32 protein-coding genes, 1 rRNA gene and 1 riboswitch are annotated in these 45,184 nt (G+C 72.7%); of the genes, 11 read left to right on the top strand and 22 right to left on the bottom strand.

From position 1 onward, the window contains the following. Window positions 1–194: 194 nt before the first annotated feature. On the bottom strand, window positions 195–1,109 hold the full coding sequence (gene ftsX / locus ACPA54_RS23320) for a permease-like cell division protein FtsX (protein ID WP_345680090.1): 915 nt from the start codon (window positions 1,107–1,109) through the stop codon (window positions 195–197). 150 nt (window positions 1,110–1,259) lie between these two features. Continuing rightward, window positions 1,260–1,949 carry a cell division ATP-binding protein FtsE gene (gene ftsE / locus ACPA54_RS23315; protein ID WP_345680089.1) on the bottom strand — a complete coding sequence of 230 codons (690 nt, stop codon included), beginning with the start codon at window positions 1,947–1,949 and terminating at the stop codon, window positions 1,260–1,262. Window positions 1,950–2,204: 255 nt separating this feature from the next. Here ftsE and ACPA54_RS23310 point away from each other — a divergent pair, with 255 nt between their 5' ends. Continuing rightward, the gene (locus ACPA54_RS23310; RefSeq protein WP_345680088.1) at window positions 2,205–2,393 is read left to right on the top strand and encodes a hypothetical protein; all 189 of its coding nucleotides are present in this window, start codon (window positions 2,205–2,207) and stop codon (window positions 2,391–2,393) included. 123 nt (window positions 2,394–2,516) lie between these two features. Here the strand turns inward: ACPA54_RS23310 and ACPA54_RS23305 are convergent, their stop codons facing one another. From ACPA54_RS23305 to ACPA54_RS23290, 4 genes are all read right to left on the bottom strand, one after another. Beyond that, complete coding sequence (locus ACPA54_RS23305) at window positions 2,517–3,326, bottom strand: hypothetical protein (protein ID WP_423532736.1); 810 nt, start codon at window positions 3,324–3,326, stop codon at window positions 2,517–2,519. A gap of 308 nt (window positions 3,327–3,634) precedes the next feature. Further along, window positions 3,635–4,747, bottom strand: coding sequence for a peptide chain release factor 2 (gene prfB, locus ACPA54_RS23300; protein ID WP_423532734.1), 1,113 nt, complete (start codon window positions 4,745–4,747; stop codon window positions 3,635–3,637). A gap of 22 nt (window positions 4,748–4,769) precedes the next feature. Then, the gene (locus ACPA54_RS23295; RefSeq protein WP_423532732.1) at window positions 4,770–6,854 is read right to left on the bottom strand and encodes a protein kinase domain-containing protein; all 2,085 of its coding nucleotides are present in this window, start codon (window positions 6,852–6,854) and stop codon (window positions 4,770–4,772) included. Window positions 6,855–6,980: 126 nt separating this feature from the next. After that, window positions 6,981–8,642, bottom strand: coding sequence for a serine/threonine-protein kinase (locus tag ACPA54_RS23290; RefSeq protein WP_423532730.1), 1,662 nt, complete (start codon window positions 8,640–8,642; stop codon window positions 6,981–6,983). A 361-nt stretch (window positions 8,643–9,003) separates the two neighbouring features. On the opposite strand from ACPA54_RS23290, the gene ACPA54_RS23285 reads away from it, so the two are divergent. Continuing rightward, the gene (locus ACPA54_RS23285; protein WP_423532729.1) at window positions 9,004–11,652 is read left to right on the top strand and encodes an FHA domain-containing protein; all 2,649 of its coding nucleotides are present in this window, start codon (window positions 9,004–9,006) and stop codon (window positions 11,650–11,652) included. A gap of 40 nt (window positions 11,653–11,692) precedes the next feature. Here ACPA54_RS23285 and ACPA54_RS23280 read toward each other — a convergent pair whose 3' ends face one another. Next, window positions 11,693–12,955 carry a serine hydroxymethyltransferase gene (locus ACPA54_RS23280; protein WP_423533055.1) on the bottom strand — a complete coding sequence of 421 codons (1,263 nt, stop codon included), beginning with the start codon at window positions 12,953–12,955 and terminating at the stop codon, window positions 11,693–11,695. 55 nt (window positions 12,956–13,010) lie between these two features. Continuing rightward, window positions 13,011–13,100: riboswitch (ZMP/ZTP riboswitch) on the bottom strand. Window positions 13,101–13,396: 296 nt separating this feature from the next. On the opposite strand from ACPA54_RS23280, the gene ACPA54_RS23275 reads away from it, so the two are divergent. Beyond that, window positions 13,397–13,918 carry a hypothetical protein gene (locus ACPA54_RS23275; RefSeq protein ID WP_423532727.1) on the top strand — a complete coding sequence of 174 codons (522 nt, stop codon included), beginning with the start codon at window positions 13,397–13,399 and terminating at the stop codon, window positions 13,916–13,918. A 30-nt stretch (window positions 13,919–13,948) separates the two neighbouring features. Here the strand turns inward: ACPA54_RS23275 and ACPA54_RS23270 are convergent, their stop codons facing one another. The 6 genes from ACPA54_RS23270 to ACPA54_RS23245 form a co-directional block, all read right to left on the bottom strand. Continuing rightward, window positions 13,949–14,659 carry an LppU/SCO3897 family protein gene (locus ACPA54_RS23270; protein WP_423532725.1) on the bottom strand — a complete coding sequence of 237 codons (711 nt, stop codon included), beginning with the start codon at window positions 14,657–14,659 and terminating at the stop codon, window positions 13,949–13,951. Window positions 14,660–14,864: 205 nt separating this feature from the next. Further along, window positions 14,865–19,757: an NAD-glutamate dehydrogenase gene (locus ACPA54_RS23265; protein ID WP_423532723.1), complete on the bottom strand. Its 4,893-nt coding sequence runs from the start codon at window positions 19,755–19,757 to the stop codon at window positions 14,865–14,867. 353 nt (window positions 19,758–20,110) lie between these two features. Further along, a complete protein-coding gene (locus ACPA54_RS23260; protein ID WP_345680079.1) occupies window positions 20,111–20,395 on the bottom strand; it encodes an isoamylase early set domain-containing protein in 285 nt (94 codons plus the stop codon). 140 nt (window positions 20,396–20,535) lie between these two features. Beyond that, window positions 20,536–22,230 (bottom strand): L-glutamate gamma-semialdehyde dehydrogenase, encoded by a 1,695-nt coding sequence (gene pruA, locus ACPA54_RS23255; RefSeq protein ID WP_423532722.1) that lies wholly within the window; start codon window positions 22,228–22,230, stop codon window positions 20,536–20,538. Between the two features lie 82 nt (window positions 22,231–22,312). Continuing rightward, window positions 22,313–22,957: an HAD family hydrolase gene (locus ACPA54_RS23250; RefSeq protein WP_423532720.1), complete on the bottom strand. Its 645-nt coding sequence runs from the start codon at window positions 22,955–22,957 to the stop codon at window positions 22,313–22,315. 45 nt (window positions 22,958–23,002) lie between these two features. Continuing rightward, entirely contained in the window at window positions 23,003–23,488 is a 486-nt protein-coding gene (locus ACPA54_RS23245) for a DUF6912 family protein (RefSeq protein ID WP_423532719.1), read from the bottom strand. A gap of 330 nt (window positions 23,489–23,818) precedes the next feature. On the opposite strand from ACPA54_RS23245, the gene ACPA54_RS23240 reads away from it, so the two are divergent. Next, window positions 23,819–24,367 carry a hypothetical protein gene (locus ACPA54_RS23240; protein ID WP_423532717.1) on the top strand — a complete coding sequence of 183 codons (549 nt, stop codon included), beginning with the start codon at window positions 23,819–23,821 and terminating at the stop codon, window positions 24,365–24,367. Window positions 24,368–25,173: 806 nt separating this feature from the next. On the opposite strand, the gene secA is transcribed toward ACPA54_RS23240, so the two are convergent. Then, window positions 25,174–27,936, bottom strand: a complete 2,763-nt coding sequence (secA, locus tag ACPA54_RS23235) for a preprotein translocase subunit SecA (RefSeq protein WP_423532715.1) — start codon at window positions 27,934–27,936, stop codon at window positions 25,174–25,176. A 141-nt stretch (window positions 27,937–28,077) separates the two neighbouring features. On the opposite strand from secA, the gene ACPA54_RS23230 reads away from it, so the two are divergent. Continuing rightward, the gene (locus ACPA54_RS23230; protein ID WP_423532713.1) at window positions 28,078–28,638 is read left to right on the top strand and encodes a GNAT family N-acetyltransferase; all 561 of its coding nucleotides are present in this window, start codon (window positions 28,078–28,080) and stop codon (window positions 28,636–28,638) included. A 46-nt stretch (window positions 28,639–28,684) separates the two neighbouring features. Beyond that, window positions 28,685–29,893, top strand: coding sequence for a winged helix-turn-helix domain-containing protein (locus ACPA54_RS23225; protein ID WP_423532711.1), 1,209 nt, complete (start codon window positions 28,685–28,687; stop codon window positions 29,891–29,893). A 34-nt stretch (window positions 29,894–29,927) separates the two neighbouring features. Here ACPA54_RS23225 and ACPA54_RS23220 read toward each other — a convergent pair whose 3' ends face one another. The 7 genes from ACPA54_RS23220 to ACPA54_RS23190 form a co-directional block, all read right to left on the bottom strand. Continuing rightward, window positions 29,928–30,638 carry a response regulator gene (locus ACPA54_RS23220; protein WP_423532709.1) on the bottom strand — a complete coding sequence of 237 codons (711 nt, stop codon included), beginning with the start codon at window positions 30,636–30,638 and terminating at the stop codon, window positions 29,928–29,930. Between the two features lie 221 nt (window positions 30,639–30,859). Further along, window positions 30,860–31,543 (bottom strand): ribosome hibernation-promoting factor, HPF/YfiA family, encoded by a 684-nt coding sequence (gene hpf / locus ACPA54_RS23215; RefSeq protein WP_423532707.1) that lies wholly within the window; start codon window positions 31,541–31,543, stop codon window positions 30,860–30,862. After that, on the bottom strand, window positions 31,425–32,396 hold the full coding sequence (locus ACPA54_RS23210) for a ComF family protein (RefSeq protein ID WP_423532705.1): 972 nt from the start codon (window positions 32,394–32,396) through the stop codon (window positions 31,425–31,427). Before ACPA54_RS23210 ends, hpf begins: the two co-directional genes overlap by 119 nt. A gap of 167 nt (window positions 32,397–32,563) precedes the next feature. Then, entirely contained in the window at window positions 32,564–34,366 is a 1,803-nt protein-coding gene (locus tag ACPA54_RS23205; protein ID WP_423532703.1) for an LpqB family beta-propeller domain-containing protein, read from the bottom strand. Further along, window positions 34,363–36,273 carry an MtrAB system histidine kinase MtrB gene (gene mtrB / locus ACPA54_RS23200; protein WP_423532701.1) on the bottom strand — a complete coding sequence of 637 codons (1,911 nt, stop codon included), beginning with the start codon at window positions 36,271–36,273 and terminating at the stop codon, window positions 34,363–34,365. The genes ACPA54_RS23205 and mtrB overlap by 4 nt, the downstream gene beginning before the upstream one ends. 37 nt (window positions 36,274–36,310) lie before the next feature. After that, entirely contained in the window at window positions 36,311–36,997 is a 687-nt protein-coding gene (gene mtrA, locus ACPA54_RS23195; RefSeq protein ID WP_345680065.1) for an MtrAB system response regulator MtrA, read from the bottom strand. Then, entirely contained in the window at window positions 36,994–38,181 is a 1,188-nt protein-coding gene (locus tag ACPA54_RS23190; RefSeq protein ID WP_423532699.1) for an S-methyl-5-thioribose-1-phosphate isomerase, read from the bottom strand. Before ACPA54_RS23190 ends, mtrA begins: the two co-directional genes overlap by 4 nt. Window positions 38,182–38,536: 355 nt before the next feature. Between ACPA54_RS23190 and ACPA54_RS23185 the strand changes: the two genes are divergently transcribed. From ACPA54_RS23185 to ACPA54_RS23165, 5 genes are all read left to right on the top strand, one after another. Beyond that, on the top strand, window positions 38,537–40,351 hold the full coding sequence (locus tag ACPA54_RS23185) for a hypothetical protein (protein WP_423532697.1): 1,815 nt from the start codon (window positions 38,537–38,539) through the stop codon (window positions 40,349–40,351). Beyond that, window positions 40,348–41,058 carry a DUF4129 domain-containing protein gene (locus ACPA54_RS23180; RefSeq protein ID WP_423532695.1) on the top strand — a complete coding sequence of 237 codons (711 nt, stop codon included), beginning with the start codon at window positions 40,348–40,350 and terminating at the stop codon, window positions 41,056–41,058. The genes ACPA54_RS23185 and ACPA54_RS23180 overlap by 4 nt, the downstream gene beginning before the upstream one ends. Continuing rightward, the gene (locus ACPA54_RS23175; RefSeq protein WP_423532693.1) at window positions 41,055–42,293 is read left to right on the top strand and encodes a DUF4350 domain-containing protein; all 1,239 of its coding nucleotides are present in this window, start codon (window positions 41,055–41,057) and stop codon (window positions 42,291–42,293) included. Before ACPA54_RS23180 ends, ACPA54_RS23175 begins: the two co-directional genes overlap by 4 nt. Before the next feature lie 62 nt (window positions 42,294–42,355). Next, entirely contained in the window at window positions 42,356–43,285 is a 930-nt protein-coding gene (locus ACPA54_RS23170; protein WP_345680109.1) for an AAA family ATPase, read from the top strand. Between the two features lie 145 nt (window positions 43,286–43,430). Next, complete coding sequence (locus tag ACPA54_RS23165; RefSeq protein ID WP_423532692.1) at window positions 43,431–44,726, top strand: DUF58 domain-containing protein; 1,296 nt, start codon at window positions 43,431–43,433, stop codon at window positions 44,724–44,726. 190 nt (window positions 44,727–44,916) lie between these two features. On the opposite strand, the gene rrf is transcribed toward ACPA54_RS23165, so the two are convergent. Further along, window positions 44,917–45,033 (bottom strand): 5S ribosomal RNA (gene rrf, locus ACPA54_RS23160). Window positions 45,034–45,184 lie beyond the last annotated feature (151 nt).

Below are 45,184 nucleotides of genomic sequence, written 5' to 3'. Positions count from 1 at the left end.
AACCTGTTTATATCTAACTTTGCCCCACCATTGGCCGGGCCACCACCGCCCCGGGCCCGGCAACTCCTGACCCCGCGCGGCGCACACAACGCCGCGCGGCTGCCGCAGTGCCGAGAATGCCGAACCCGCCGAGAATGCCGAACCGAAACCGCCGCAATGCCCGAAGCCCGGCGGCCCGATGCCGCAGGGCCCGGTCAGACCTTGAGGTACTTGCGCAACGTGAAGAACGACGCGATCGCCGACATCCCGATGCCCATGATGAACAGCCACGGCAGCACCGCGAGGACTTCGTTGAAGCCGATGAGCTGCTGGCTGAGCATCTGGATCGAGTCCGCCAGCCCCTTCTTGACGCCGAAGTAGTAGCCAAGGCTCAGCAAGCCCGACGCGACGACCGCGCCCACCATGCCGGCCACCGCGGACTCCAGGATGAACGGCCCCTGGATGTAGAAGTTGGACGCGCCGACCAGCCGCATGATGCCGGTCTCCCGGCGCCGGCTGAACGCCGAGACACGCGCGGTGTTGACGATCAGCAGGATCGCCACCACGAGCATGAACGTCATGATCCCGTAAGCCGCGTACCGCGCACTGGTGAGCAGGTCGAAGAACGGCTTGAGCAGGCTCTTCTGGTCCTGCACCGACTGCACGCCGGCCCGGCCGCGGAACGCGCTGGAGATGACCTCGAACTTGGTCGGGTCCTTGAGCTTCACGCGGTAGGACTCGGGGAGCTGGTCCGGGGTGAGGCTGTCGCCCAGCGGCGAGTCCTTGTTCTGCTCGCGGAAGTGCGTGAAGGCCTCCTGCTTGCTCTCGAAGTAGATCTTCTCCACTTCGGGCATCTTCTTCAGGTCCGCCGCAATGGCGTCCCGGTCCGCATTGGAGACCTCGCCGCCGAGGCAGCCGTCCTTCTTCGGGTCGGTCTTGTTGCACAGGAAGATCGAGACCTCGACCTTGTCGTACCAGTAGTCCTTCATCGAGTTGGCCTGGGTGCTCACCAGCAGGCCTGCCCCGAACAGCGTCAAAGACAGCGCGACACTGACGACGACCGCGATCGTCATGGTCAGGTTCCGGCGGAGACCGATTCCGATCTCTTTCAGCACGAACGTGGCGCGCATGATGTCCTAAATGTTCGGCGGCGTCGTCATCGGGGACGCCGGGTCGGTGGTCGTCGGTGCCGGACGAGGCCGATCCGCGCAAACGCGCCGGAGACGCCCCCGTCGGGCCGTGCGGAGGCCGGGCCGCGCGCGACCCGGCCACCGCACTTGTCAGTGCTGGTAGCCGTAGACGCCGCGCGACTGGTCGCGGACCAGGTGGCCCTGCTCCAGTTCGATGACGCGCTTGCGCATCTGGTCGACGATGGCCTGGTCGTGGGTCGCCATGATGATGGTCGTGCCGGTCCGGTTGATCCGGTCCAGCAGCTTCATGATGCCGACGCTGTTCTGCGGGTCCAGGTTGCCGGTGGGCTCGTCCGCGATGAGGATCATCGGCCGGTTGACGAACGCGCGTGCGATCGCCACGCGCTGCTGTTCACCACCGGACAGCTCCCCCGGCATGCGGTCTTCCTTGCCGGCCAGGCCGACCAGGTCGAGCACCTCGGGCACCACCTTGCGGATCGTGCCCTGCGGTTTCCCGATGACCTCCAGCGCGAACGCGACGTTCTCGCGGACGGTCTTCTGCGGCAGCAGGCGGAAGTCCTGGAACACCGTGCCCATCTGGCGGCGCAGTGCGGGGACCTTCCAGTTGGACAACCGGCCGAGGTCCTTGCCGGCCACGAAGATGTTGCCCGTCGACGGCCGCTCCTCTTTGAGGACCAGCCGCAGGAAAGTCGACTTCCCGGAGCCGGACGACCCGACGAGGAAGACGAACTCGCCCTTCTCCACCTCGAGCGAGACGTCCTGCAGCGCGGGCCGGGGTTGCTTCGCGTAGGTCTTGGTGACGTTGTCGAATCGGATCACGGTTGCATCACAGCGCGCCATCCTAGGGGGCAAGGGCGTCGTACGGGGGCAGTCCTCCGGGGAGGGCCGCCGGCGCGCACTGGGACGCTATCGCCCCCACGGCCGGGCGCGAAGGCCAGGTGCGCTAGGCCACAGGCGTGGCCACGGCAGGAGTCTAAGCGGCACAGCGGAGGGCGACGGGAACTTCCGAGGGCCTCGTACGCGTTACAGAGAGACGACCAGGCGGGTCGGGCCTGCCGGGCCGAGGAGGACGTCATGACGTGTGAGCACTTGGTGTGCGCCAATTGCGCCGGGCCGGTGAACGAGGGCCGCTGTCCGGTGTGCCGTGCGTCACGCGAGCGCATACACCGCGAAGGCGGCATCTCGGTGCCCCCGGTCGTGCTGGCCGCCCTGGTCACGCTGATCGTCATCGCGGCCGTCGTCGCGCAGCGGCTGGCGGGCTAGCACCCGCGCGGTGGCAGCGGAGTGACCGCTGCCGCCCCATCGAACCGTGAAACGCCGAACCGGCGTACGCCCTGCTCGGGCGTACGCCGGTTCGTGTGCGTTCGGTCGCCTCGCGGGCCGCGCTCAGGCGGCCGCCGCCGGGCGGCGGCGCTCCAGGCGCTTGGGCAGCAGCGTGAAGCCGAAGCCGCCCGCGGTCATGCCGACTCCGCCGATGAGCAGGAAGGCGGTGTTGGCTCCGCGTCCGGTACTGGCGAGTTCCTGGCCTCCGGTCGCGGCCGCACCGGCGTGCGGGGACGCGGTGCCGGTGCCCGCGCCGGGCGTGCTGCCCGGTGCGACGGTGCTCTGCGCCTCGGCCTGCGTCGGCTCCGCGGTGGGCGGTGGGACGGGCGTGGCGCCGCCGTAGTTCCGCTGGGGGCCCTTGCCGCCGCCGGACTGGCCGTCCGAGGCGGACTTCCCGGTCCCGGTGGACGGGCAGTCGACGTCGAGTACCCCGCCGGAGCGGCGTACGTCGCAGCCGCGCGCGGTGGGTTCCGCGCTGCCGGTGCCGCCGCTGGGCGTGGTCGCCGCGGGGCTGCCGGTCGCCGGGGCGGTGCCCGACGTGGCCGCCGGGCTCGTCGTCGGCGCGGCGGTCGGGCTGCCGGCCGGCGAACTCGCCGAGGTACCGGGCGCCGTCGTCGCCGGTGCGGTGGCGGTCGTCCCGCCCACACCCGGCAGACCGGGCAGACCCGGCAGACCTGGAAGACCCGGAAGCGTCGGCAGGACGCTGGGCAGGTCGATGAGCTTCTTCGGGTGGTCGGTGGACTGGCCCTTCGGCGTATCCGTCGCCGTGCAGCCCTGGTCCTGCGAGCCGTCCGCACACGCGTCGGGACCTTCGGCGGCGGCGATCCCGGCCACCGCGAGCGAGGTCCCGGCGACGAATACGCCGGCCGCCACTATGCGCACTACACGGGCGCGTGTATTTCCCGTCATCCGCCGTCCTTGGTCGGTCTGGGTGCCCTCGCACTCCGGCTCCCCCGCGCCGCACAGCCTTGTGAAGACGCACGCGCAGCGTCAAGGACGATCTACGAGGGTTGCCCGCCGATGCCCGGTTTAGGCGGCGAATTCGCCGTGCCCATACACCGGTTCCGCGCGGACTCTGGCGGAATCGGCGCGCGGCCGGACGCCCGGGCGCGCCGGGCGCGACCCGGACGCGCCGCGGCACCGGTCGCCCGTGCGGGGCGTCCGGTGCCGGTAGCGGCCGCTCAGGCCGCGGCGGTCTGCTGCTGCTTGCGCCAGCGGATGCCGGCCTCGATGAAGCCGTCGATCTCGCCATCGAGCACCGACTGCGGGTTGCCGACCTCGAACTCGGTGCGCAGGTCCTTGACCATCTGGTACGGGTGCAGGACGTACGACCGCATCTGGTTGCCCCACGACGAGCCGTCGCCCTTGAGCGCGTCCATCTTGGCGCGGTCCTCCTGGCGCTGCTTCTCCAGGAGCTTGGCCTGGAGGACGGCCATCGCGCTCGCCTTGTTCTGGATCTGCGAGCGCTCGTTCTGGCAGGACACCACGATGCCGGTCGGGATGTGCGTCAGGCGCACCGCCGAGTCGGTCGTGTTGACGCCCTGGCCGCCGGGGCCGGACGAGCGGTACACGTCGACGCGCAGGTCCGACTCGTCGATGTCGACGTGGTCGGTCTGCTCGACGACCGGCAGCACCTCGACGCCCGCGAAGGACGTCTGGCGGCGGCCCTGGTTGTCGAACGGCGAGATGCGCACCAGGCGGTGCGTGCCCTGCTCGACGGACAGGGTGCCGTAGGCGTAGGGCGACTTGATCGCGAAGGTCGCCGACTTGATGCCGGCTTCTTCCGCGTAGGAGGTGTCGTAGACCTCGGTGGAGTACCCGTGGCGCTCGGCCCAGCGGGTGTACATACGCAGCAGCATCTCGGCGAAGTCGGCGGCGTCGACACCGCCGGCCTCGGCGCGGATGGTGACGAGCGCCTCGCGGGCGTCGTATTCGCCGGACAGCAGGGTGCGGACTTCCAGCTCGTCGACGGCCTTGCGGACGGCGCCGAGCTCGGTCTCGGCCTCGGCGCGGGTGTCCGCGTCGTCTTCGGCTTCGGCCAGCTCGAACAGGACCGCGACGTCGTCGATGCGGCGGCGCAGGTCTTCGACCTTCCGCAGCTCGCCCTGGAGGAACGACAGACGGCTGGTCACCTTCTGCGCGTTCTCGATGTTGTCCCACAGGTCGGGCGCGGCCGCGGTCTCGTTCAGCTCCGCGATGTCGGCCCGCATCTTGTCCAGGTCGAGGACCGCCTCGATCGACTCCATGGTGGATTCGACGGACTTCAGCTCTTCGGAAGGATCAATGGCAGCCACGCCCCAATGGTACTGGTCGCCGTCAGGCGGACGGCGCGACCTGGATCTGGCCGCTCTGGGTGCGCACGTAGACGTCCACCCGGCCCGCGCCCGCGGCGACCGCGGCGGCGCCGTCCTGGGTGCTCTTGGCCAGGTCGACAGGCCGCCACGGGTCGGTGTCGGCGGCGCCCGGCACCGCGCCGGAGAGCCGGCCGGCCGCGTCGGGGAGGACGACCACCAGACCGCCTTCCGCGGACCAGGCGGCCGCCGGGCGGCCCGCGCCCGCGATGCCGATCCGCTGGGGTTCGCGCCAGGCGCCGCCGGTGAACGGGACGCGCAGCACCGCGTGGTCGCCCGCCCGCACGACGAAGGCGTCGACGGTGCCCGGCGCGGACCCGGTCAGCGCGGGCGCCTGCTCGATCCGCGGCGCGCTCGGCACCGTGGAGAAGCCGGTCCACTGGCCGTTCGCGAGGGTGCCCGAGGCGAGTGCGTCCCCGGACCGGACGACGACCTCCATGCGGTCGCCGGACATCGTGGCGGCCGGGGCCCCGGTGATCCGGGTCTTGGCGTCCAGCCGTACCCAGTCGCCCCACTTGCCGTCGGACAGCGAGCAGCGGTACAGGAGCCGGTCGGCGGCACCCACGGCCAGGGCGTCGACACGGCCTTGCCCGGGCGACACCAGCGCCAGGTCTTCGCCGGCCTTGAACGCGGGGAGTCGCTGCCAGTCGGCGTACTGCGCGCCGTCGCCGCTGGTGGCCCACGGCTGCCCGGCGCCGTCGCGCTGCACGACGTACGTGCGGTCCGCCGTGGCCTGCGCGGCCGCGGGGCCGCCGGTCAGCTGCACCGGCGGCACCGGCAGACCCGCCCAGCGCGGCCACGACGGCACCCGCGCGGCCTGCGCCGCGGTGTCCGGGGTGGCGTCGGCGGACTTCGCGGCGTTGCCCGGCGTGCCGTTGACGCTGGCGCCGGTGCTCGGCGCCACGGTGCTGTCGACCGGCTGCCGGGGCGCCGGGTCGTCGCCGCGGCTGCTGTACCACCAGCCGATCGCGCCGCCCGCGGCCAGCACCAGCACGACCGCCGCGGTGGCGACGGTGCGGCCGCGGCGCTTGCGGTGCGTGGTGCGGTGCCGTGAGGGGGTGATGGGCGGGGCCGGGAACGTCGGCCGGGCGAGGTTAGTGTGGGTGTCGCGCGACGAGTCCGGCTCGGTGCCGGACACCAGCGGGACGACGCCGGCGGGCAGGGGCGGCGGGGTCTCGCCGCGGTGCGCGCGGCCGTCCGGGTGGCCGCCGTCCGGTGCGGGCACGTCGAAGCGGGGCAGGCCGGCCAGCGCGGGCAGTGCGGCGCGCAGCCGTTCGCCGACCTCGCGCGCGGTGAGCCGGGCCGCGGGGGCCTTCGACAGGCACGCGGCGAGGACTTCGGCGACCGGTGCGGGCAACCCCGGGATGCCGGGCACCGGTTCGGTGACGTGCCGGCGCAGTACGGCGCCGGGGTGGCCGCCGCCGAACGGCGTCCAGCCGGTGAGGAGTTCGTAGAGGACGGTGCCCAGCGCGTACACGTCGACGGCGGCGGTCGGCTGGAGACCCTCGATGATTTCGGGAGCCAGGTAGTCCGGCGTGCCGATGATGCGGGTCGCGCGGGTGCGGCGCGGTGCGTCGACGAGCCGGGCGATGCCGAAGTCGGTGAGTTTCGCCCGGACTTGGCCGCCCCGAGTATCGAGGAGGACGTTCTCGGGCTTGACGTCGCGGTGGATGACGCCTTCCGCGTGCGCCGCGGACAGGCCCTCGGCGACGTCGGCGCAGATGGCCGCGGCCAGTGCCGGGGCGAGGACGCGTTCCTTCTCCAAGCGGGTGCGCAGGTCCGGGCCGTCCACCAAGTCCATGACGAGCGCGAGGTCGGAGCCGTCCACGACGAGGTCGTGGATGCCGACGATCGCCGGGTGGTCGAGGCTGACCAGCGCGGTGCGTTCCTGCACGAACCGGGCGACGAGTACTTCGTCGGACGCCAGGTCCTCGCGCAGCAGTTTGATGGCGACGGGCCCTTCGGGCCCCTCGCCCGCCCAGACGGTGCCGCTCGCGCCGCGCCCGAGCACCTTCAGGGCGACGTACCGGCTCCCAATCCTGCGTGCCACTGCTGCTCCGTCCTCGGCGTCCGTGCCTTCCGAAGGCTACCTGCCGCGACCCGCGGTGCCGTGCGGTGTCGCGGAACCGGGAGCCCGGTGTCGCGCCCTGAGGGAGCGTCAGGGGCGCGCGGCGGGTCAGCCGGCGCCGGGCAGGCTCGGCAGGTTCTGCAGGCCGTCCTTGATCTTGTTCGGGTCGATCTTCGGAAGGTTGCTCGGCAGCTTGGCGGTCGAACCATCCCCGCCGCCACCGCCGTCGCCGCCGCCTCCCCCGTCGAAGAAGTCCTTGGCCTTCTCGTACCAGCCCTTGATCTCGTGGAACACGTCCACGGCGTCGTTGAACCAGCCGTGCAGCGGGCTGAACCAGAAGATGGCGAACAGGATCGCGCCCATGATGACCAGGCGCATCAGGCAGCCGAGCGTGCAGCCGACGCCTGGGATGCGGCTCGGCCGGAAGCCGCCGCGGCGGCGCTCGCGAGGCTCACGGGGTTCGCGCGGCGGGCGCGGTTCGCGGACCCGGCGCGGCGGTTCGACGTCCGGCGGGCGCGGCGCCTCGCGCTGCGGCGGGGGTTGCGGGGGCGCCATGCGCGGCGGGGGTTCGGGGGTGCGGTACGGGGCTTGCGGCTGTCCGTAGGCGCCCGGCGCGTTCTGGCGTGCGTAGCCCGCCGGTTCGTCGCCGCGGAACATCGGCTGCGGCGGATAGCCGGGCGGCGGTGAGGCGGGCGCGGGTGCGGGGCGGTAGGGCGCGGGCGGCACTTCGTCCATCACGCGCGTCGCGTCCGGGCGGCCGGGCGGCTGCGGCGGGCCGCCGCGGGGCACGACCCGGGTGGGGTCGTCCGCGCCGGGCAGGCGTGGGCCGGGCGCCCCGGGGCCGCCGGACGCGCCGAAGGCCGCCCCGGCCAGGCCGGCCGCGGCACCGGCCGCCGCCGATGCGGCGAGGAGCCGGCCGAGCGAGCCGTCGTCGGGGCGGTTGCCCGAGACGATGTCGGCGGCGAGCCGCAGCGCGCGGCCGAGGCCGTCCGCGTCGGGGCGCAGTTCGGGCTGCTTGGCGAGGCAGCGTTCGGTGACCGCCCAGTACGCGTCGGGCATGCCCGCCGGGCGCACCGGTGTCTCGGCGAGGTGCCGGTGCAGCAGCGCGATCGGGTTGGAGTCGGTGAACGGCGGATGCCCGGCGACCAGCTCGTACAGCACGACGCCGGCCGCGTAGATGTCGACCGACGGGGTGAGCGGGCGGCCTTCCGCGGACTCGGGGGCGACGTAGCTGGGGGTGCCGACGAGTTCATGCGTGCGGGTGAGCGCGGGCGATTCGGCGAGTCGCGCGATGCCGAAGTCGGTCAGCATCGGGTAGAGGGAGTCGCCGTTGCGGTTGAGCATGATGTTCGCGGGCTTGAGGTCGCGGTGGATCACGCCGTCCGCGTGCACGACCCGCAGGGCGTCGGAGACCTGGGCCATCGTGAGCGCGGCGGCCGCGGGCGGGAGGGGGCCGTTGTCGCGCAGGTAGGTGCGCAGGTCGGGGCCGTCGATGAGGTCCATGACCAGGGCGAGCAGCTCGCCCTCGACGACCAGGTCGCGCACCCGCACGAGGTTGGGGTGGTCGAGCTTGAGCAGCAGCGAGCGTTCGCGGAGGAAGCGGGTGACGACGTCGGGGTCGCCGGCCAGCTCCTCGCGCAGCACCTTGACCGCGACGACGTCCCCGGTGTCGCGGACGCGGGCACGCCAGACGGTTCCGCTGGCCCCGCGGCCGAGCGTCTCCTCCAGCAGATACTTGCTTCCGACCGGCCGGTCCACGGCTCTCCCCATGCGTGCTGGCTTCTGGGCACCCACCCTATGGCGCGCGCCCGGGACTCGTCAGGGTCCCTTGGGTGCGGGGACGCGCGTGGCGCGCACCCGGTTCGCCGGGTGCCCGCAGGTCCCAAGATCATTCCCATTCGCGCGCGCGGAGTGCCATCCTCGTCCCGGGTGCGAGGATGCGGGGATGATGGCGGGGCGGAGTGCGGAGACCTACGGGGCGCGGGCGGCGGAACGGTCCGGTGGACGGCGGAATCCGGGGCACTATCCGGGGCGGCCGTAACGGCGGCACGGCCGAGACGGCGGCAGGTACAGCGGTGGGCAGTTCCGAGCGGCACACGAGGCACAGCAGGCACTGGGCGGACGGAGGACCATGCAGATCCGGCTGACCGTGCTGGGGTCCCGGGGCGACGGTCCGGGCGCGGACGTGCTCGTGACCGCGCCGACCGGCACGACGTTCGGCGCCGTCGCGGGGGCGCTGCGGTCCACATCCGGCGCGGACGGGCAGCGTTTCTGGGTCGGCGACATCCGGCTGGCCGACAACACGCCGCTGGGGCGGCCGCCGCTGGTGGACGGCGCGCTGGTGACGATCGGCAAGCCCGGTCCCGCGTCGCCGGCCGTCGGCTCGCCCGAACTGCGGGTGGTGGGCGGTCCCGACGCGGGCGGTGTGCATCTGCTGCGGCAGGGCACGGTGCGCATCGGCCGCGCGCCCGAGGCGGAGATCCGCATCGGCGACCCGGACCTGTCGCGGCTGCACGCCGAGCTGACCATAACGCCGGGTGCGGGCGGCCGGGTGCACGTCGCGGACCTGGGCTCGACGAACGGCACGACGCTGGACGGCCTTCCGGTGGGCCGCGAGCCGGTGCTGCTGTCCCCCGGGTCGCTGCTGCGGCTCGGCGAGACGACGCTGAGCGCGGTGCTGCCGCTGCCGTACGACGCCGCACCGCCCCCGTCGCCCGACGCGCCGCGCCCGGACGGCCTGGGCCACGTGGTCCTGCCGCGTGCCGCGCGCCCCGGCGCGGTACCGGTCGAGCCGGTGCGCATCGACCTGCCGGACGAGCCGGCGACCCGGCGGATCGGCTTCGCCGCCCGGCGCCGTGCGGCCGCCAACGAGCGCGCCGAGCGCGAGGACCAGGCGCGCCTCGCGGTGGTCGAAGAGGTGCGGAGGCGCCGGGCTTTGGCCCCCGACCCGGCGGCGCTGCTGCTCGCCGCGTTGGACGCGGGCGCGTCCGAGTCCGGGCGGGCGGCGGTGCCGGTGCGGATGTGGGAGCGGACCGGCGAGCGCGCAGGACGGCTGGCGGTGCGGCTGGGCACGGGCGACGTGCCGTCCGAGGTGACCGTCGCGTCCAGCGAGGGGGTGCGGCGGCTGACCGCGTTCGCGGCACCGGTGACCGTCCCGCTCGCCGACGCCGTGCTCGGGCTGGCGGGACCGCGGCCCCGGCTGCTGGGTCTGGCGCGTTCGGTGGTCGCGCAACTCGCCGCGCTGCACGGCCCGCACGAGCTGGAACTGGTGCTGCTGTGCGCCGATCCGTCCGCCGCGGCGGACTGGGCGTGGCTGCGCTGGCTGCCCCACCTGCGTCCCGCGGACGGTCAGGACTGCCGGCTGCTGATCGGCCTCACCCGCGATCAAGTGGTGGCGCGGACAGGCGAGTTGCTCGACCGGATGGACCGCGCGGACCGCGAGGGCGGGCGCCCGCTGCAGCGCCGCACCGTGCTGGTCCTGGACGGCGCCGGCGCGCTCACCGCGCGCCCGGAGCTGGTACGCCTGCTCGCGGAGGGCCCGGCGGTCGGCGTCCACGCGCTGTGCCTGGACGACCGGGCCGAGGAACTCCCTTTGCAGTGCGCGGTGATCGGCCGGGTCGCGGGTGAGGTCGGCACCCGGCTGTCGCTGGTCGGGCCGGGCGCCGGGCGCTTGGAGGACGTGGTCGCCGACGCGGTGTCGCCCGCCTGGGCGGACCGTTTCGCGCGTGCGGTGGCGCCGCTGCGCGAGGCCGCGTCCCGCGCGGTGTCGCCGCTGCCGGAGACGGTGCGGCTGCTCGATCTGCTGGGCCTCGACCTGATGACGCCGGCGAAGGTGCAGGCCGCGTGGCGCGAGGACGGCCGTTCGACACGCACCGTGCTCGGCGCGGACGTGCGCGGCGCGGTCACCGCCGACCTGGACACGGACGGCCCGCACGCCGTCATCGCGGGCGCCCCCGGTGTCGGGAAGACCGAACTGCTGACGGCCTTGGTGTCGTCCCTCGCGGTGGCGAACCGCCCCGACCGGTTCGCGCTGGTGCTGGTGCGCGGTACCGCGCTCGACCCGGAGTCCCCGCCCGACGGCTTGGCGGTGTGCGCCGACCTGCCGCACACGGTCGGCTACCTGGACGAGCCCGACGGGCGCCGCACCGGGGAAGCGCTCGCGGCGCTGCATGCGGAACTGACACGGCGTGAGCATCTGCTGCGCGGCATGCCGTTCGCGTCCTACCGGGACGAATCCGGGCTCGCGCTCCCGCGGTTGCTGGTGGCCGTGGACGACATAGACGGTGTGGCACGGCACTTCCCCGGCTTCGTGAAGGGCCTCGCCGAGATCGTGCACCGCGGTGGCGGCCTCGGCATGCACTTGGCGGTCACCACCGGGCAGCCCGCGCTGGGCTTGGAGGTGACCGCCGAGCCGGAGCTGCGGATCGCGCTGCGGGTCGACGATGCCGCGTCCTCGCAGGCGGTGCTGCACATCGACGACGCGGCGGCGCTGGACGCCGAGTTCCCGGGCCGGGCGCTGGTACGCGGTTCGGACGGCGCGGTGCATCCGTTCCAGGCGGGCCGGGTCACCGGCCGCATGCCGCGCACCGCGACGCTGCGTCCCACCGCGGTGCGCCAGGACTGGACGGACCTCGGCGCCCCGCTCAACCGGCGGCGCGCCGCGGCCCCCGGGGTCGGCGGGAGACCGCCGATCGGCCCCACGGACCTGGCCCTTCTGGTCGGCACCCTGCAGCGGGCCGCCGACCAGCTCGGTGCCGCGCCGCTGCCGAAGCTGTGGTGAGGCACAACTCCGGCAGCGGCGTCACCGGCCCGTCGGCGGGTCAGGCGACCGGCACGCCCGGCGCCGGGTAGGCGGCCATCAGTTCGCGGACCTCGGCGCGGACCTGCTCTTCGACGCCGCTGCGGCCGTCGCGGAGCGCGGTGATCACCCGGTCGATCCAGGCCGCGATCTGCGGCATGTGGCCGGGGTCGAGGCCGCGCGAGGTGAGCGCGGGTGTGCCCAGGCGGATGCCGGACGGGTCGAACGGCTTGCGCGGGTCGTAGGGAACCGCGTTGTGGTTGACCACGATCCCCGCCCGGTCGAGCGCCTTCGCGGCCGGCTTGCCCGCGACGCCGGTCGACGCGAGGTCGACGAGGATCAGGTGGGTGTCGGTGCCGCCGGAGACCAAGTCGTAGCCGCGGGCGTTGAGTTCCTCGGCCAGCCGGGCGGCGTTGACGACCACCGCGCGCGCGTACGCACGGAACTCCTCGGTCGTGGCCTCCCGCAGCGCCACCGCGATGGCCGCGGTGGTGTGGTTGTGCGGACCGCCCTGGAGGCCCGGGAACACCGCCTGGTCGACGGCCTTGGCATGGTCGGCACCACAGAGCAGCATCGCGCCGCGCGGGCCACGCAGCGTCTTGTGCGTGGTCGTCGACACGACGTCGGCGTGGCCGATCGGCGACGGGTGCACACCTGCCGCGACCAGGCCCGCGATGTGCGAAATATCGGCGACCAGCAGGGCGCCGGCTTCCTGGGCGATCGAGGCGAACGCGGCGAAGTCGACGGTACGCGGCACGGCCGTACCGCCGCAGAAAATGATCTTCGGGCGGGCGGTGAGGGCGAGCGACCGGACTTCGTCGAAGTCGACCCGGCCCGTGTCGCGGCGCACGCCGTAGCGCACGCCGCGGAACCACGTGCCGGTCGCCGACACGTCCCAGCCGTGCGTGAGGTGCCCGCCCATCGGCAGCGCCATGCCCATCACAGTGTCGCCCGGACGCGCGAACGCCAGGTACATCGCCAGGTTGGCGGGCGAACCCGAATACGGCTGGACGTTGGCGTGCTCGGCGCGGAACAGCGCCTTCGCCCGGTCCCGGGCCAGGTTCTCGACCGGGTCGATCACCTGCTGGCCCTCGTAGTAGCGGCGGCCGGGGTAGCCCTCGGAATACTTGTTGGTGAGCACCGAGCCGGTGGCGGCCAGCACGGCGGCGGAGACGTAGTTCTCGCTGGGGATCATCCGCAGCGTCTCGTGCTGGAGTCGCTCTTCGGCGCGCACCAGCCCGGCCAGCTCGGGGTCGGCGGCGGAGAGTTCGAGATGACGGTCCATCAGTTCGGATGCAGCCACGGGTATTCCTCCCGGGTCGATTCCTACACAGGTCGGACCCGGGTGCCCAGGCGGACGGCACCACGCGCGGTTGCGCTGCCGCTCCCTCGTGGTCGGTTCCACGTCGACGCCAGTCGCGGCACCGCCAACGTAAGCCACGCCCGTAGCCGGCCGCGAACGAAATCACCGCAACAGCCCAGGAATCCGCGGCTTATCATCCGATTTGCCCGCAATAGTCGGCACGGTACGTTGCCCTGTAAAGAGCAGCGTTCCGAGCCGGACCACGATCGTTACCGATCCGCCACCCGGGGGTCGCTCACGTCTGGCAGGGTCCACAGGCGTAACGTGCTCCACAAACGACACGGGGAATGCCCGGAAAGCGACCGGTTGGACGAACTGCCGCGGACAACCCGGGCCTGGGCACCGGGGATTGCGGGGGAGTTCATGAGGGGCAGCAGGCGAACAGCCCTGCTACGCACGTTGTATGCGGTCCTCGTCGTCGAGGGTGCCGCCCTCGCGCTCGGCGCGGGCTCCCTCGGGGTCATGGCCGTCGCCGTCCGCCGTGAGGGCGACGAGGTCGCGGGCCTCGACAAACTGCTGATACTCGCCGCCGTACTGACCGCCGGCCTCGCCGCGCTGTGCGCCGGGAGCATCTTCGCGGTGCGCGACACGCTGCGCGACGGCTTCGGGGCGCTCGGCCGCGCCGCCACCCTGGGCATGATCCACCTGTGGACGGCGATCCTGGCCGTCACCCTGGACGGCCCGCTCTGGCTGCTCGCCCCCACCGGCATCCCCGCGGTCTTCTACCTCAGCTCGTGGTGGCTGCTGAAGGAGCGCCGCCGCGACGACCTGCTCCTGCTGGAGACCGAGATGCCGGCGCCGCGCCGCGCCGAACCGCGCCAGGTCCCCGAACCGGCCCCGAAGCCCCAGCCGGAGCCGGAAGCGGAAGGCGCCCCGCAGCACTGACCGGGGCGCCGGCAGAACACCGGCGCAGGGCTACTTCGGCCCCACGCACCACACGTCGCTGCGCCCGTCGCGCTTGACCACCAGCGGATTGGTGGAGCCGAGCACCGACGTGCACGCCGCCGTGTCCGCCGTATTGGTGAAGATCTCCTGCACCTGGAACTTCACGTTCGGATCCTGGCACGACGCCGGGCGGATGTCGTCGCCGGTCAGCGCCGCGATGCAGTCGCCTTCCTGCACGCTGCGCGGATCGCCTTGGTAGTACGACCAGCCCCAGTAGCCGAACACGCCCAGCAACGCGACCACGCCCCCGGCCAACGCGACCCGGGCGGCACTCCCGAGCCGCCGGCGCGGACGCCGTGCCGCACGGCCCGCGGCCGGCCCCGGAGCCACCTCGGCACCGGACGGCTCCACCCGCGCCGGGAGGGCGCGGTCGGCCGCAGGAGTCGGCATCGGGCCCGGCGTGGGGCCGGGTGCGGGGTCGGCGCCGTACCAGCCGATCGGCTCGACGGTCAGGTGGCCCGGGTCGCCCGGGCCGCCGTACGCGCCGTACGCGCCGTCCACGTACTCGCCGTACGCCTGCGGGTCGTACGCCTGCGGCTCGTACGGCTCCAGCTCGCCCCCGTGCACCGGCGTCGCGTCCAGCCACGCCGGCAGATAGGGCGCCGGGGCAGCCGGGTGTTCCGCATCGTCCGGGCCGTCCTGCCCGCCTTGCGGATCTTGCCGGTCGTACCTGTCGAACATCGAAGGGCCTCCGTGGCGAGAGCACGCCGACAACCCGGCGTACCCGTCCGAAAGCGCCGCGATACCCCCCGGTAACAACGGCAGGGCCGCAAGGAAAACATCTCCTCGCGGCCCTGCACAAGACCCGAACCGTGCGAAACCAGGCGGGTTGGCCTGTTCTCGCCTACTGTTGACGCTGCGTCAATTCATCGGCGCTTTCCGCGCGTCAGTTCATGCTCCCGCTGCGCAGCAGCGTGCGGATCACCCGCATCGCCACCGACAGCGTCGCCAGGTCGTAGGACTCGGTCTCCTGGAGTTCCTCCAGCGTGGTCCGCGCCCGGGTGATGACGGAAGCGTTCTTCTGCTCCCAGGCGGCGAACCGCTGCTCCGGGGTGTCGTCCGCGCCGCCCGACGACAGGACCTCGAAGGTCAGGCCTGCCTGCGCGGCGTACAGGTCCTCGCGCAGCGAGGCCCGCGCCACCGACTTCCAGCGGTCGTCGCGCGGCAGCTCGATGATGCGGTCGAGCAGGTACGCGATGGGCAGCCGGTCCACGAGGTCGAAGTACACCTCGGCGACCTCGACCACGCCGTGGTCGGAGTCGCGCGCGACCTCGCAGATGTCCAGCGCCGCGTACGACGACGAGAAGCCCGCCACCACGGTCGCCAGGTCGGACGGCACGCCCGCTTCGGTGAACTCCTTGTAGAGCCCGTCCATCCACTCCTGGTCGGTGCCGCGGAGCAGCTTGGGCAGGTGCGCGACGACGTCCGCGACGCCCTCGCCGAAGAACGCGACCTGCGTGGCCACGTCGATCTCCCGCCGGTTGCTGAGCATCCACCGGGTCGCCCGCTCGACCAACCGCCGCAGGTGCAGCCGCATCTTGGTCTGCACGGACGCCGCGACCTGGTTGTCCAGGGTCTTGATCCGGTCGAGGATCTCGTCGGCCTTGTAGATCTGCCGGGCCGCCAGGTGGGCGCGCGCCACCTCGGCGGCGGACGCCCCGGACTCCTCGCGCATGCGGAACATGAACGAGATGCCGGCCAGGTTGACGAGGTCGTTGACCACGCGCGTGGTGATGATCTCGCGGCGCAGCGCGTGCCCGTCGATCTGCGTCCCGAAGCGCTCGCGCAGCGCGGTCGGGAAGTACCGGTGCAGTTCGCTGCGCAGGTAGTCGTCGTCCGGCAGGTCGGAGGCGAGGAGTTCCTGGGCGAGCACGATCTTCGTGTACGCCAGCATGACGGCCAGTTCCGGCTGGGTCAGGCCGCCGCCGAGCTGGGCGCGTTCGCGCAGCTGGCGGTCGGTCGGCAGGAACTCGATCTCGCGGTCGAGGAGCCCGTCGCGGACCAGCTTGCGCATGTACCGCATGTGGACCTGGAGCAGTGCCGGGGCCTGCGCGACCGCGTTGGCGAGCGCGTAGTTCTGGTCGTAGTTGTTCTCCAGGACCAGCAGCCCGACCTCGTCGGTCATCTCGGCGAGCAGCGCGTTGCGCTGCTTCTCGGTCATGTCGCCGGCCTGCACGATCCCGTTGAGCAGGATCTTGATGTTCACCTCGTGGTCCGAGGTGTCCACGCCCGCCGAGTTGTCGATCGCGTCGGTGTTGATGCGTCCCCCGGTGAGGGCGAACTCGACGCGGCCGAGCTGGGTGCAGCCGAGGTTGCCGCCTTCGCCGACGACCTTGACCCGCAGGTCGCCGCCGTTGACCCGGATGGCGTCGTTGGACTTGTCGCCGACGTCGGTGTTCGACTCGGCCGACGCCTTGATGTAGGTGCCGATGCCGCCGTTCCAGAACAGGTCGACGGGCGCCTGCAGGATGGCCTTCATCAGCTCGTTCGGGGCGAGCCGGGTGACCGCGTCGGGCAGTCCGAGCCGGGCCCGGACCTGCGGGGTGATCTGCACGGACTTGGCGGTGCGCGGGTACACGCCGCCGCCCGCGGAGATCAGGTCGGGGTTGTAGTCCGCCCACGAGCTGCGCGGCAGGTCGAACAGCCGGCGCCGCTCGGCGTAGGACGCCGCCGACTCCGGGTCCGGGTCGAGGAAGATGTGCCGGTGGTCGAACGCGGCGACCAGGCGGATGTGCTCGGACAGCAGCATGCCGTTGCCGAACACGTCGCCGGACATGTCGCCGATGCCGACGACGGTGAAGTCCTCGGTCTGGGTGTCGTGGCCCAGCTCGCGGAAGTGGCGCTTGACCGACTCCCACGCGCCGCGCGCGGTGATGCCCATGCCCTTGTGGTCGTAGCCGGCCGAGCCGCCGGACGCGAACGCGTCGCCGAGCCAGAAGCCGTACGACCCGGCGACCTCGTTCGCGATGTCGGAGAACGTCGCGGTGCCCTTGTCGGCGGCGACCACCAGGTAGGTGTCGTCGCCGTCGTGCCGCACCACGTCGGTCGGCGGCACGACCTGCCCGCCGACCATGTTGTCGGTGATGTCGAGCAGGCCGGAGATGAACGTCTTGTAGCAGGCGATGCCTTCGGCCAGCCACGCCTCGCGGCTGACCGACGGGTCGGGCAGGTGCTTGCCGACGAAGCCGCCCTTCGCGCCGACCGGCACGATGACGGTGTTCTTGACCATCTGCGCCTTGACCAGGCCGAGGATCTCGGTGCGGAAGTCCTCGCGCCGGTCGGACCAGCGCAGGCCGCCGCGGGCGACCGCGCCGAAGCGCAGGTGCACGCCCTCGACGCGCGGCGAGTACACGAAGATCTCGAACTTGGGCCGCGGCGCGGGCAGGTCCGGGATGGCCAGCGGGTCGAACTTGAGCGCCAGGTAGTCGTGCGGCGCGCCGTCGGCGCCGTGCTGGAAGAAGTTGGTGCGCAGGGTGGCGCGGACCATCGCGACGAAGGAGCGCAGGATGCGGTCCTCGTCGAGGCTGGCGACCTGGTCGAGCGCGCCGTCGAGTTCCTCGACGAGGCCGTCGACCAGCTCGCGCCCGGCCTGCTGGTGGCCGGGCGAGAAGCGGGCCTCGAAGAGGTTCACCAGGAGGCGCGCGATGTGCACGTTCCCGACGAGGGCGTCTTCGATGTAGTCCTGGCTGAACGTGGCGCCGGCCTGGCGCAGGTACTTGGCGTAGGCACGCAGCACCATCGCCTGCCGCCAGTTGAGCCCGGCGCGCAGCACGAGGGCGTTGAAGCCGTCGGACTCGGCGCGGCCGGTCCACACCGCGGCGAACGCGTCCTGGAAGAGTTCCTTGGTGTCGTCGTGCCCGGCGTCCAGGGCCGGGTCGTGGCGCAGGCCGAAGTCGTACACCCATGCGATGCGGCCGTCGGCGCGGCGCAGCTCGTACGGGCGTTCGTCGACCACCTCCAGGCCCATGCGCTGGAGGATCGGCAGCACCTCGGACAGCGACAGCGGTCCGCCGACGCGGTAGATCTTGAACCGGCGCTCGCCCGGGAGTGCTCCTATCGGGTGGTACAGGTTGAGCGTGAAGTCCTGCGACTCCGGGTCGAGGTTCGCGATGCGCTTGAGGTCGGCGACCGCGGTGCGCGCGGAGAACTCGGCCTTGTAGCCCTCGGGGAACGCCCCGGCGTAGCGGCGGGACAGCTCGGCGGCGGGCTCCTCGCCGCATTCGGCGACAAGTGCCTCGGCGAAGTCGTCGGCCCACGAGCGGGTCGCCTCGGCAAGCTGCCGCTCGATGCCGTCGACGTCCGGGTCGACGAGCGTGTTGCCGTTGGGCACACGCACGGTGAAGTGCAGGCGGGCCAGCACGGACTCGGTGCTGTGCGCGGTGAAGTCGATCGCGGCGCCGCCGAGTTCGCGCAGCAGGATGTCCTGCATCTTGAGGCGGACTTCGGTGGTGTAGCGGTCGCGCGGGAGGAAGACCAGCGCGGAGTAGAAGCGGCCGTACTCGTCCTTGCGCAGGAAGAGCCGCAGGCGGCGGCGCTCTTGCAGGTGCAGGACGGCGATGACGATGTCGTACAGCTCGGGGACCGAGATCTGGAACAGGTCGTCGCGCGGGTACGTCTCGAGGATCTGCAGCAGGTCGCGGCCGTCGTGGCTGTTCTGCGGGAACCCGGCGGTCTCCAGCACCTGCTGGACCTTGCGCTTGATGACCGGGATGCGGCTGACCGACTCGGTGTACATCGACGAGCCGAACAGGCCGAGGAAGCGGCGCTCGCCGACGACGTTGCCGTCCGCGTCGAACTTCTTGATGCCGACGTAGTCGAGGTAGGCCGGGCGGTGCACCGTCGACCGCGAGTTGGCCTTGGTGAGGATGAGCAGCTTCTGCTCGCGGGCCTTGGCGCGGGCCTGGGGCGACAGGCGGCTGAACGACACCGACATGTCCTGGTCGGGGCGGAGCAGGCCGAGCCCGGTGCCGGGGACGGCGCGCAGGATGTCCTCGCCGCCGTCTTCCTCGGTGACCAGGTCGTATTCGCGGTAGCCGAGGAAGGTGAAGTGGTCCTCGGTGAGCCAGCGCAGCAGCTCCCACGTCTCGGCGACCTCGTCGGCGTCGAGCACGGCCGGGGATTCTTCCTCGGCGAGGCTGTCGGCGATGCGCAGCGCCTTGTCGCGCATCTTGTCCCAGTCCTCGACGGACTCGCGGACGTCGCTCATGACGCGCTGCAGGCCGGACTCGATCGTCCGGATGTCCTCGCGGTTGCTCTCCCGGTCGATCTCGATGTGCATCCACGATTCGACGGTGGAGCCGGCGGGGACACCGCCCGCGTCGGAGGTGTCGAGGATCTCCAGGAGGGTGCCGGTGATGTCGCGGCGGACCACCATCTGCGGGTGGACGACGACGTGGATCGCACGGTCCTGGCGGGACAGCTCGTTGGTGACCGAGTCGACCAGGAACGGCATGTCGTCCGTGGCGATCTCGATGACCGTGTGGCCGGACGCCCAGCCGTTCTCCTCGACGGAGGGGGTGAAGACCCGCACCTTGGCCGTGCCCTGGGGCCGTGCGGCCGCCAGCCGGCAGTGCGAGATGGCCGCGCCGTAGACGTCGACGGGGTCCCGGCCGACCAGGTCGTCCGGGGCGGTGTGCCGGTAGTAGCGGCGGAGGAGGACGTCGAGGTCGATGGGCCCCGCGCCGTCCGCGCCGCCTCCGTGCTGTGACGATGCCTGCCGGGCCGCCTCCGCGGCCCGGGCCAGCAGATCCGCTTTCGCCTCGTCCAGCTTGCTCTGCATGATGCCGTTGCTCCTGTCGCGCGCCGTTGCGTGACTCGAATGCGCTTTTTGTCGATCTTGCCCTGATCGGCGGCTTTCCCGGGCGGCGGCGCGCACTGCAAGGCCACGGCGGATCCGTCCGGCGTCGTCGCCGGTGCGGGTCCGGCCTCCGGGACACCGTTGTCCCGACGACACGACCGTGATGTAGTGCGTGCGGCCTCCGGGGGGCCACCCACGCCCGCCAGGCTACCCGCGCCACCCGGCGGCAGTGAGGGGGCCCTGTGCCGGAACCGGGGCACAGGCTGCCAGGAAGACCGAATCCGGCCTGACAGTGCGTCAAGTGGATAGTCGGCGGTCAATGCGGGGCAAGCAGGTCAGACCGTCACGACTCCGTTGTCGCCGTCCCGTTCGACGGACTCGTCGTCGAACCACACGCCGTTCTCGGCCAAATACCGGAAGCGCACCGTTTCGCCTCGGGGCAGCGTGACGGCGACGGAGCGTGTGCCGTTGCTGCGTCGGACCAGCGGATGCCGGCCCGGTTCCCAGGCATTGAAGTCGCCGACGACGCTCACCGCTCCCGCGGGTTCGTCGGCAGGCAGGCAGAAAGTGATCCGCACGGCGCCGTCGGCCTTCGCGCGCTTGATCACGTCGTCCCCCATTCCCGAGAGGATTCCCGTTGCCGAACGTATTGCAGGGAATCCGGTTCCGTCACCCCTACGGGGCGTTTGCCCGGACCGGATACCCGGAACGCGAAACGGTATTCCCGGGATATGTGGGACATATGATGAACAGGTGATCATCACGGACGCGGCATGAAGGCGTTCCGCACGTCGTCGGCGAAATCGGAGACGGTGTCCAGCAGGCCCTTCTCCATGTGCGGGTAGCGGTAGTCGGTCGGCGGCACGAAGGTCTCTTTGATCGTGCGGGTGCTGGTCCACCGCATCAGGTTCTGCATGGCACCGGCCTTGTCGTTGGTGCCGGACGCGCGGCTGCCGCCGAACGGCTGCTGGCCGACGACGGCGCCGGTGGGCTTGTCGTTGAGGTAGAAGTTTCCGGCCGCGAAGCGCAGCACCTCGGTCGCCTCGGCGAGCGCGGCGCGGTCCTGGGCGACGACGGCGCCGGTGAGCGCGTAGGCGGCCACCGACTCCATCTGGCGCAGCATTGCCGACCAGTCGGCGTCCTCGTAGACGTGGACCGCCAGGATCGGGCCGAAGTACTCGGTGGTGAAGACCTCGTCCGCGGGGTTCGTGCAGGTCAGCAGCGTGGGCCGGACGAAGTAGCCGACCTCGCGGTCGTAGGTGCCGCCCGCCAGCACGTCGATGTCGTCCCGCGCGTACGCGCGGTCGATCGCCGCCGCGTGCTTCGCGAACGCGCGCTCGTCGATGACCGCGCCCAGGAAGTTCCCGAAGTCGCTGACGTCGCCCATCGTCAGGCTCTCCACCTCGGCGACGAGTTCCTCGCGGAAGCCGGACTCCCACAGCGACCGCGGCACGTACGCCCGCGACGCCGCCGAGCACTTCTGCCCCTGGTACTCGTACGCTCCGCGCACCATCGCCGTCCTCAGCACCGCCGGATCCGCCGAGGAGTGCGCGACGATGAAGTCCTTGCCGCCGGTCTCCCCCACGATCCGCGGATACGTCCGATACCGGCCGATGTTCGCACCGATCGTCGACCACAGGCTCTGGAACGTGCGCGTCGACCCGGTGAAGTGCAGCCCCGCGAAATCCGGATGCGCCAGCACCACCTCGGACACCGCCACCCCGTCGCCCGGCAGCATGTTGACGACGCCGGGAGGCATCCCGGCCTCCTCCAGCAGCCGCATCAGATGCCAGGCCGCGACCGTCTGCGTCGGCGACGGCTTCCAGATCACCGTGTTGCCCATCAGCGCGGGCGCCGTCGGCAGGTTGCCCGAGATCGCGCTGAAGTTGAACGGCGTGACCGCGTAGACGAAGCCGTCCAGCGGCCGGTGGTCCAGCCGGTTCCACACGCCCGGCGAGCTGATCGGCTGCTCCGCCATGATCCGCCGCGCGAAGTGCACGTTGAAGCGCCAGAAGTCGATCAGCTCGCACGGGGCGTCGATCTCCGCCTGCTGCACGGTCTTCGACTGGCCGAGCATGGTCGCCGCGGCGATCCTTTCCCGCCACGGGCCCGCCAGCAGGTCCGCGGCCTTGAGGATCACCGCGGCCCGGTCGTCGAAGGACAGCGCCTGCCAGCCGGGCGCGGCCGCCTGCGCGGCGGCGACCGCGGCGCGCGCGTCGTCCTGCACGGCGGTGGCGAACGTGCCGAGCGGCGCCCGGTGCCGGTGCGGCTGGACGACGTCGACGCGCTGCCCGCCGCCCCACGACTGCACGCCGCCGACGGTCTGCTTCAGCTCGACCGGCTCGGCGGACTGGCGCTTGAGTTCGGCTTCGAGGCGGGAGCGCTCCGGGCTGCCGGGAGCGTACGTGTGCACCGGCTCGTTGGCCGGAACCGGAACCTGCGTGACTGCGTCCATGCCCCACGCAGTGCCCGGTTTGCCGCGGTTTGACGCCCGACGGGCGGGGGTGTTTCCGCCTGCCGAGCCGGGCGTGCGCCGCTCAGCCGCCGACGAGCGCAACCGCCTCGGCGAGGGTGTCGACGACCGGGACGCCCGCGCGTTCCAGGCTGGCGCGCGAGTGCGATCCGCCGGTGTAGAGCACCGCCGACGCGCCGACCTCGCGGGCCGCGTGGGCGTCGTCCGCGGCATCTCCGATGACCACGACCGTCGCCGGGTCCGCGGCCATCGACGTCAGGTGCCGGGCCAGGTGCTCGGCCTTCCCGCCGCCCGCCGGGCCGATCCGGCCGTCGACGCGCAGGAAGTGCCTCTCGATGGCGAAGCGGTTCACGAACGGCAGCAGCTCGTCGTGCGCGGTCAGCGACAGGATCGACTGGGTACGGCCCGACGCCTGCCAACCCGCCAGCAGCGCGTCGACGCCCGGCGTCAGCGCACACGCGTCGGCGTGGCGGGTGTAGGAGCGCTGGAAGGTGCGGTCCAGCATCGTCCACTCGTCCGGCTCCGGGAGGCGGCCGGTGATCTTCTCGTAGAAGCGCGGCACCGGCACGCAGTACAGGTCGCGGTAGCGCTCCAGCGTGATGGGCGGCAGGCCCACCGCGGCGAAGGAGTCGTTCGTCGCGGCGATGACCGCGTCGATGTCGTGGAACAGCGTGCTGTTCCAGTCCCAGACGATGTGCCGCGTACTCATAGTGGGGAATTGTGCCGTGTACGCCCGACAAACGTCGCCCGGGGCTCAGAGCAGGTCGGCCAGCTCCTGCCGGGCGAACCACAGCAGCTCGTGCTCCTCGAGTGCCTCGACGAGCGCCTCGTCCGGCTCCGCACCCGGCTCGGCGGGCAGCGCGGCACGCACGTCGGCCTCGGCGTCCTCGGCGTCCATGTGGATCGCGGCGATCCGCTTGACCGGGATCGTGCCGTCCACCAGCACGGCGCCGGGGCCCAGGTCGGGGACCTCGGACACGATGCCGTCGGGGACGTCCGCGGCCAGCACCACACGGCGCGCGCGGGCCTCCGGGTCCCGGGGCTCCTGGGCGGCGAGGCCGAGGGCCGCGCGGCCGGCCAGCAGGGTGGCGGCGTACTCCAGCTCCTCGGGGTCCTCGGTGCCGCACCACCCGCCGAGGCCGGGGGTGACCGCGAAGGCGCTGAGCGGGGCGGGGCCGATGCCGCCCTCGCGGTGCACGGCGGCCAGGCGGACCGGCGTGGAGGGGACGTACACGCGCATCGGGGACTCCTGCGGTGGGCGGGCCGCGGGCGGGCCCGTACGGATGAAAACCGGCGGCCGACCGCGTGAGCGGCCGCAGAGCATCGTACGAGTACCCGCTCCGACACCCGATCGAGGCGTCCGGGTCGACGACGGCCCTTAGTTGACCTTTCGCCCGATTGATCCCGGCGCACACCCCCCGGCGCGCGCTGCCCGGAAGGGTGGCGCCCCTCGCCGACGCGGCGTTTGACGCGGTTTCCGCGCGGCCGATACCCCTGGCCCCCATCGCGGCGCTCGGGGGACGACCGCGTCGCTCCCCCCGCGCCACCGACGCCAACGGGGAGAAGAACCATGGCACCGTCCGCCGCCCGCAGACTCGACGACGCCCGCCCGCTGCCGCGCCTGCGGCTCGTCCCGGTACCCGGCACCGAGCCCGCGTACGACCCGCCCGGCCCGCCGCCGGCACCCCGCGCGTGGGTCCCCGCACCGGCGCGCCCGCGCCACCTGCGCCTCGTCGGCCCCGACGAACGCGCCCCCGCCGCCGCACCCGGCGCGGCCCGGCAGGCCCGCCTCCGCGTCCGCGGCTTCGCCCGCGTGCTCACCGGCGTCCTCACCGGCCGCTGCCCGCTGCAACGACTCACCCCGCACACCACCCACGCGGTCCGGGCCACCATCGCCGCCCTCCGCGACGACCTCCGGCACCGCGCCGTCACCGGCATCACCCTCGCCGCCGCCAACGCCACAGCCCCCACCCCCACCACCGCCGAGGGCTACCTCCGCCTCACCCTCACCGGCCCCGACCGCGACCAGGCCATCGCCCTCCGCCTCGACCACACCCCCTCCCGAACCCGCCCCGAAAACCCCCCGACCTGGATCTGCACGGCCTTCCAGTACAAGTAGCGGCCGCCACAGCCCCGAGCCCGCCTGACAACCGGGCCCGGGGCAAGGCACAGGCCGACCTCACGAGCGGGCCGCCCGGCCCCGCCTGCCGACGGTGCGGCCCCCGAGTGGGTGCCTGGGCCCGCGTCACGACCACCCCAAGCCATGCCGGCCCACCCACCCGCGGACCACGCTCACGCCGCGTGCGTCCACCGCGCTGCCTGCGCGCGCAGCGAGGCGTCCACAAGCCCACTCAGGTCCCTGGAGCCCCTCGCCACACCGGTCTCCGACACCGCACCCGAGAACCCGCGCGACGAACCCTGCCGGCCGACGACTCCGACCACGCACGCCGCACGCCCCGCACAGCGGCCCGGCAAGACCCCAGCCCGGACTGAGGGCCGTGCCGAGCCCCGTGCACCGGCCGGCAGCCGCTCGGAACCCCCGGGGCCGGTCACGCCGCGCCGTCGGGCACGCCCGGTAAGACGGCGGGAGCCCGCTCACACCGCACCGACCCTCACCGCCCGCCGCCGCGCAGACCTCGGGGCAACGCGCCGCACCCCCGCACGTGCACGTCACCCGCGCCCCCCGCCCCAACCCGCCCGGCGCGACCACCACCCGGCCCCACGGACCACCAAGCGCGCCTCCAAGCCCGCTCAAGCCCCCCTCAGCCCCCGCGAGGCCGCCACCCTCACCGGAACACCCACCCCGCCCCTCGGGCACGCTCCAACCGGCGCGTAGCCTCCCCCGCGGCCCGGCACCACTCCGAAGCCCCCGAAACGCCGAACGCCCGCCGGATTCCCGGCGGGCGTTCGTCAGCGGTCCAGCACTCAGCGCTTCTTCTTGCGCGACGCGCGCTGGGCGCGGCGGCGCTCGGCGCGGGTTCCGCCCTGCTCGGGGATGGCGTCCTCGCCGAGCTCTTCCTCGGTCGTCACGACGCCGCCCTCGCCGTCGACCGACGGCGCACTGTAGGACAGGTGGGTCGGACGCTGCGGGGTCTCCAGACCCTTGGCGTGGATCTCCGGCATGGCCTGCGCCTGGTCGAGGGTGATCGTCGGGGTCTCGGGGACCTGCTCGATCTGCACCTCGACGTTGAACAGGTAGCCGACCGACTCCTCCTTGATGCCCTCCATCATCGCGTTGAACATGTCGAAGCCCTCGCGCTGGTACTCGACCAGCGGGTCGCGCTGCGCCATCGCGCGGAGGCCGATGCCCTCCTGGAGGTAGTCCATCTCGTACAGGTGCTCACGCCACCGGCGGTCCAGCACCGACAGCACGACGCGACGCTCCAGCTCGCGCATGACGTCGCCGCCGAGCTTCTCCTCGCGCTCCTCGTACGACGCCTGCGCGTCGGCCTGCAGCAGCTCGGTCAGCTGCTCCGCGTCGAGTCCGTCGCGGCCGCCCGCCTCCTCCTCGACCTCGTCGATCGTGAGGCTGACCGGGTACAGCTGCTTGAGGTTCGTCCACAGCTTCTCGAGGTCCCACTCCTCCGCGAAGCCCTCGGTCGCGCCCGACACGTACGCACCGATCGTGTCGTCGATGAAGTGCCGCACCTGCTCGTGCAGGTCCTCGCCGTCCAGCACCCGGCGACGCTCGCCGTAGATGACCTCGCGCTGCCGGTTGAGGACCTCGTCGTACTTCAGGACGTTCTTGCGGATCTCGAAGTTCTGCTGCTCGACCTGCGTCTGCGCGGACTTGATCGCGTTCGACACCATCTTCGACTCGATAGGCACGTCCTCGGGCACGCCGACCCGGTTCAGCACCGCCTCGACGATGTTGGCCTTGAACAGCCGCATCAGGTCGTCGCCCAGCGACAGGTAGAACCGCGACTCGCCCGGGTCGCCCTGGCGGCCGGAACGGCCGCGCAGCTGGTTGTCGATGCGCCGCGACTCGTGCCGCTCGGTGCCCAGCACGTACAGGCCGCCCAGGTCGGTGACCTCTTCGTGCTCGGCCTTGACCGCCTTCTTCGCCTTTTCGAGCGCGGCCGGCCACTCCAGCTCGTACTCCTCCGGCGTCTCGGCCGGGTTGAGTCCGCGCTGCGCGAGCTCCGCCGAGGCGAGGTGGTCGGGGTTGCCGCCGAGCATGATGTCGGTACCGCGGCCCGCCATGTTGGTGGCCACCGTGACCGCGCCGCGGCGCCCCGCCTGCGCGACGATCTGCGCCTCGCGCTCGTGGTACTTCGCGTTCAGCACCTCGTGCGGCACGCCGCGCTTGCGCAGCTGGTTCGACAGGTACTCGGACTTCTCGACGCTGGTCGTGCCGACCAGGACCGGCTGGCCCTTCTCGTGCTTCTCGGCGATGTCGTCCACGACCGCGGAGAACTTCGCCTCCTCGGTCTTGTACACGAGGTCCGCCTGGTCGAGCCGCTGCACCTTGCGGTGCGTCGGGATCGGCACCACGCCGAGCTTGTAGATCTGGTGGAACTCGGCCGCCTCGGTCATCGCCGTACCGGTCATGCCGCCGAGCTTGTCGTACAGGCGGAAGAAGTTCTGCAGGGTGATCGTGGCGAGGGTCTGGTTCTCGTCCTTGATGTCCACCCCTTCCTTCGCCTCGATCGCCTGGTGCATGCCCTCGTTGTAGCGGCGGCCCGCGAGGATGCGGCCGGTGTGCTCGTCGACGATCAGGACCTCGCCGTCGACGACGACGTACTCCTTGTCGCGCTTGTACAGCTCCTTGGCCTTGATCGCGTTGTTGAGGTAGCCCACCAGCGGGGTGTTGACGGCCTCGTAGAGGTTGTCGATGCCCAGGTAGTCCTCGACGCGGCCGACACCGGCCTCGAGGATGCCGACGGTGCGCTTCTTCTCGTCGACCTCGTAGTCGCCGACCGGCGTCTCGCCGTCCTTGACCGGCTCGGCGCGCTTGAGGCGGGTGACCAGCTTCGCGAAGTCCGCGTACCACTTCGTGGCCTGGTCGGCCGGGCCGGAGATGATCAGCGGGGTACGGGCCTCGTCGATGAGGATCGAGTCGACCTCGTCGACGATCGCGAAGAAGTGGCCGCGCTGGACCAGCTCCTCCTGGCTCCACGCCATGTTGTCGCGCAGGTAGTCGAAGCCGAACTCGTTGTTCGTGCCGTACGTGATGTCCGCGGCGTACGCCTTGCGCCGCTCGTGCGGCGGCATGTTCGCCAGGATGCAGGCCACGCTGAGGCCGAGGAACCGGTGGACGCGGCCCATCCACTCCGAGTCGCGCTCGGCCAGGTAGTCGTTGACCGTGACCACGTGGACGCCCTTGCCGGCGATCGCGTTCAGGTACGCCGGGAGCGTCGACACCAGCGTCTTGCCTTCGCCGGTGCGCATCTCGGCGATGTTGCCGAGGTGGAGCGCCGCGCCGCCCATGAGCTGGACGCGGTAGTGCCGCTGGCCGAGGGTGCGGCGCGCGGCCTCGCGGACCGTCGCGAACGCCTCGGGGAGGAGGTCGTCGAGGCTCTCGCCGTCGGCGTACCGCTCCTTGTACTCGTCCGTGAGGGCGCGCAACTCCGCGTCCGAAAGATTGGTGAAGTCCTCTTCGATCGAGTCCACCTGATCCGCGATGCGGGTGAGCTTGCGCAGGATCTTGCCCTCGCCGGCGCGCAGAACCTTGTCGAAGATGGACACGCTGTGGTCGCTCCTTGCCGGACGGCGCCCATCCGCCTTTCTGGCGGACGGCACGGCGGGGCCCGTCCCGCCGATGGGCCCATGGTATGCGAGGACGCAACCCATCGGGAGGCACGCGGCCGACCGGGGCACAATGCCGGGATGGAACCCGTGGAGATTGCCGCCGGCAAGTACCAACTGCGCCCTTGGACGGTGCGGGACCTGGATGTCGCACGCGAGATCGTCACCGATCCCCTGACCTGGCGCTGGATGCCGCCGCCGCCCGATCCGCCGCCCGCGCACCGGACCGATCCGGAGGCGTGGCTGAGCCGCCGCATCGGTTTCTGGGAGGAAGGCAAGCACGCGGCGTTCGCCCTCATGGACGCGGTGACGGGCGAGGTCTACGCGGACATCAGCGTCCAGCACATCGACCTCGCCTACCGCACCGCGGACGTCGGCTACTGGGTGCGCCCGCACGCCCGCCGCCGCGGCATAGCGGTGCACGGGGTGAACGCGGTCTCGCGCTGGGCGTTCGGTGCACTCGGCCTGCACCGGATCGCGCTGTTCCACGCGGCCCCCAACGAGGCGTCCTGCGCGGTCGCGCGACGCGCCGGTTTTGCACTCGAAGGCGTGATGCGGGATGCCTTCCCGGACCGCGCAGGCGTTTTCACCGACGAGCACGTGCACGCGCGCTTGGCCACCGACCCGCCGCTGCCCGAATAACGCAAGCCGGGGCTCGCAGGCGAACACTTGTTCTAAGGTGCTGTCCATGACCGTTCCGTCCCCCACCGCCACGCTCACCGCCGACGACGCGCGCAAGATCGTGCTGCGGGCCCAGGGCCTGCTCGGCACGGTCGAGCGGCGCACCGGGGTGCGCGGCATCCTCGGCAGGCTCGGCGCGGTGCAACTGGACACGATCTCGACGCTGGCGCGTTCGCACGAGCTGGTGCCGTACGCCCGCCTAGGCGCGATAGGGCGCCAAGCCGTCGAGTCGGCCTACTGGTCGGGCACCGGCACCTTCGAGTACTGGTCGCACGCCGCGTGCGTGCTGCCCGTGTCGTCGTGGCCGGACTTCGCGTTCCGCCGCCGCCACTACCGCAAGCGCGGCCGCCTGTGGTCGGGGCACCCGATCTCGGACGAGGCACACGACGGCGTCCTGGACCGGCTGCGCGCCGAGGGCCCCCTCACCGCCACCGAACTGGGCGGGGCCAAGAACAAGGGCGAGTGGTGGGACTGGTCGGAGACCAAGATCGCCGTCGAGCGCGCGCTGTCCTTCGGCGACGTGGTCTGCGTGCAGCGCCGCGGCTGGAAACGGGTCTACGACCTGCCCGAACGCGCCATCCCGGCGCAGTACACGGGCGACGACCGCACCGACGAGCAGTGCGTCCGCAACCTGGTGACCGAGGCCGGCCGCCAGCTCGGCGTGGCCACCACCGCGGACCTGATGGACCAGTACCGCCTCACCCGCGAGCAGGTCGAGTCCGTGCTGCCGACGACTCCCCTGGTCCCGGTGCTGGTCGAGGGCTGGGGCAAACCGTCCGCCGGCCGCACCGGCACGGCCGCCCCGGCGTGGGTGCACCCCGCCGAACTGGCGAACCCGGCGCGCGGGCGGCACCGCACCACGCTGCTGTCGCCGTTCGACTCGCTGATCTGGGACCGGCCGCGGACCGCGCGCGTGTTCGGCTTCGAACACCGGCTCGAGGCGTACGTCCCCAAAGCCAAGCGGCAGCACGGCTACTTCACCATGCCGCTGCTCGCCGGCGGCAAGCTGATCGGCCGCGTCGACCCGGCCCGCGACGGCCGCACCCTCGTCGCCCGGCAGCTGTCGTTCACATCCCCGCGCGTGTCCGAGAAGGCGCTGGACGCGATGGCGGCCGCGCTGCGCGAAGCCGCGTCCTGGGTCGGCTGCGACAGCGTCCGCCTGGAGCTGGTCACCCCGGAACCGGCGCGCGCCCCGCTCGCCGCACTGCTCGCCTGACCGGACATCCACGGACATCCGCCGCCCGGCAGGGTCAGTGGATCTCCAGGATCTTCTCCCGCACCGCGTACACCACGGCTTCCATCCGCGAGTGCAGCTGGAGCTTCTCCAGGATGTTGCGGACGTGGTTCTTCACCGTGTTCTCGCTGATGAACAGCTGCTTGGCGATGTCCCGGTTGTTCTTGCCGGTGGCCACCAGCCGCAGCACTTCGACCTCGCGCTCGGTCAGCCGCGGTGCGGGGACCAGCCGCCGCTCGTCGTCGCGCTGGATCATCGACTTGAACTCGGTCAGCAGCTTCGCCGCCATCGACGGGCTGATCTGCGACTGGCCGTCGGCGACCGCGCGGATGGCGGTGGCCACCTCGTCCGTCGATATCTCCTTGAGCAGGTAGCCGGTCGCGCCCGCCTTGATGGCGTCGTACAGGTCTGCTTCGTCGTCGCTCATCGTCAGCATGATGATGCGGGCGCTGGGCGCGACTTCCTTGATCGCGGTGCACGCCTCGATACCGCCGCGCCGGGGCATCCGCACATCCAGCAGGACGATGTCCGGCAGCAGGTCCTGCGCGGCGTCGACCGCCTCGGCACCATCGCCCGCCTCACCGACCACCTCGATGTCGGGCTCGGCGGCGAGCACGATCTCCAGGCCGCGCCGGAACAGCGCGTGGTCGTCCACGACGAGGACCCGGATCGGCTCCGCGTGCGAGCCGTCCGCGGTGCTGCCGCCTGGGACGTGCTGTGCGCCCACCGTGTGCTCCCCCTCGGCCGACCCGGTACGCTCCGTGTCCGCTCCAGCATCCCACGTCATCGCCACGCCGCAATGCCCCCTCGCGTCGATTGCCCGTTTACGGCCCGAATGCGCCCGCGAAAATGCCCGCCGCCCCGCGGGGCGGGGCGGCGGGCATCGGTTCCCGACGGGGAAACCGGGCGGCCGGGGAGGGATCCCACCCGGTCACCCCGGTCACCGCGTCACGCCTCGTCCATCTCCAGGTCGGGGTCGCCGGTCTGCAGATGCATGACGCCGTAGTCGTAGCCGCGGCGCCGGTAGACCACGCTCGGCAGTGCCGAGTCCTTGTCCACGAACAAGTAGAAGTCGTGCCCGACCAGCTCCATCTCGTAGAGCGCCGTCTCCAACGTCATCGGCGGGGCGGTGTGCACCTTCTCGCGCACCACCAGCGGGCCGTCGCCGTCGACCTGGATGGGGCCGGCCATCCGCTTGCCGTTCATGCCGTTCACGCCGGCCAACTCGTCCAGTTCCTCGGCCGTGGCCACCTGGGACCCGCCGACCATCGTGCTTCCGTTCAGTTCCGCGGTGGCCGCACCCGTGGACATGGGGGCGTGGTGCCCCCGGTGGACGCGACGCCGGTCGGCAGCCTTGCGCAACTGTGCCTCCAGCTTTGACATCGCGAGGTCGAGCGCGGCGTACGGGTCCGCGGCTGCTGCCTCCGCCCGGACGACCGGCCCTTTGCTCCGCAGCGTGATCTCCACGCGGTCCGAACGGTCCGCCAACCGCGGGTTGCGCTCCTTGGAGACCTCAAGGTCGACGCTGATCACGCGGCCGTCGAGCTTGCGGACCTTGTCCAGCTTCTCGACGCAGTGCTTGCGGAACCGCTCGGGAACCTCCGTCTTTCGGCCCTTGACGACAATGTCCACGCAGAACTCCATCCATTGCGCCACGCCGGTGGGGCTGTCCGCCCGTCCGGCCGAGCTGGTCGAACGCCTCAGCGACCGCCGATGGACTCGGGTCCCGACCACTCGCTTCCCGGTGCGGGCGCCGGGCGGTGGCGGCCACCACGGCCGCTCCGATCACCCTTCCGCCCACGGAACCGGCCGCGCGGGTCGCTTCCGCGAGACTCGCCCCGGTGGTCACGAGATCGTCGACGATCACCACACTAATGCCCTCAAATAGGGGTGCCAACCTGCTGGAAACACCGAGTGCTCCGGTGACGTTCACCGCACGTTCACGGGCCGTGAGACCGGTTTGGTCGGCGACCGGCCGGGCATGGTGCAGGGCTGGGCAAACGCGGGCGGGCACGCCGCGGGCGCGGAGTGTCCGGGCGGCGCGCAGGGCCAGGGCGCGGGTGGTGTCGCGGCCGCGGGCGCGCACGGCGCGGCGCGCCGACGGGACGGGCACCAGCACGGGACGGCAGGCCGCGGGCAGATCCGCGACGACCGCGACGACCGCGGCGACGGCGGCCGCGAGGGCGTCGCCGAGCGGGGCGGTGGCAGCGTAGGCGCCGCGTTCCTTGTGGGCGATGAGCAGGGCCCGGACCGGATCCTCGTACACGGCCGCGGCGGCGACCGGCGGCAGGCCGGGCGGTGCGGGTTCCGGGGACACGAGGTGCGGCGGACATTGCAGGTAAGCCCGGCACCGGGCGCACACGGCCGCACCCGGCCGGCCGCACCCGGCACACGAGGCGGGCAGGACGAGGTCACCCCAGGTGGTGGTGAGTCGGCGCAGGGGGCGCGCCCACGGTCGCCGCTCGGCGCTCTCGTCGTGCCGCATGCGTTCCACGGTGCGGCATGGGAGCCGGTTCCACCCGCTTTTCGGCATTCCGCCACACCGGTGTCGCCGGATCGGGTATAGCGGCGGGCGCCGGGTTCGCACACCCGGCCGAACCGGCTCGGCCGGTCGGCTCGGCAAGGGCGCTCGGCGGGAACGGACCGGTTCGGTCAGCCCGGATACGTCGGATACTCGCCCTCGCGGATCGCCTTCCAGGTGTTGCCCGGTTCGAGGCGGTAGATGTTGCGGTCGCTGGAGCGGGCGAGCAGCGGCTGGTCGGCGCCGTCGGGGGCGGCGATGGCTTCGATGCCGGACACCGCGGCGATGCCGACCGTGTTGCCGCCGTCGACGTCGACGAACTGCGGCTGCATCGAGCCCTGCTCCTGGGTGCCGAGGACGACCAGGCGGTTCGCACCGTTCCAGGACACCGATTTGGCGGACACCAGGCTCGGCAGGAGGACGCGCGGCGCGTCGATGGTGACCGTCGAGACGACCTTGCGGACCGGGTCGACGCCGCGGATGACCCGGCCGATCACCAGGTGGCGTTCGTCGAGCAGCAGCGCGGCGCGGGTGCCGTCCGGGGATATGCGCAGGCCGGTGACCTTGCTTTCCCCGAAGCCTTCGAGGGTGACCGGGATCGTGCCTTCCTTGTCGACCCACAGCACGCGGGTGGCGCCGCTGGAGGAGTTGCGTTCCACCGTCCACAGGCCGCCGCGGCCGTCCCATGTGGGGCTGAGGAACGTGCGCCCGTAGCCGGCCTTGGCGCGCTCCTCGACCCCGGCGACGCTGTCGAGGAGGCCGACGTACAGCGTGGTGTCGCTCTGGTCGATGCCGGCTATCTGGCGGCCTTGGCGGGCGACGGCGATCTCGCTGAGCTTGAGCGAGCCGTCGCCGAACGGGCCGGGCAGCGGGGCCGGCTGCGTGCTGTTCGCGGCCAGGCTGTTCACCGCGCCCTTGGCGACGTAGTAGCCGACCGGGGTGGTCTGCGGCAACGCCGGGTCGAACTGCTGGGCGCCCTGCTTGGACTGGCTGCACAACTTGGGCCCACGGTGCGTGGTCAGCTCGACGGACTCGACCTTGGTGACCTGCCCGAGCGTGTACAGCACCTGCGACGCCATCTCCAGGCACTGGGCCGCGGGGGCCTGCTTGGCTTCGTCGCTGAGCTGGATGCTCACCGCGCCGGTGTCGTCGACGTTGACCGCGCGGTCCACCAGCGAGGTGTTCAGGGGGAAGCTGCTGCGCACGACCGGGGAGAGCCACCTGGTCGGGCCCTTGAGCAGCTTCTCCACGAGCGTGGTCGTGGGAGTGACACGGCTGCGCAGGTATATCGGGTCGGGGACGAGCAGCGGGGTGTTCCAGGGGCTGGCGTACCAGTAGAGGCTGACCGACTTGTAGATGCGCCGGAAGTCCGCGCGGGACAGCAGCAGGCCGTCGGGCAGCTTGTCGATGCGCCACTGGCCGTCGCCGTTGCGGCGCAGTTCGAACGTCTCGGCGAGCTGTGCGGGCGAGGGCTGGTAGGCCATTTCGCCGTCGACCGAGGCGACCTGCTGGCCGGTGACGTCGACGACGGTGGCGGCCGCGCCTTCGGGGGCGACCGGGTGGGAGATGGTGCCGGGGAACGACTCGACGACCTTGATGCCGGACGTCGGGTTCCAGCGCGCGGCGGCCTCGGGGGTGAGGTACTTGCGCGCGGTCTGGTACTCGGGCTCGTCGCTGGTGACGGCTTCGAGGAACCCGTCGACGAGGTTCTTGGGCGACTCGTCGCGCTGCGGCGGCACCCCGAAGACGCGTACGGGCTGGTCCTCGGCCTGGCTCTCGTTCCCGCGCGTGACGTCCTCGACCTTGCCGCTGCCGGGCATGGACGCGCACGCGCCGAGCAGCACGAGGCTCGCCGCGGCGGCCCCGGCGCGCAGGGCGCGGCCGAGCCTGCTCTGCCCGCGGCGCGGGCGGCGCGGTACTCGATCGGCGCTCACCGGCCGCCGCCTTCCTTGGTCGGGTACGTCTTGTACGTCGCCGGGCCGGCGCCGCCGGGCAGCCCGCGCGGCACGTCGCCGGGGCGGGCCGAGCCGCCGTTCGAGGCGGGCGGGCCCGCGGGCGGCGTCCCCGTCCCCGTCCCCGGGGTCCCGGGCGGGCCGCCGGCCCGCCGGTAGGGCGTCCCGGCCAGGTGCAGGCCGCGGTTGGCGCGCGAGTCGGGCGGTTCCAGCGGCAGCGGCGAGCGGACCAGTTCGCCGCCGTGTGCGCGAGGCAGCGTGAGCCGGAACTGCGATCCGCCGCCCGGCTCGCCCCACGCCTGCAGCCAGCCGCCGTGCAGGTGGGTGTCCTCCAGTGCGATCGACAGGCCGAGGCCGGTGCCGCCGGTGGTGCGGGCGCGGGCCGGGTCGGCGCGCCAGAACCGGTTGAACACCAGGGACGACTCGCCGGGCTTGAGGCCGACGCCGTAGTCGCGCACGGTCACCGCGACCGCGTCGTCGTTGACCCCGACGGTCACCACCACGTCGCGTCCCTCGCCGTGCTCGACGGCGTTCACGACCAGGTTGCGCAGCACCCGGTCGATGCGCCGCGGATCGACTTCCGCGACGCACGGGCGGCCGGGATCGGCGACGACGATGCGGCTGCCGCGGCGCTCGGCGAGCGGTTCGGCGGCGTCCACGACCCGGCCGACCAGGTCGCGCAGGTCGAGCGCGTCGGATTCCAGGACGGCCGCACCCGCGTCGAACCGGCTGATCTCCAGCAGGTCGGACAGCAGCGCCTCGAACCGGTCCAGCTGGGTCTGCAGCAGTTCCGCGGAGCGCGAGACCGCGGGGTCGAAGTTGCCGCGCGCCTCGTGCAGCACGTCGGCGGCCATGCGCACGGTGGTCAGCGGTGTGCGCAGTTCGTGCGACACGTCCGAGACGAACCGGCGCTGCATGCGCGAGAGGTCTTCGAGCTGGCGGATCTTGTTCTGCAGGGTGGACGCCATCTTGTTGAACGACGAGCCGAGCCGGGCGAGGTCGTCCTCGCCGTTCGGTCTCATGCGTTCCTCGAGGCGGCCCGCGGCCAGCCGTTCGGCGATCCGGGCGGCCATCCGCACCGGGGTGACCACCTGGCGGGTGACCAGTGCGGCGATCGCCACGAGCAGCAGCACCAGGAACACGCCCGCCGTGGCGAGCGTGCCGCGTACCAGCCCGAGCGTCTTCTCCTCCGGGGTGAACGGGAAGAAGTAGTAGAGCTGGTAGTGGTTGCCCTGCGGGTCCGACAGCTGCGCGCCGACGACCACACCCTTGGTGCTCGTCCGCCCGCCGCCCGGCTCGGTCGACTCGCGCACGATCCGGGTGAACTGGTACGCCGCCCCGGAATGCCGCCCGACTTCGGTGCGCAGGTCGCGCGGCACGCTCAGGTCGGCGAGCACGTTGCCGGACGAACGCGGCCCCCAGCGGGTGTCCTGCGTGTTGGCGGTCGCGTCGGGGCTGAGGACGGCCACGTCGTACTGGCCCTTGCCGCCGCTGGACAGCTGGTCGACCAGGCCGGTCAGCCAGTCCTTGACGTCGAACCCCCCGGTGTCCGGCGCGCTGCCCGTCCCCGTCGGGGCAGGCTGGCGCCCGGCATCGGCGGCCAGCGCGGACGCCTGCTGCCGGGCCACCTGGAACCCGCCCTGGGCCTGCGCGGTCGCCGACGACACCTTCGCGTCGAGGAGACCGCCCTGCACCTGGCCCACCACGACGATGCCGAGCAGCACCATGACGGCGGCGGACAGCACCAGCGTGGTGGACACCACGCGGAACTGGATCGACCGCCGCCAGATCGCGACGACCCGCCCCACCGCGGCACGCGCCCTGCGCAGCGCGAGGGTCCACAAGGACCAGCCGCGGCGCAGTGGCGAAGGCGGCGAGGGGTAGGCCATCAGGTCACGGGTCTCGGACTCGTCGGGGCGGGGCGGCTCAGGCCGGGCCCGCCTTGTAGCCGACACCGCGCACGGTCACCACGATCTCCGGCCGTTCCGGGTCGCGCTCGATCTTCGAGCGCAGCCGCTGCACGTGCACGTTGACCAGGCGGGTGTCGGCGGCGTGCCGGTAGCCCCAGACCTGCTCGAGCAGGACTTCACGGGTGAAGACCTGCCACGGCTTGCGGGCGAGCGCGACCAGCAGGTCGAACTCGAGCGGGGTGAGCGCGATGTTCCGGCCGTCGCGCTTGACCGAGTGCCCGGCGACGTCGATCACCAGGTCCCCGATCACCAGCTGCTCCGGTGTCGGTTCCTCGGCCCGGCGCAGCCGGGCGCGGACCCGCGCCACCAGCTCCTTGGGTTTGAACGGCTTGATCACGTAGTCGTCGGCACCCGATTCGAGGCCCACGACGACATCGACCGTGTCGCTCTTCGCGGTGAGCATGACGATCGGTACACCGGACTCCGCGCGGATCTGCCGACACACGTCGATGCCGTCCCTGCCGGGCAGCATCAAGTCGAGCAGCACCAGGTCCGGTTTGACCTCCCGGAAAGTCTGGAGTGCTTTGTCGCCGTCGGCCACGAACGACGGCTCGAAGCCTTCGCCCCGCAGCACGATGCCAAGCATCTCGGACAGCGCGGTGTCATCGTCGACGATGAGGACACGTCCCTTCATAGACATCATCGTCGCATTACCGGATCGTGACCTGCACTCATCCGGGCAATCGCGATCGTTGTCACCGGCGACAAAACCCCTGTTTCCGTGACAATCGCGCAGATCAGCGCGGGTGGCGTCACATCGAAAGCCGGATCGGAGGAGGCATCGCCGGCCGTCGCGAGGGCGTGGCCGGAGAACTCCGTGACCTCACCGGCATCACGGATCCCGCCCACGATGGCAGCTTCGGAGGGCGTGCGGGGGTCGATTGCGGCAACCGGGGCGACGACGAGGACGGGGATTCCGCGGGGGCGGGCTCGCGCGGCCCGGCGGGCCAAGGCGTGGGTGCCGGCTGTGTTGGTGACGGCGCCGTCGGCGGCGATGCGGTGGGCGCCGACGAGGACGAGGTCGATGGCGTCGAGGGACTCGAGGGCGCCGTCGGGGTCGGTGCGGGGGTCGGGCAGGGCGGTGTACGGCAGGCCGCAGCGCTCGGCCTCGTAGGCGGTCAGCGCGGCGTCGGCGTCGCCGTGGAGGCGGGCGAGGCGTCCGGCACGGTGCAGGGCACGGGCGACGGCGAAGGCGGTGCCTTCACCACCGTGGGTGAGAGCGCCGGTATGGCCGTGGGTGAGGACGCGCAGGGGACGCTCGGGAAGGATTTCGGCGGCCAGGCGGGCGCCGTGCCGGGCCAGGGCGAAGCTCGTCCGGTCGACGGCGGTGTGGAGGGCCCGCGCGGCGGCGAGGGGCGCTGCGGGGTCGTGGGCGGACTGCCGCCATGCCTCGCGGGCTTGGCGGGCGCCGGAGGCGAGGGCGGAGGTGCGCCAGGTCTCGCGGGCGTGGTGGGCGGGCGCGGGGTCGTGTGCCGCGTGCACCCGGGCGCCGACGGCAGGCGCAGGCTCGGCTGTGGCGTGTGTCTGCCCGAGGTCGGCGCGGGTGAGAGCGTCGGCGGCCGCCTCGACGTCATCGCCGCGAGCGGCGGCGAGGGCGACGCCGTAGGCCGCCGCGATGCCGAGCAGCGGGCCGCCGTCCACGACGCGGCGCCGGATCGCGTCCACCAGCGCCGGAACGTCACTGCAGACCAGCCGGGCCTCGGCGCCGGGCAGGCGGGCCCGGTCCAAGAGCACGACGGCGGGACCGCGGCCGTAGGCGGTGGGGAGGTCGTCGCTCCAGAAGACGGGCCGCGGGTGCCAGCCGGCGTCGGAGGGGAGGGTGGGCATGCGGCAAGTGTGCCGCGCAGGGTGGCAGTGTGGCGGGTGGAGCGGTCGCCCTTGCGGCCGCGCGACCGCGGGAGTGTGGCCACGTGGAGTGCGGCCGCGCGGAGTGTGGCCGGCTGCGTGGAGTGTGGCCGCGTCCTCCCCGTCCGCCTGCTGCGGTCACCGGGCGAGGGTGCGGCTTGGGGCCCGGTCGGCCTGCGGCCGCGTCGGCGATCCGGACTTTCCCGGTCGGCGCCTGGGCGGGAGCCGGTCGGCCGGGGGTGCCCCCCGCGACCGAAAACGCGGGAGTCGACCGCCAAGCGCGGGCAAAACCGTGCCACGATTGACCGCCATCCAACCGGAACGAGGAGCAACTTCGATGACGGACTCTCCGGGCCGCCCCGCCGACGAGCCCCGGAAGGTTCCCACGCCGCCCGAGACGGCGGCGGACGACGCCGGGACGCCGGACACGGCCGACGCCCCCGAGCCGAAGGCCGAGCCGACCACCGACCCGGCCCCGGACCCGGCAGCGACCGCGCCGGACGCCCCGGCGGCCTCGTGGACGGCCACGGACGCGCCCCGCCTGAACGCGCCACGCGCGGAGGCGGCGAGCGAGGAGGCGGCGAGCGAGGACGAGCCGGCTGCTCCGACCGCCGACGCACCGCGCGGCGCCGACGCGATGCCCCGCGGCGACGCGGACGCGAGCGGGTCCGCTGCGGACGGGTCGGGCAAGGCCTCCGCCGACACGAGCACGGAGGCGAGCACGGACACGAGCGCCGACGCGAGCACGGGCGCGAGCACGGGCGCGAGCACGGGCGCGAGCACGGGCGCGAGCACGGGCGCGAGCACGGGCGCCGTGCCGGGCGGCTCGGCCGCACCGGCCTCCCCTGCCTCGGAAGACTCCCCCGCCACCCCGGACACCGGCGCCCCGTCGGCCGCCCCCGGTGCGTCCCCCGCCGCGGACGGCGCCGACGCCGCCCCCTCCGCCTCCTCCGTCCCCCCGGGCTGGTCTTCCCAGCAGCCGCCCGCCGCGTCCGGCTGGGGTGTCCCCGGCGGGTCCGGCAACGGTGTCCCGCCGGGCTGGGGTGCGCCGCATCAGCAGCCGGACCCGCAGCAGCCCCGTCCGCCGCAGGCGCCCAAGTGGGGCGCCCCCGGCGGCCCGCCGCCGACGCACGGCTGGGGCGCACCCGGCGGTCCCGGCTGGGGTGCGCCGCCGCGCTGGCAGGGGTCGGCCACACCCGCCGCCAAGCCCGGCATCATCCCGCTGCGCCCCCTCGGCGTGGGCGAGGTCCTGGACGGGGCGATCGCGGCGATGCGCGCCCACTGGAAGCTCATGATCGGGCTGTCGCTGGTCGTGGCCCTGGTGACGCAGGCCATCGCCGTCCCCGCGCAGTGGGCGATCCTGCGGAACGTCGACCTGTCCCCGCTCGACGACCCGAACGCCGACGCCGACCAGCTCAGGGACATGATGGGGCCGCTGGTCGGCTCCACCGCCGTGCTGTTCGTCGTCATGCTGCTCGGGCAGCTCGTGATCACCGGCATCCTGACGCTCGTCGTCAGCCGCGCCGTGCTCGGCAAGGACATCACCCTCGACCGCGCCTGGCAGGGCACCAAGCCGCTGCTGTGGCGGCTTCTCGGCGTGTCGGCGCTGACGCCTCTGATCCCGGCGGGACTATTCCTGGCATGCCTTCTGCCGGGACTGGTGCTCGCCGTGCTGTTCGGCGCGGCCGGCGGCGCCGTGCTCGTGCTCGGGTTCATCGGCGGCGGCGTGCTCTTCGTCTACGCGTACGTCCTGCTCGCCCTGGCCGCACCCGCGTTGATCCTGGAAAAGCAGACCGTCGGCAAGGCCCTCGCCCGGTCGCGCAAGCTCGTCACCGGCAGTTGGTGGCGGGTCTGCGGCATCCTGCTGCTGATCACGATCCTGTCCGGGATCCTCGGCGCGATCGTGCAGACGCCCTTCAGCCTGGCCACCGGGTTCTCCCAGTTCGGCGCCGCGGCCGTCCCCGACTCGTTCACCGACGCCATGATCGTCGGCATCGGCGGGGTCATCGCGTACGCCATCACGTTCCCCTTCAACGCGGGCGCGACCGCGCTCCTCTACATCGACCAGCGCATGCGCCGCGAGGCCCTGGACCTGGAACTCGCGCGTGCCGCGGGCCTCGTCCCGGACGACGCCACCCCGGCGGCCTCGTGACCGGTGCCCTCCACGCGGTGCTCGCGGCGGTCCCGGCCGCCGCGACACCGCCGCCCGGGCCGGTCGACATCCCGCGCGACCCGGCCCGGGACGCCGCCCGCGACGAACTGTCCAAGCAGATCTACCACCAGGACGACCCGTCGCTGTTCCAGCGCGTCTTCGACTGGATCGTCGACCGGTTCGCCGACCTGCTCGACAAGGCCACCACGCTGGCCCCCGGCGGACCGTTCGGACTGGTCCTGCTGTTCGCCCTCGTCGTCGCCGCGGTCATCGCGGTACGCCTGCGCCTCGGCCCGCTCCGCGTCCACCGCACGGCGACCGCCAAGGACGCCCTGTTCGCCGACGCCCGACCGCGCACCGCGGCCGACCACCGCGCCGCCGCGGACGCCCACGCCGCCCGCGGCGCCTGGGACACCGCCGTGCAAGAACGCCTCCGCGCCATCGTCCGCAGCCTCGAAGAACGCGCGATCCTCGACGAACGCCCCGGCCGCACCGCGCACGAAGCCGCCGCCGAAGCCGGCCGCAGCCTCCCCGCCCTCGCCCCGGAACTCACCGCCGCGGCCGCCGTTTTCGACGACGTCCGCTACGGCGCCCACCCGGCCACCGCGGCCATGGACGCCACCCTCCGCGACCTCGACCGCCGCTGCGCCGCCACCCGCCCGGCCCGCGAACCCGCCGCCGCGGCCCCCGACCGGACACCGCGATGAGCACCGCGCCGCCGTCGGCCACCGCCTCCGCCGACACCGACGAGCCGATCACCACGCCGGCAGACCACCCGGCCGCGCGCCGCACCACCTCCGTCAGCCCCGACGGCGCCGCGATCTGGCACGCCGTCCGCATGCCGCTGCTGCTCGCCGCACTCGTCCTGATCGTGGTCGCCGGCACCGTCCTCGTCACCGGCGGACGCGAACGCGGCGACCTCGACCCGCGCGCCGCCGACCCGTCCGGATCCCGCGCCCTCGCCGAACTCCTGCGCCGCCAGCGCATCGACGTCACACTCGTCACCGACACCACGGCGCTCCTCACCGCGGTCGAACAGGCGCCCGACACCACCGTCGTCGTCCCGTTCCCCGAACGCCTGACCGACGCGCAACTCGGCGCCGTCGGCGTGCTCCGCCCCGCCCGCACCGTCCTGATCGCACCCGAATCCGCAGCCCTGGAAGCCTTCGGCGTCGACGCCTCCGACTCCGGAACCGTGTCGACCGGCGTCCTGCAGCCCCGCTGCACGCTTCCCGAAGCCGAACGCGCCGGCCCCGTCAACCTCGGCGGCCGCGGCTACATCTCCAACGCCCAAGGCACCGTGCGCTGTTACCCGCAGGAAGGACAGCCGACCCTGGCGGTCGTCCCGCGCGAAAGCGGCGACGTCGTCCTGTTCGGCACCGGCAACCCGCTGCGCAACCGCGACCTCGACGAACAAGGCAACGCCTCCCTGAGCATGCAACTCCTCGGCGCCCACCCGACGGTGCTGTGGTACCTGCCGTCGAACGCCGAAAACGGCGGCCAGGAAGGCCTGTTGCACCTGCTGCCGGCGGGCTGGCGGTTCGGCACCCTGCAATTCGGCATCGCCGTCGTCCTGTTCGCGCTGTACCGGGCACGCCGCCTCGGCCCCGTCGTCACCGAGCCGCTGCCCGTCGTCGTCCGCGCCACCGAGACCGCCGAAGGCCGTGCCCGGCTGTATCGGCGCGGCCGCACCGCCGGACACGCCGCCGAGGAACTCCGCGCCGCCGCCCGGGCCCGCATCGCGGCCCGCCTCGGCGTCCCGTCGACGGCCGCACCCAGCGCCCTCGCCGACGCGGCCTCGGCACGCACGGGCCGCCCGGCGGCCGACATCCACGATCTTCTGTACGGTGCGGTCCCGATCGGCGACGACGGCCTGATCGCCCTCGCCGACCGCCTCGACCTGCTGGAAGAACACGTCAAGACAGGGGAACCCCAGCCGTGAGCGGACCCGTCACCACCCAGGAAACCGCCGCCCTCCCGTCCGGCGACGCGGCACGCGCCGCGATGGAAGCCCTGCGCGGCGAGGTCGCCAAGGTCGTGGTCGGACAGGACTCGGTCGTGTCCGGACTGGTCATCGCCCTGCTGTGCCGCGGCCACGTACTCCTCGAAGGCGTACCGGGCGTCGCCAAGACGCTGCTGGTCCGCACCCTGGCTCGCGCCCTCGATCTGCGGTCCACACGCGTGCAGTTCACGCCCGACCTGATGCCGGGCGACGTGACCGGGTCGATGGTCTACGACGCCCGCACCGCGGAGTTCTCCTTCCGCCCGGGCCCGGTCTTCACCAACCTGATGCTCGCGGACGAGATCAACCGCACCCCGCCGAAGACCCAGGCGTCGCTGCTGGAGGCGATGGAAGAACGCCAGGTCTCGGTGGACGGCACGCCGCGGCCGCTGCCCGACCCGTTCGTCGTCGCGGCGACGCAGAACCCCGTCGAGTACGAAGGCACGTATCCCCTGCCGGAAGCCCAACTCGACCGCTTCCTGCTGAAACTGACGGTGCCGCTGCCCGGCCGCGACGAAGAGATCGACGTCCTGCGCCGCCACGCGGCGGGTTTCGACCCGCGCGACCTGGACGCGGCGGGCATCCGCCCGGTCGCGGGCCCGGCCGAACTCGCGGCAGGGCGCGCCGCGGTCGGCGCGCTGCGGGTGGATCCCGACGTCCTGGCGTACGTGGTGGACCTGGTGCGGGCCACCCGCACCTCGCCGTCCCTGCAGCTCGGCGTCTCGCCGCGCGGCGCAACGGCACTGCTGGCGACCGCCCGCGCGTGGGCGTGGCTGTCCGGCCGCGACTACACGACACCGGACGATGTGAAGGCGCTCGCGAAGCCGACGCTGCGGCATCGCGTACAGCTACGCCCGGAAGCGGAGCTGGAGGGCGTCACGGCGGACTCGGTGGTGGATGCGGTGCTGGCTTCGGTGCCGGTGCCGCGGTGAGGGATGCGGAACGGTGGGCGGGCTGTGTCCATGCCGACATCGGTGCTCGTCTGAGAAGCCGAGGCCGGGGGCCGGGTCGTGCCACGGCCACGGCGGGTGCTGCCTCGTCGGTCTCCGGTAGTCCTCGGAAGGAGACGGAGCCTCGATGACGCTCACCGCGCGCACCGCCTTCGCCGCCGCCGTCGGCGCGCTCGTCGTGGGACTGCTGATCCCGTCGTGGACCGGCGTCGCCCTCGTGTGCGGCGTGCTCGCGGCGCTGGTCGTCATCGACCTCGTCCTCGCCGGACCGGTCCGCGCGCTGCAGTTCACCCGCGACGGCGACACCACGGTCCGACTCGGCGAACCCGCGCGCGTCACGCTCACGGTGGACAACCCGTCCGAACGCGCGGTCGACGGCCGGCTCCGCGACGCCTGGCCACCCAGCGCCGGCGCCAACGCGCAGCGCCACACCCTCGCGATCCGGCCCGGCGAACGCGCCCGCATCACGACCGACCTGCGGCCCACCCGGCGCGGCGACCGGCCCGCGCACCGGGTGACCGTCCGCTCCCTCGGCCCGCTGGGCCTCGCCGGCCGCCAGGGCTCCCACGAGGTGCCGTGGACGGTCCGCGTCCTGCCCGCGTTCCCGAGCCGCCGTCTGCTACCGTCCAAGCTCGAACGACTGCGTGAGCTGGACGGCCGGTCCGCCGTCCTCACCCGCGGCCGCGGCACCGAATTCGACGCGCTGCGCGAGTACGTGCCCGGCGACGACGTCCGCTCGATCGACTGGCGGGCCACCGCACGGGCCCAGAACGTCGTGGTCCGCACCTGGCGGCCGGAGCGGGACCGGCACATCCTCGTCGTGCTGGACACCGGCCGCACCTCCGCGGGCCGCATCGGCGACGCACCGCGGCTCGACGCCGCGATGGACGCCGCGCTGCTGTTGACCGCTGTCGCCGCCAAGGCGGGCGACCGTGTGGACCTCCTCGCGCACGACCGCCGGGTCCGCGCGGACGTGCGAGGCGCCTCGCGCACCGCCGTCCTCCCGGCCTTCGTCCAGGCCATGGCACCCCTCGAACCCGAACTCGTCGAAGCGAACGCACCACGGCTGGTCGCCGAGATCATCCGCCGCGCGAAGCGCCGCTCCCTCGTCGTCCTGCTCACCGGCCTGGACGCCGAAGCCGTCCGCGAGGGCCTGCTGCCGGTCCTGCCCCAACTCACCGACCGGCACGAGGTCGTCGTGGCCGCCGTCGCCGACCCGGCGCTCACCGCGATGGCCGGCGGCCGCGGCACCGCCGAAGCGGTCTATGCCGCCGCGGCCGCCGAACGCGAACTCCGCGAGCGCCGCGACACCGCCGCCGAACTCCAGCGGCACGGGGTCAGTGTGGTGGACGCTCCGCCGGTCGAGCTGGCTTCGCAGCTGACGGATGTGTATCTGGCGTTGAAGCTTGCGGGGCGGTTGTAGGGGTTGCTGTGGGGTCCGCCTGCGGTGCGGCCGGCTGCGGACCCGACCGGAAACGCAAACGGCCCCTCCCGGGCGGGAGGGGCCTCTACGCGTACGTCGATCCGACGCACGTCAATTCACGAACAGCGAGCGAGTCCGGAAATGCAGATAGCCCCGCCCGGTCACCCGGGCGGGGCTATCTGTAAGTAAATTCCGGCGGCGTCCTACTCTCCCACACCCCTTCGAGTGCAGTACCATCGGCGCTGAAGAGCTTAGCTTCCGGGTTCGGAATGGGACCGGGCGTTTCCTCTTCGCCAAGACCACCGGAAAACCATCGAACCATAAGGTTCAGGTCAACCAGATCATGACTATTCAACAGTCAATAACTGTGGTTCACACCGAAACCGATTGCGGTCCGGGAACCACACAGTGGACGCGAGCATCTGAGGACAAGTCCTCGGCCTATTAGTACCGGTCAG

It is taken from the genome of Uniformispora flossi (genome assembly GCF_049534875.1).
Lineage (GTDB): Bacteria > Actinomycetota > Actinomycetes > Streptomycetales > Streptomycetaceae > Yinghuangia > Yinghuangia aomiensis.
The sequence above is the reverse complement of the archived record's forward strand: the minus strand, read 5'-3'. Positions and strand labels throughout refer to the sequence as shown.

Coding starts and splice junctions, on each gene's coding strand:
- ftsX (WP_345680090.1), bottom strand. CDS start 1,109: ATGCGCGCCACGTTCGTGCTGAAAGAGATCGGAATCGGTCTCCGCCGG.
- ACPA54_RS23310 (WP_345680088.1), top strand. CDS start 2,205: ATGACGTGTGAGCACTTGGTGTGCGCCAATTGCGCCGGGCCGGTGAAC.
- ACPA54_RS23290 (WP_423532730.1), bottom strand. CDS start 8,642: ATGGGGAGAGCCGTGGACCGGCCGGTCGGAAGCAAGTATCTGCTGGAG.
- ACPA54_RS23285 (WP_423532729.1), top strand. CDS start 9,004: ATGCAGATCCGGCTGACCGTGCTGGGGTCCCGGGGCGACGGTCCGGGC.
- ACPA54_RS23280 (WP_423533055.1), bottom strand. CDS start 12,955: ATGGACCGTCATCTCGAACTCTCCGCCGCCGACCCCGAGCTGGCCGGG.
- ACPA54_RS23275 (WP_423532727.1), top strand. CDS start 13,397: ATGAGGGGCAGCAGGCGAACAGCCCTGCTACGCACGTTGTATGCGGTC.
- ACPA54_RS23270 (WP_423532725.1), bottom strand. CDS start 14,659: ATGTTCGACAGGTACGACCGGCAAGATCCGCAAGGCGGGCAGGACGGC.
- ACPA54_RS23265 (WP_423532723.1), bottom strand. CDS start 19,757: ATGCAGAGCAAGCTGGACGAGGCGAAAGCGGATCTGCTGGCCCGGGCC.
- ACPA54_RS23260 (WP_345680079.1), bottom strand. CDS start 20,395: ATGGGGGACGACGTGATCAAGCGCGCGAAGGCCGACGGCGCCGTGCGG.
- pruA (WP_423532722.1), bottom strand. CDS start 22,230: ATGGACGCAGTCACGCAGGTTCCGGTTCCGGCCAACGAGCCGGTGCAC.
- ACPA54_RS23250 (WP_423532720.1), bottom strand. CDS start 22,957: ATGAGTACGCGGCACATCGTCTGGGACTGGAACAGCACGCTGTTCCAC.
- ACPA54_RS23245 (WP_423532719.1), bottom strand. CDS start 23,488: ATGCGCGTGTACGTCCCCTCCACGCCGGTCCGCCTGGCCGCCGTGCAC.
- ACPA54_RS23240 (WP_423532717.1), top strand. CDS start 23,819: ATGGCACCGTCCGCCGCCCGCAGACTCGACGACGCCCGCCCGCTGCCG.
- ACPA54_RS23230 (WP_423532713.1), top strand. CDS start 28,078: ATGGAACCCGTGGAGATTGCCGCCGGCAAGTACCAACTGCGCCCTTGG.
- ACPA54_RS23225 (WP_423532711.1), top strand. CDS start 28,685: ATGACCGTTCCGTCCCCCACCGCCACGCTCACCGCCGACGACGCGCGC.
- ACPA54_RS23210 (WP_423532705.1), bottom strand. CDS start 32,396: ATGCGGCACGACGAGAGCGCCGAGCGGCGACCGTGGGCGCGCCCCCTG.
- mtrB (WP_423532701.1), bottom strand. CDS start 36,273: ATGGCCTACCCCTCGCCGCCTTCGCCACTGCGCCGCGGCTGGTCCTTG.
- mtrA (WP_345680065.1), bottom strand. CDS start 36,997: ATGATGTCTATGAAGGGACGTGTCCTCATCGTCGACGATGACACCGCG.
- ACPA54_RS23190 (WP_423532699.1), bottom strand. CDS start 38,181: ATGCCCACCCTCCCCTCCGACGCCGGCTGGCACCCGCGGCCCGTCTTC.
- ACPA54_RS23185 (WP_423532697.1), top strand. CDS start 38,537: ATGACGGACTCTCCGGGCCGCCCCGCCGACGAGCCCCGGAAGGTTCCC.
- ACPA54_RS23175 (WP_423532693.1), top strand. CDS start 41,055: ATGAGCACCGCGCCGCCGTCGGCCACCGCCTCCGCCGACACCGACGAG.
- ACPA54_RS23170 (WP_345680109.1), top strand. CDS start 42,356: ATGGAAGCCCTGCGCGGCGAGGTCGCCAAGGTCGTGGTCGGACAGGAC.
- ACPA54_RS23165 (WP_423532692.1), top strand. CDS start 43,431: ATGACGCTCACCGCGCGCACCGCCTTCGCCGCCGCCGTCGGCGCGCTC.